The organism is Dietzia sp. 111N12-1, assembly GCF_001658045.1.
Lineage (GTDB): Bacteria > Actinomycetota > Actinomycetes > Mycobacteriales > Mycobacteriaceae > Dietzia > Dietzia kunjamensis.
In genome coordinates this window covers 56,354-100,374 of sequence record NZ_LSSV01000020.1, presented here as the reverse complement: position 1 = coordinate 100,374, position 44,021 = coordinate 56,354, and the positions used below count along the sequence as shown (strand labels likewise).

The following is a 44,021-nucleotide window of genomic DNA, read 5'->3' as shown; positions in this document are numbered from 1 at the left end:
GTCCACCAGAGCGGGAACGGTCCAGACCATCCGCGACAGGCGCCAGCTCGTGCTCGACGCCACCTACGCCAAACACCCCGAACGGTTCACTCGACGACCACGCCCACCCCGACTACCGGAGAAGGCGACCATCAACGACCCCGCCGCCCGATCACCCGAAACTAGCCAAGCTCAACCGAGCACCGCACGTCTCACTTGATTTGACACGCTCCGCCTTTCCGTCTGGCCTCCGCCAATCGCGGAAGCTGGAGGTGCCACGACCAGCTTTTTCAGCTGACCATTACCGGCTTCGACGGTATGTAGGCGCGACGCACCTTTCATCCGGTCGGGACGACTTTCAGGAATGATTCACCATGCTGCAGCCGGGCCCTGACTGCCGAAAGCGCTTGGATCAGTTGGCATTACAGCGCTGCGCTCGAACCGTGTACCGCATATGGACGCGCGTCCACGGCCGCAGCGACTCGGCCGAGACGTGGGACCCTCTGCCTGTGGGGCTTCGTTGCTGCTGAACCAAGGGCAGGACCCACCACACCTCGCCGATGCGCCCACTCGCGTTAAGTCAACCAGTCAGGGCATGCTCCAACGCAACCTGGGCGAACGCTGCACAAGGTGACTTGACGAATGTTAGGGCTGCCTCGCCGCTGCCGGGTGGTCGCCGGAGGGAAGATATGACGACGACAACGGCCCCGCTCACTCCACCGCCCCCGCGGTCGCACGGTATGCGCGATCGCATGGCCGCTGGGCGAGAGCGCAGCCGGCGCCGCCGCACGTAATGCCACCTACGGGACCAAGGCGGAAGTGCAGTCCGTCGCAGGAAGTGTCTCGACCGAGCCCCAGACCCGCGAGGCCAATGACGCCGACGTGCTCTCTCAGGCCACCGCCGCCGGGGTAGCGTCGTCGGTCGCGTCCGCCGCATACGTCCGACCCTCGGACCTGGCGACCCGCGCCACCCTCACCCCGGATGGGCGAAGCGCCTTCGATCTGTTCACCGGCAGTGGGGCGGGAGCCACCGGAGGAGACTGGGCCAACCGCATCATCCCCACCGGGGCCACCGAGTCGGCAGGCCCCGCCACCCCTGATGGTGGGCCGTCCACCAGGTTCTCGATCACTGGTGCCCAGACCGCCGACTTCACGCTTCAGGACGCCGAGCCCCGGTCGCACGCTCCGGCGTCCATTGTTCACGCCTGGCTGTGGTTGGACGATCCTGCCGCCATTTCCCAGGCGTCGATCATGGTCCTCTCTGGTCCGTCGTCAGCGAGCGTCACATGGCAGCGGTTCGCCACGTCCCTGTCCCATGGCTGGAACCTGGTTCGGATCGCCGCCGACAGTGGTGCCCTCACCTCATGGGGGCGACCTCGCCGGATCACGCTGCGGATCATCACGACTGCCGCGACGGGTGTTGCCTGGGGCCGCGTGTGGGTGGAGTGCCCCCGCAAGGCGCAGATGGTGTTCGTGGAGGACCGTGGCTACCGCACATTCATCAACATCGGCCTGCCCGCACTCCGTTCGCGGAGCGTCCCGGTGACGTGGGCGCTGGACATGGCGCTGAACTCGCCGGACACGTCCGGCCCGCACATCACTGACGCCGAGGTCATGCAGTTTGCGGGGCAGGGGGATGTGATGTCGATCCACGCCTACGACGGGGCGGTCACCGCGACGATGACCCCGGCGCAGATCAGGCAGGATGCGCTACGGGCGCAGGGATGGCTCCTCGACAAGGGGCTGCCCGCCGACCGGTTCCGCGCCGCCTACACACAGAACAACGCCCCGAACGCCTGGGCTGCGGCCCCGTTCTTCCCCGCCCAGGCCACGAGCACCAACCAGTCCGCATCGCTGGATACGTGGCCTCACGTGAACCCGCAGAACGTAAAGCGGTATCAGCTGCACGGACGGGACAACACCACCATCGACAGCGTTTTTGCCCAGTTGAAGGCCACTCATGCTCTGTTCATTCCGTACACGCACGGCATTGACACGGGCGGCGGGTCGAATATCAAACCGGCTGAGTGGTCCTACTTCCTGTCGAAGGTCGATCAGGCGTTCTCGGAGGGATGGCTGGAAGCTACGACGTGGCCCGCAATGCTGGCGAAGGCGGGCGGCATCGTCCGGTGAAGGGTTAGGTCCAGCGCCCCGAGGCGAAGTCGAAGGTCTTGACGGGTGCCGCCTCGGCCTCGTCCTCCAGGGCCGCCGCCGGGGGCGTGTTCTTGCGGATCACCCACGCTGCAACGCCAGCGGCGAGAAACAGGTGCATCCCCCGGTTGGAGATAATGTCGCCGGATACGGCCGCGTTACCGATTGTGAACACAGTCAGCGCGAAGATAGCGGACTCGATGCCGCCACTCGCCGCCCGATACTGCCCGACGAGCGAGTACAGCGCGTATCCGACCAGTCCCGCAAGGCCGAAGATTCCTGCCTCCGCGGCGACCTCGGCGAACACATTGTGTGGGTAGGCCAGCCCGGGTCCGATTAACGCCATGTACGGCTGCAGTTCGCCCCATCCGAGGCCGATGGGGTTCGCCAGGAACTCCTCCCAGGCGCTTTGCACCATCGCGACCCGGGCATCGGTCGAATCACCTTCGAGGGTCTGGAGCCTTTCGGGCAAGAACTGCCACAGATCTGCGTACTGGACCGTCACGAACGCGACGGCCGCTCCGGTGATGGTCACAAATGCTGGCAGTCGAGTGGAAGCGAAACCTGCGAGGACGGCGATGAGGGCGGCGATAACCGGGCCCCGCGACCCACTCAGCATCGCCAACCACATGAATCCGGCACCGACGACTAAGAAAGGGATCGCCGAAGCGCTCTTTCGCACGGCGAGGACGAGCAGAATCACTGCGGCTGCGCCCACTGCGAAACCGTAGTTCTGGTAGGTCGATCCCTCCGCGCTGATGGTCAGTGGGTTCCCGGCCTCAGCGGGGTTGAGGAACTGCAGGGCGGCAACGAGTCCGCCCCACGCGACGAGGCACCACACCAGCCGAGACCGCACCTCGGGGATCGCCAGAAGGATGACCGCCCCGAACGCCATGAGCGGCGTGAGGGTAAGAAGCTGGGAGAACTTGCCGTCGGCGTAGCCGGTCGACCGGGTGGAGTTCACGAACCCGGAGATCATCGTCGCCCACAGCACCAGCGGCGCGGTGATGCCGCGTAGGGATTCGGGCCGCCGGATCGCCGTCCATCCCGCAGCGATCGCGGTGCCTACCGCTCCGATCAGGATCGGATTGACCGGGAACCCTAGTTGGGCGAGAGTCCCGCCCGCGTATCCGCCGAACGCGAGGAGGGTCAGGGACACGGCGGCGAAGAGGGCAAACACGCGCCGAGTGTAGGCGATGTGCTGAGCGTGCACTCAGGTTCGACCTCCCGACCACCCAATGGTCACCCGAGGTAGTAGAGGATGAGGGTCAACACGATTCCAAGGGCTGAGACAGTTGTTCCAGTTGCAGGATCTCGAACTAGTCGCATCAGGGGCGCTGCCGAAGGTGCCCGGAGTTGGATTCGTCGTTCAACTTCGTCTGGGTCGTCAACGCCCTCCGACACTGCCTCTCGGAGAATCTGTGCCACTTCTATCAGGTCGGCCCTGGTGGTTGGCAGCTCCCTGACGAGGGTGATAGCCCCATCCATGAAATCGTAGACGCCGTCAGGAACCGTCCCCCAATCGTTGCCGCACCATGGGCACGGCCCAGATTTGCCACCGATAAGCGAGATCTCTCTTGCGTTGATCCCCGCGACCCCCGAAGGAAATGGGCGCCCACACTGGTCGCAGATCGCCGGCAGCTGAATCGGTCGCATCAGAAAACTGTTTCATCTCCCAGCGGCAAGCGGGGGATTCTCGGAAACTCCACCTGCGTCTAACCCGCAGATAATCGCCGATTAAGGGCCCTTCCAAATTTAGAGTGCGTTGATCCGATTCTGGAGCTGTCCGGAGTGGATCAGTGACCGCAGGATGTAGTGGGGTGTACCAAGGATCTTGGACAGCCGCTTTGTATTGACCACGCAGGTTTTGTCACCCGTCGGCATGGCGAGATGAAATGAGGAAGACCTCCGTGTGAGGTGTGGAAGCGACCAAGCACCCACATCCACAACGGAGGTCTTCGTGTCCCACGCTAACGCGACTCTGACGCCCACGGGAAGACTGCGCCTGGCTCGGTGTGTCGTCGAGGACGGCTGGACCCCGGCCCGGGCTGCCGAGCGGTTCAACGTCTCGGTCACCACCGCCCGCCGCTGGGCCGAGCGATACCGAGAGAACGGCAAGGCGGGCATGGTCGACCGCTCCAGCCGGCCACGTACCTGTCCGCACCAAACGCCCCGTCGGCGCGAGCGCCGGGTAATTGGGCTGCGCGTCTCACGCCGGTGGGGCCCGGCCCGCATCGCCTACCACCTGGGCATGCACCCCTCGACCGTGCACAAGATCCTCTCCCGCTACGGGTGCGTGCGCCTGGCGTTCACCGACCCGGCCACCGGCGCCCCGGTCCGCGCCACCCGGCGTCGCCCGACCAGGTACGAGCACGACGCTCCCGGCGACCTGGTCCACGTGGACATCAAGAAGCTCGGCCGAATCCCCGACGGCGGCGGCCACAAGTTCCTCGGCCGCGCCAAGGGCCGCAAGAACCGGAGCGGCACCGGGTACTGGTACATCCACAACGCCGTCGACGACCATNCGACCACTCACGCCTGGCCTACAGCGAGCTCCTAGAAGACGAGCGCAAGGAGACCGCCGCCGGATTCTGGCACCGGGCCCACGCCTACTTCGCCGACGCCGGGATCACCGTGCGCAGGGCGCTGACCGACAACGGCTCCTGCTACCGCTCCCACGCCTTCGCCGACGCCCTCGGCCCCGCCATCAGCCACAAGCGGACCCGCCCGTACCGGCCGCAGACCAACGGCAAAGTCGAACGCTACAACCGGACCCTGCTCGAGGAATGGGCCTACGCCCGCCCCTACGCCAACGAACGAGACCGCCAAGCTCTGCTACCGGCGTTCCTGCATCACTACAATCATCACCGCGGCCACACCGCACTCAAAGGCGCCTCACCCGCAGACCGCGTACACAACCTGCGTGGGCAGAACAACTAGGGCCGACACCATCGGCGCCAACTTCACTTGGCTACCCCGAATACCAGAATATTCTAGTTCTCGGACTCGCGACCAGACTCGGTACTCGATATTGGGCCGTCTCGGTCCACCACTAGGCTCAAGTAATCGTCTGCGAGCTTGGAATAGCTTCTGTTTGAGAGAAGCCAGTGCCTGCCGCGTGCCCCCATCTCGCCCAAGACAGAGTCGTCCATTTCTGCAAGCGCGCGAAAAGTGGCAGCAAGTCGCGCCGAGTCGCCAGCGGGAACAAAGACGCCCGATCCTGATTCATTCAACATAGATGGATAACCCGAGTAGGAGGCCACCACGGGTTTACCGGCAAGCATATAGTCTATTAGTTTATTCAGCGACTGACCGTACTCCCAAACTTCCGAATCGAACATTGAAAGATAGAGGACATCACAAAGCGCCAGGGCCGCCGGCAAGATCTGCTTCGGTATGCGACCCGTAAATGTGAGATTCTCCAGGTGCGAATAGGAGTCGATATAGCTTGAGAGCAGGTCGCCATCACCCATGACGACAAAATGCAAGTCTGAATTGTCACGCAATAGGTCAACACACTCGAAGAGCACATCGAGAGCGTTGGTCGCACCAATAGAACCAGCATATCCAATGACGAACTTTTTCCCGGAAGGCCAAGCACGTCGCAATTCGTCAGGCAGGACCGAGTCGTGGACCAAGTCACGTTCATCAAAACCCATCGGAATGCACACAACCGGAGCAGTGGCGCCCGATACTTTTCGGACATGTTCCTCGAGATTGGGCATAGTCCCGACTATCACATCGGCTTTCTCGTACCCGAACCGTTCAAGTCGCGATAGCAGTCGAACGAAGAGATTACGCGAACTGAATCCACCTTCCTCAGTGAGAGTTAGTGGCCAGATATCTCGAACTTCAAATACAAACTTCGCGCGGTATCTTCTACTGAGCAGGAATCCCGACACCACAGATAGCAGAGAAAGACTGCTAGCCACGATTACATCTGGTGGAACAAACCTTCTATGCGGGAGGACCAACAAGCCAATCTCGAACTGGCACCAACTTATAATTCGCCGCAGAGAACGAACAGAACGATACTTGACGCCTCGAACCCAAACTACCGGCAGCCCATCAAGATGCTGCACATGAAACAATCCTCGGAAGCGCGGCGGGCTGGCGAGATGATTGGCGTCAGAGGTAAATACCGTCACTGGATAGCCCCTAGCAGCCAACTCACGCATAATGCTGAAGCCGCGCCCGCCCACGCTCTTGGGCCCAGGGGGCGCCAGATACTTGGAGATATACCATATGGAGGTTTTATCAGTTTGCCCCTCAGTAAAGTTTCGGAACACTATTGATAGCCTCCACCGCTTCTCGGAAATCTACGCCGACAACGTCGAGATACCACTTAAGGTTTGGATACCTCGGCCGATTCTCCTCAGCAACAAGCTCTAGCGCTTGATCGCGAGTAATATCGCCTTCCCTAATCTGATTACTTCTAAATGTGTCATGTTCGGTGAAACCAGCGATGGTGCAGTACGCATAATTGTAGAACGCGGCTGTTCCGTCACCGATCCTCCAGGTTGTCGAGGTGTCTCGCGCCTTTTCCCAACCGTAGTTCCCCAAGAGCGTGGAGTCGATTTCTTGCTCATCCCACCGCCAAAAATCGAATACGTGGAAGTAGTCCGACTTCTCCGCAAAACTCCTATAGTATTCGCCAGAAAGCGTATCCCACATTGACCTATTGAAGTAACCCGGACTCTTCAGCATAGCGCGGAAACGCAGGCTTTGATACCGCAATTGCTTCATGGCGCCATGAGAGTACACGCGCTGTTCCGCGAAGTCTGGCGGGACCCCCAGGAAGCCAGCCTTGAAGTGTGTGACTTCGAGCGGGTTAATGCCCCAGAGATTGAGATCAATACCTGTTTGCACCTTGACTGACTCGATATGCCGAAAGAAGTGCTTGTCACCCGCAGTCAGAATGCTTAACATTCCCAAATCGGGCTTCTTGAGCCACGCATTCAAGTTTCTTCGGATATGGTCCCTCTTTTTAGATATATCCGCAGCCACAATTATGTTCTCGACCCCAAGCTTTGAACACATCCGGCTGATATTTCGTCGCCCGACATCCGTGACCATTCCCCAATCATACGTATAGGTGATTGGCCTTAGGTTCAACTCTTCGACAATTAAGTGGAGTGCGTAGCAGCTATCCCGGCCGCCCGAAAAGGGGACGATCACTTCGGCCCCGTGCTCGCGCCGATACGGCTGCACGAGCTCAAGCAGCTCCTCCTTGGGGCGAGGATGGTTTCTGATCCGGTAGTTCAGGCAATAGTTACATACGCCCTCCGAATTGAACTCGATAAATGGCATGGTCTCAGGAAGGATGCACCGAGTACAGCGGACCAAGTCGGGTAGATTGTACTCGAGCTGGTGTTCTTCGCTCGAGGACAGGATCAAGCTGGGGACTAGATCGCTATTTCGACTTCGCGCTTCGCTCAGGCTAATGTCGTTCTCGTCAGTTCGAATATCGAACACTTCGGGATCACGAATTTGCCTAATTCCTGATGCGCCAGCTTTTACAAGGGGAAACTCCTCAGACGAGAAAATGTAACCGCCTGCAATTTCTGCCACGTATAGACTGCCATTGTTTGAAAACAGTATCAGCTTGCCGAGTTCGGGCAGCATCGCGGCGCACGCAACAACGCCGACGGAGGATTGCAGCACAAACGCCGCTGCATCTTCGACGCTGTCGCCTTCGTCGAGGCGGTACGACAAGAGCGCCGGAATAATTTCGCTGTCAATCTGCAGCTGCCGAGACTTTGGAATGGAATCCCAAAGTTCGTCGCAGTTCACGATAATGCCGTTGTGAATAACAGCCATACCGTCACGAACGACCGGTTGATTATCCGCAGTGCCGTTAGTAACTAGTCTACTGTGGCCAGCAAACGTGCCCGTTCCAGCAAGCGGTGCAGTTCGCAAGAGTTTCCTAATAGTGGTGTCGGCGCGATAAACCCGATATTGAGTTCCGGTATCTATAACCAATCCGCTGGAATCGCGCCCTCGTTGCTCTGCCTGGCGGACAAGTATGTCGACAGTGTCTCCATCAATGCCCGAAGTACTGATTGCGCCAAAAATCCCACACACGTTGGTCTCCAAACTTAGCAATATTTGACTTGATCGGTATCGGACGTTCTCGTCCTCGCGTACTTTAGCACCGACATGCTTCAGCATCGCTTGCCTGTATCCCGGATCGGGCCCACGAGAGAACTTACACGTGCCGAAACCGTTCGGGACAGCCACGGGCTGGCGTCAACGGTCATTTCGGTGGTAGCCCCTTCGGGAATCGGCGGAGAGTGAGACGATATTATGCCGCGACGCACAGCGCCGTCCTGTCTGAACGCTTGTTTAATTTACATGGCGGGCGGCGGCTCACCCATGCATGTCGCGGGGTTGCCTGGCGTTCGGCGAGCGCCAAGCAGGTTTGCCCTGCCGGGAAGGGAGTTGTTTGCGCTCTAAGAAAATTATTCGGTTTGCCCCGGAATGATTGATCGGCCGAGGCCCCCGGCGGGCCTGCATGTCGCGCTAACTGCCTTCCCGTGCAGGACAACCTGGCACGGCGGGCCTTCGGCGCGGTGGACACGAACGAGTTGTGGCGACCTATTCGAGCATGCAATCCAGCCTGTCCGTCAGTACGCTGAGAGGCACCGCCTCCAGCAGAGGCGGCGTGCTCGGCTGCAGTCTGCGAAGCTACAGGTGATAGCACTTACTCTCCTGAAGATGCAGATCGCAATCACCAGTCACAGGCTGATCAGCTGAATGGGCAGGATCCGTGCCCGTGGCGACAACGCGGCAGTGTCGACCTTCGTCTCGCGGCTGCGGCAAAACGTCCCCAACTCACAGTCTTTGGCGACAAGAAACAAGCTATGTGCCTGCATCCTGCACGGCAACCAACGCACTCACCACCACCGCAGGCGGCAAAGCCGCCGCGGCGGATTGTCCCCGTCGAATTCGAGATCGACACGACCGACGAGCCCTTCAGGCTGTGTGACTAACCGTGTCACTCAACCTCCCGCCCCCGCGACCCTTCCGAGGTCTCACGAAGTGACTTGAAACCCAAGGAAAATGTGGCAGGTCTAGAGTGACTCTTCTCCTAGGCGGAGAAAAGCCTGCCAAACTACCAATCATTGCCACCCGCAAGCTTCCTAAGGCCGTCTGGATTGCGGGATTGGCCTTGCCCCTGACCTGAGCTCCACAAGTTGACGTCGTTCCTGGCCGCTTCGTTAGGATCGCTGCAGGTCACGAGTTTAAGCATGTGGCGCGCGGGTCACTAAACGAGCGGAATTTGGAGGTGGTGGATTTGTTCGTGGTGCAGTCCAAGACCGCCTCCGGGGCCATCGGCGTGCAGATCTGGGAGAAGATCCGCGGTCGGCGCCAGATGATCGCGCACATCGGCTCCGCCCACACGCCCGGCGAGCTTGCGGCATTGATCGAGATCACCAAGCAACGAATCAATGCTGACCAGCACGAACTCGATCTCGGACTAGACGACCGAGCATCGGCGGTGATCGATCTGCCCGCCAGCTCGGCAGCGGTAGACAAACGGTCGTCGTCACGAATCTTGTGGCAGGGCTTGGCTGGCAGCTACGAGCGCCTGGGGTTGGGCGTGGTGGCCGATTCGGTGTTCCGCGACCTGGTACTGGCCCGTCTGGTCGAGCCGACGAGCAAACTCGATTCGGTACGGGTGCTCGGGAGCCTTGGTCTAGATCCTCCGCACGTCAACACGCTTTACAACTGTCTAGGTCGGGTGGTTGCTCGCGACTACCGCACACTCATCGCGGCCGCTTGTTGGCGCCACGTCACGGCCGCCGGCGGCCCCGGCGTCGCCTTGGTGCTGTATGACCTGACCACCTTGTACTTCGAGGCCGAGAAAGAAGACGGCCTGCGCAAAGTCGGCATGAGTAAGGAACGCCGCGTCGATCCGCAAATCACCGTCGGCCTGCTGGTCGCCCGGGACGGATTCCCGCTGGACGTGCACGTTTTCGAGGGCAACAAGGCAGAGACCAAGACCTTGATCCCGGTGATCACCGCCTTCCAGGAGCGGCACGCAATCACGGACATGGTCGTCGTGGCGGATGCGGGGATGCTCTCGGCGGCCAACCTCAATGCCCTCGAAGACGCAGGTCTGTCGTTCATCGTCGGCTCCCGCACCTCCAAAGCACCCAAGGAGCTCGAGGAGCACTTCGGCCGCCGCGGCAACGCCATCGACGACGGCGAGACCGTGGAGCTGACCCGCCCGATGGGGCAAGGCCGCGACCGGCGCGACCGCAGAGTGGTCTGCCATTACAAGTGGAAGCGCGCCCAGCGGGATCGCCGCACGCTCAACGCCCAGATCGACCGTGCCCAGCGGGTGGCCGACCGGGCTGAGCCCTTGAAAAAGCAGCGGTTCGTCAAGGTAACCGGTCAGAACGTCACCTTGGACGAGGCCTCGATCGAACGCGCCCGCCAGTCCGCGGGCTACAAGGGGTACGTCACCAATATCGACCCGACGATCATGGATGGCCACGCCGTGGTGGCGTCGTACCACGACCTGTGGAAGGTCGAGCAATCGTTCCGGATGGCCAAGTCCGACCTCAAGGCAAGACCGGTCTTCCACCGGACCAGGGATTCCATCGAGGCCCACTTGACCGTGGTGTTCGCCGCTCTGGCGGTCGCCCGCTACCTGCAGAACATCACCGGCGTATCGATCAAGAAGATCGTCAGCACCCTCGAACCCCTGCGCACGATCGTGGTCGCCATCGGCGACCACGAGATGGTTGTGGAGCCGAGCATCAACGAGGACGCCCGCAAACTCATCGATGCGATAAACGCGGGTCACTAAAAGTTGTGGAACTCAGGCCTGACCGTGGACCGGTGTGATCCCATGGGCGGGATCGAACCCGCCTCCTGAGTTGCACGGAAACGCCCAGAGCCGCGAAGACTGCCTAATGGCTATCCTGTATTCGTGAGCGAAACCGACAGAATCCTAGTAGTTGGAGCCGGTGGGCACGGACGTGAGATCGCCTGCCTCGTTCAGTCGGCTGGTTTGCGACTAGTCGGTTTCGCCGATGACAACGTGCCAGCTCTGGGCCTCCTCGATAGCTTCGAAGGCCACTACCTTGGCGCTATCGGCGCCATCCGGTCAACGGTCTCGGCAAAGTTCCTTCTCGGGTTGGGCTCCGGCGTGCTTCGAGAGACAGTCGCCGGACGTATGAAGAAGTGGGAGGCAGCCGCATCTCTCGTGGATCCGATGGCGTCGGTTGGCATCGACGTCAGGATGGGCCTCGGTTCGGTCGTGTTCGCCCAAGCCACCGTCACGACGAACGTCACTCTAGGGTTGCACACGCACATTGGACGGGGGGCTGCTATCGGCCACGATTGTGTTCTCGGTGACTTTGTCACGGTCATGCCGCTCGCATCGGTTTCCGGCAACGTTACGATTGGTGACCGGGCAACTATCGGGGCGGGGGCGGTGATTAGGCAAGGCCAGACGATCGGTGCAGACGCATTTATCGGCGCCGGTGCGGTGGTCGTAGACGATGTACCGGCGGGCGCGACTGTGGTGGGCAATCCGGCTCGTCCCATTGCGTCGACCTGACAAAGTCACTCGGCGTCTGAGGCGCTACCCCTGAACTCACCCATCGTGACGTGACCATCGGCCGAGATGCCGTTCCTTGAGACGACAGTGACTACCGTCCTCGCGATGACGCGCAGGTCTGTTCTCAGCGAGCACGTCTCGACGTACTCGAGGTCGTAGGTAAATCGCTCGTGCCAAGTTTGAGCGTTCCGGCCGTTGACCTGGGCGAGACCGGTAAGCCCGGGGGGAACTTCCATCCGCCGTGCCTGCTCCGGCGTGTACCTTTCGAGGTATTGCATCAGCAAGGGGCGGGGGCCGACCACGCTCATATCCCCGCGAACGATGTTCCAGATCGTGGGGAGCTCATCGATACTGGTCGAGCGCAGGAGTGATCCCAGAGGGGTGAGTCGGGACGCGTCGTCGGTCCATCCCTTGTCCGGGTCCATGGGGCGCATAGTGCGAAACTTGCGCATGACGAACGGCCTTCCGTGAAGGCCCGGTCGAGTCTGCGAGAACATAATCGGTGAGCCCATCGTGGCGCGGATGGCGAGTGCTGCGGCCGCCTGAATTGGGATCGTCAGAACCAGCGCCGGTATCGAAACGGCTAGATCGAGCAGTCGCTTGCCGGGATAGGACACGGTTGCCTCGCTTTCGTCGTGGGAGCGCCCTCGAGCGTAGATGTCGCGCACCGATTCAGGACGCTAGCGAGACGGCTAGCATCGATCCCGCACTAATTCCCCGTCGAAAGGTTGGCTCAATGTCGCGCATCCTCATGTCTAAGGCGACAGTTGGTCCCGAGGAGGAGGAGGCCCTGATTCGTGCCGTGAGATCAGGGTGGGTCACCCCGCTGGGTCCAGAGGTCGCGGCGTTCGAGGCAGAAATCTGTGCTCGGGTCGGGGTCGGGCATGCGCTGGCTCTCTCTTCAGGAACCGCGGCGCTCCACCTGGCATTGGTCGAGTTAGGAGCAAAGCCGGGAACCTGCGTCGTACTGTCGTCTATGACCTTTGCGGCGACCGCCAACGCCGTCGCATATACGGGCGCCGACGCCGTGTTTGTTGACTCTCAAGTGTCGGACGGCAACGTCGACGTCCGACTCATGCTGAATGCGGTCCGGACATTGCAGGAGGAGGGGATGAGCGTGGTCGCGGCGATCTCGGTCGACCTGTTCGGACGCTGCGTGGACTATGAGACTTTGGAAGCCGGCCTCGCCGTGCTGAAGGTTCCTCTGCTGGCCGACACCGCCGAATCCATCGGCGCGACGTACAAGGGCCGGGCAGCCGGGGCGTTCGGGCGCGCGTCGGCGTTCTCGTTCAATGGCAATAAGATTATGACCACATCCGGGGGCGGCATGCTCGTCTCTGACGATGCCGAACTGATCGCCCGAGCCCGCTACCTCTCCACGCAGGCACGGCAATCGGCGCCGTGGTACGAGCACACCGAGATTGGCTACAACTACCGGATGTCGAACATCCTCGCGGCACTCGGAAGGGCGCAGCTGGGCAAGTTGGACTCGTTCATTGCACGACGCCGAGAGATTCGTCGTCGATACGAGGAAGCACTCTCCGCCGTTGACGGCCTGCGATTCCTCGGTTCGACGGATGAAATCGACGGGACCGCGGACAACTGTTGGCTCACCGCGATCGATCTTGGTGCCGAACGGGGTGTTACGTCCGACGAGATGGTAGCTCACCTCGACGCGGCGGACATCGAGGGCCGACACCTATGGAAACCGATGCACTTGCAGCCAGTGTGGGAGGGCGCGCGCAGCTTCCTCAACGGGAATTCTGAGGCACTCTTCGCGACGGGTGTGACGCTGCCGAGCGGCGTGGGCGTAACGGATTCTGAAGTCGACCGCGTCATCGAAGTACTACTGCAGAAGCTGAGCTGAGAAGGCGGCTCGAGGCGCGCTCGGCGCCCCGGGGAGATCTTGTCCGCGTACAGGGTGACGTGTCGTGCGGCGTACAGGCTCACGTGTCGGTGTCCAGCTGGGGTTTATGGTGCCGGTTCTTCGGCGGTGCTGACAAGGTCTGCCCGGTCTTTGAGCCGGTAGGAGGGCCCGTTGATGGCGATGACCTCGCAGTGGTGCAGGAACCGGTCCAGGATGGCGGTGGCCAGGACCTCGTCTCCGAGGACGGTGCCCCATTCGGCGAAGGTCTTGTTGCTGGTGATGATCGTCGAGCCCTTCTCGTAGCGGCGTGATACCAGCTGGAAGAACATGTTGGCCTCTGCGCGGTTGAGTGGGAGATAGCCGACTTCGTCGATGACCAGCAGTGACGGTCGGGCCAGGCTGGAGAGTTGCTTGGGTAGGGTGCCGAAGCTGTCGGCCTTGCGCAGCTTGCGGACCAGGTCGTCGAGGGTGGTGTAGTAGATCGAGTGGCCGGCCCGGCACGCGGTTACCGCCAGTGCCACGGCGATGTGGGTCTTGCCCACTCCGGGCGGGCCGAGTAGAGCGATGTTGGCTTTGCGTTCGACGAACTCCATCGCGGCGAGGTCCTTCAAGCGCCGGGCATCGACGCCAGGTTGGAACGCGAAGTCGAAGTCTTCCAGGGTCTTGTGGTGCGGCAGCCCGGAGAGCTTGAGCGCGTTGCGGAACCGGCCCGACTCCCGGTGGGTGACCTCCTCCTCGAGCAGCTGGTCGAGAAAGTCCAGGTAGCCCAGTTGCGACTGCTCGGCACGGGTCGCTGCGTCAGCGGCGCTGGCGGCCATGTGCGGTAGCTTGAGACGCTGCGCGGCGGCGGTGATCCGACTGATGACGAACTCGCTCACGAGGCCTCACTCGCCACCAGCTCGTAGGACGCCAACGGCCGTCGGATATCGGGAACCGGGTCCATCGAGGCCAGATAGTGCGCCAGCACTGATGACGATTCCTCCGGCCTGGCAGATGCCCCGGCCCGGTCGGGCTCGGTGTGGCAGACGGCGCGGCCGGCCCCGTCGGGCAGGCCGTCCCAGTGGGTGGGTTCGATGATCCACTCGTGGGACCGGCTGCCGCGACGGTGGACCGCCAGCACCTGGGCGGGGTCCTCCAGGCGGCAGACTGTGATGCGGCTGGCTGTGGCGCGGACCAGGACCTTCTGCCTCGCCGTCACCTGGGAGGCGGGGACCGAGTAGTGGTCGGACTCGAACGAGATCAGACAGTCCTTGCCCACCGTGCGCGCGTGCTCATCGAAGATCTCGTACTCCGTGGCCGGCAGCGGGCCCAGTGCGGCGTGGTCTACCGCGGCGGCTTCGGCGATGACTTGCCCGTGCGTGCGATGCACTTGGCGGCGGCGGATCTTCACCCACCGGGCGAACGCTGCATCAGCGTCGCCGACCGAGCGAAAGCGGCGGCCGGCCACGACGTGCTCGCGCACGATATCGACCTGCCGCTCCACCCGGCCCTTGCCGGTGGGCCGGTAGGCGGCCAGCACATCGATGTCGTACCCGTAGTGGCCGGCGAACGCGGTGGCTGCGGCGGTGACCGGGACTGCCTTGCCCGGGGCGACATGGCGGCGCACCACGGTCTTGAGGCGGTCGTAGACGATCGCCGCCGGGACCCCGCCGAAGTGGTCGAAGGCCCGCCGGTGGCAGTCGAAGAACGTCGCGGCATCCATCGAGGTCACGAAGCAGCAGAACGGGTCCCGCGAGTACGACAGCGTCATGTGGAACGAGTAGACGCGCACCCCTGTGCCAAACAGGTCCCCCTCATCGCCCCAGTCGACCTGGGCCTGAGCCCCGGGCAGAGTGGCGATGCGCCGGTGCAAACTCCCCGCTCCCGGATCGTCTAGCCCGAGCTCGGCGCGGATCTGAGGGCGGCGGGAGCGGCAGTAGGTCTTGACCCGCTGATAGTGCACCTACACGTCGTGCTCGTCGGCGAGACGCTCGCAAATCACTGTGGCCTTGATATCGATGCAGGCTCGCAGCATCGCATCGATCAACGCTGCGATCACCTCGGTGATGGCCACCTTCTGCGTGCCCCTGCGCGAGGGCGCCGACGGGGGCGCCGTCGGGGCATCCTCGGCCAGGTACTTCCGTACCGTGCGCCAGTCACAGCCGCACTCGCGACCGATCTCGGCGTACGTCATGCCGGTGGCATGCAACTGTTTGAAACGTCGGATATTCATCCAGGACTCCTGATCCAGGATCATGGGGGTGGGCCACCCTTCGGAAATCGTCAACTTGCCGGAAGACGACTCCAAGGGTGGCCCACCCACCTCGGCGAACAACTACGGAACGCCGAACACCGACCTACATATGAACCTGTCCCCAAACCGACATATCAAGGTGTACGCGGACAGATCTCCAGCGCGCGTATTGCGAGCCGCGGTTTCGCAGCAGGCGGGCGCCGGACCTCGTTCTCCTGCTCCGACATTCGATCGCGGCGTCAAGCGGCTCTCCAGATTCGAGGTGCGTAGATGGGGTCCTCCGGTGACGCGGTATGGCACAAAGTATGGGGGCCGTGGGGCGAGTGAAGGATTTTCCTACACCTGATTTGAGCGCTACCGCCAGCCTGTTTGGCGACAACATCTGCCGCACTGTCGAACTTGGGGTGACGATCACTGATGCTGCNCCGCCAAGAAGTAGCCACAGAAGACCACCACAGAGCGATCAAGTCCACAGCGACGACGGCGGAAATCCTGCCGTCCCACACGGGTGTACCCCAGAGCGACAGTATTTTTCGTATTCAGGAACGGCGGAGATGCTCAGTACGGTCAAACTGAACCGCCCCAGGTTTCCCGCCGCCTCCTTTTGAGTCGAGGAGGATGGTTGTATGCCGAAGAAGATCGATCCCGCGGTCAAAGAGCGGGCGCTGCGGATGGTGTCCGAGCATCGGGGTGAGTATTCGTCGTTGACGGCCTGCTGTGACCAGGTGGGCCGACGTCTGGGGCTGGGCAAGGAGACGGTCCGGAGGTGGGCTGTGCAGGCCGACATCGACGCCGGAGCCCGGCCCGGGGTCAGCACCGAGGAGAGCGCTGAGATCAAGCGACTCAAGGCCGAGAACCGGCGGCTGACTGAGGACCTGGAGATCATGCGCAGGGCCTCGATTTTCTTCGCGGGGGAGCTCGACCCCCGCAACCGGTGATCTGCGAGTTCATCGACCAACTCCGGTCGGAAGGTCATGCGGTCGAGTCGATCTGCAGAGGATTGCGCAAAGCAGGCCTGCAGATCGCCGCACGGACCTACCGCGAGTGGACTTCGCCGCAGCGCGTGGTGGCGGCCAGGACCGTCAGCGACGCCGAGGTCGAGGACACCGTTCGCAAGCTCGTGTGGCAGCCCGATGGGCAGGGGCGCCGGAAGATGCAACCAGCCGGCCTGTACGGGCGCCGCAAGATGCTTGCCGAGGTGCACCGGGCCGGTCTGACCACAGCCAGCCCAGGAGCAGTGGACCGTGTGATGCGAACACTCGGGCTATCAGGCGTACTCCGGTCCAAGAAGGTGTACACCACCTCCTCGGATCCGGACGGTGTTTGGGCGCCGGACCTTGTCGATCGCAACTTCACCTCGGATCGGCCCGACCGGCTCTGGGTCGCCGATTTCACCTACGTCCGGACTTGGGCCGGCTTCACCTACGTGGCGTTCATCGTCGACGTGTTCGCCCAGCGCATCGTGGCGTGGAACGCGGCCACCACCATGGCCACGGACCTGGTCATGACTCCACTGCGGATGGCGCTGTGGCAACGCGATCGCGAGGGACACCCGATCGAACCCAAGTCGCTGGTCAGCCACTCGGACGCGGGCAGTCAATATACATCTATAGCGTTCACCGAGCGCCTCGCGCTCGAGGGAATCGAACCGTCGATCGGCAGTGTCGGCGACGCGTACGACAATGCGCTCATGGAGACGATCAACGGCCTCTACAAGGCCGAGTGCATCCGCTCGTCGATCTTCCACGACGGGCCGTACAAGACGATCTCCGACGTCGAGTACGCCACCGCCGCGTGGGTCGAGTGGTACAACAATGAACGGCTCCACTCGAGCCTGGACTACGTCCCGCCCATCGAGTTCGAGCAGAGCTACTACGCCGCTCTCAACCGAGAGCTGCAACCCACATAGGGAGCGGCGGGAAACCTGGGGCGGTTCACCCCGCCAGGCCGGCCTTTACGTCAAGGCTCGTTCTGGCGGTTCCTGGGGAAACCAAGGGCGGGTCCCGCCCGCCCCTGAGCTGACGCGCCCCACCGTCGACCTAGACACGTCTCAATAGGGGCAGCGTGGGGAATGGTTCGAGAGGGAGAGAGTAGTTGAAAGTAAAGAGGATAGCCTTACCTGGCAGGCCGAGTCCCAAATTCGACCACAGAATCGGTCCCAACGCGAGTGATGGCGCTGGTAATAATCCCAACTTTCGCCTTGCGCGGCAGTAGCTGCCGTCGTCGTCGGTTGTGGAAACAGGTTGTCAGCCCGACGCTACGGTGTCAGTGAATTTCCGCGGGGCGTTCAACGCTCGGTTGGCCAGGAGGACCGGTAGGTGGCGTCGTGAGATCAGTCGGTGTTCACGGGTCACTGGTTATCGAGTCGACTAAAGATCGATTCCATCGTCGGTGCGGTCGCTCTGGTCCAGGGGGCCCGGTCCGTATCCGGGGGCGAGCCTCGGTGGACAGTAAGGTGCGCTGCACATGGTGATGGGACCTACGCACGCGATGAGCGGCGCCGGCGCGGGGTTGGCTATCGGGGCCTTCCTCCCAGTCGAATGGGGTGGGGCCACCTCACCCACGGAGGTGCTCGTGTTTGCGGGCGTCACCGCCGGAGCGGCGCTTCTCCCGGACCTCGACACACCACAGAGCACCCTTGCTCGCAGCTTCGGGCTGGCCTCGAGGGCCCTCGCTCACATCACGGAGCGGGTCTCGAAGACCATCTACGACCTGACGATGACGCGCAAGGACGCCCGGATCAGCAACGGGCACCGCACCGCGACCCACACGTTGTGGTTCGCACTTCTTGCGGGCGCCGGCACGGCCGCCCTCGTCTCGGCGTGCGGTAAGAACGGCGCTATCGGGGTGCTGTTCTTCATGCTTGGCCTGGCCATACGCGGCCTGGCACCGAACTGGGCCAAGAAGCAGGATTGGATCTACGTCACCGGGCTCTCGTTGGCGCTTGCAGTAGCGGTGTGGTTTGCGCTGCCGGCTTCGGTCGGCAGCGCCGCGCTCGGCGCAGCGGTCACCGCCGGTGTCGCGATGCACCTCCTCGGCGACGTGATCACCAAGCGGGGCGTGCCTCTACTCGGCGGCGTCGTCAGTATCGGAGGCGAGCGATGGTGGAACTTCCGCCTACCGGGACCACTGCGAATCCGTGCGGGCGCCGGCATGGACAGAATGTTGGCCGCTGCCTGTACCGGCGTCACAGTTGTTTTGGCCTACTGCGTGGTGCGGGCGCCACACCTGATCGGCGCACCCTGGGTGGCCGGCACCTTCCACTAAGACGGGGTCCGGTAGCGAACAAGCGGCGTCGTCCACGAGTCCTTCTCCTGCAAGACCCGTCGCGGCGGCGTGCCGATTTCGCAGACGGTGGAACCAAGGCGTGCGCTCACCCGGACGCTAGTTGTGCACCCACGGCCGCGATCAGTTCGTTCCAGGCCGTGTCGAACTTGGCGACGCCCTCGCGCTCCAGGTGAAGGAAGACGTCACTCATGTCGATCCCGACCTCGCCGAGCGCCTCGAACAGCGCTGCAGGTTCGGCAAACCTTGTGGTGCCCGACCCCGAAGAAATGACTCCGTGGTCGGCGAACGCCTCCATGGTCACCGCCGGCATCGTGTTCACTGTCGCCGGTGCGACCAACTCACTGACATAGAGGGTGTCGCTGTACCGCGTGTCCTTCACGCCGGTGGACGCCCACAGCGGCCGCTGCGGTCGGGCGCCGCGGCCGGCCAGGCTCCGGAACCGGTCGGAGCTCTCGAAGTGCTGCTGATACTCGGCGTAGGCCAGCCAGGCATTGGCCAGCGCGGCCTGGCCCTTCAGGGCCAGCGCGGCCGGTGTGCCGATGGCCTCGAGTCTGGCATCGACCTCGGTATCGACCCGCGAGACGAAGAACGACGCCACGGAGTGGATGGACGACAGGTCGTGGCCGGCCAGGGCGGCGGCGTCCAGACCGTCCAGGTAGGACTGAACGACCTGTGTGTAGCGCTCGACGGAGAAGATCAACGTGACGTTCACGCTGATGCCTTCGGCCAGCACCCGACTGATCGCCGCCAGTCCGGCCGTGGTGGCCGGAATCTTGATCAGCAGGTTGGGTCGGTCCACGATCTGCCACAGCTCCTCGCCTGTGCCACAGTGGCCTCGGCATCGTGAGCCAGTCGCGGATCGACCTCGATCGATACTCGTCCGTCTACTGTCCCGGTTCGCTCGTGCACCGGTGCCAGGATGTCGCAGGCGGCACGGACATCGTCGGTGGTGACGGCCTGGATCACGGCGTCCACCTCATGACCTCGGCCTCGGAGGTGGCTGACCTGCTCGTCGTACGCCGTCCCGCTCGTCAGCGCCGCGTGGAAGATCGCCGGGTTCGTCGTCACCCCGACCACAGACCGGGCCTCCACAAGTTCCGCGAGGCGTCCGGAGGAGATCAGATCCCGGGACAGGTCGTCGAGCCAGACCGACACCCCGGCTCGGGACAGCTCGGCAAGTTGCGCATTCTGGGACAAGGTCTGTGCTCCTGATCAAACTGACAGTTGGTGGTTTGGTGGCCCGGTGGTGCGGCCGGGGGTGGGCAGTGGTCAGCCCCAGCGGGATTGGCCGCCGTCGAGCGGGATGGTCGCTCCGCTCAGGTACGAGGCCTCCGCCGAGCAGAGCCAGGCGACCGGGCGGCCGATGTCGGTCACCGGGTCACCCACGCGGCCGGCGGGGATGGCGGAGAGGAACTCGGCGGCCTCCTCGGGGTTGTTGTCCATCCACCAGTCCAGCCCGGGACTGTGGGCATGCGGGGCTACGTTGAGAGCGCGGATCCCGTCGTCGGCCCATTCGTACGTGGCGGCCCGTGTGAGGGCGCGCATGCTCTCCTTCACGGCTCCGTAGATGCCGTAGTTGGAGGGATCCCACCGGACGGCTGCCGAGGTCACCAGGTTGATGATCACCCCACCGCCCCTCTGCGCCATGAGAGGGCGGGTCAGCTTCATCAGCGTGAGCGACACGCGGGGGCCGGACTCGAAGGCCTTGCGAAAACCGTCGTCGGGGTAGTCGGACAGTGGCAGGGGCCGGGCCATGTTCGCATTGTTGACGAGGATGTCGACCCCTCCGAAATGCGTGACCGCTGCGTCCACGATCGCCTCGGGTGCGCCCTCCGCGGTGATGTTGACCGGCAGGCATTCGGCCGCACCGCCGATCGCGCGAATCTCCTCGGCGACCTTCTCGAGCTTCTCCACCGTCCGCCCGACCAGCAGGACCGAGGCGCCTGACTCGGCCAAGCCGAGCGAGATCCCGCGGCCCACGCCCTGCCCGCCACCGGTGACGATCGCGGTCTTTCCGGCCAGGCGGTTCGCGCGATCCGTGCCGGGTGTGGCCGCGATCTCGGGACGGGTTCCGGTCATATGATCCTCCGATGTGGGTGCGGGGCGAGGCGGGACAAGCACTGACCTCGCCGCTGTAGTCAAGTGTGTACAGCCTGACTGTAGTCAACTGTGTACAGTTGGCGAAACCGGCAGGATCAATACCCGCTGGGGTATAGTGCGCCTTGGGCTGACCACACAGCGGACTCAGTCATGAAAGGGGAGCATGCCCACCGAACGCGCACCCGTACTCGGTCTCAAGGCCAACGCCGCCCAGTTCACGCTGCTGGTGGCGATCAATGCGCTGGTCGGCGGCATGGTGGGACAGCAGCAGACCGTGCTGCCCCTGCTGGCGACGGACGTCTTCGGCCTGACCGGCTACACCTTCATCTTCACCTACGTCGCGGCCTTCGGTGTCACCAAGGCGATCGCGAACTACTTCGCCGGGACATTCTCGGATCGATACGGACGCAAACCCGTCCTGTTGGTCGGGTGGCTCTTCGCCATCCCGGTCCCGCTCATGCTCATCTGGGCGCCCGATTGGGGCTGGGTGGTGGCCGCGAACATCCTGCTGGGCATCAACCAGGGCCTGACCTGGTCCACGACCGTGGTCATGAAGATCGACCTCGTCGGGCCGCGACAGCGTGGTCTGGCGATGGGGCTCAACGAGGCGGCAGGATACGGCGCGGTCGCGGTGACCTCGCTGCTCGCCGGCTACCTGGCCGGGCAGTACGGTCTGCGACCGGCGCCGTTCCTGGTCGGAGTGGCCTATACGGCCCTGGCCCTGGTGCTGTCCGGGATCTTCGTCCGCGAGACCCGCGATCACGCCCTGGTGGACGCGGGGCGGCACACCGCCCGCCCCGACGGACTGCACGACCATCTCCACGCCGACATGACGGACCGCGAGATCGCGATCCAGACCAGCTTCACAGAACCGGCTCTGTCCTCGGCCAGCCAGGCCGGGCTCGTCAACAACCTCAACTTCGGGCTGTCCTGGGGACTGTTCCCCCTGTTGTTCGCCACCGCGGGTCTGTCCGTGGGGCAGATCGGGCTCCTGTTCGCGCTCTACCCCGCCGTCTGGGGCGTGGGACAGCTGTTCACCGGCGCGCTCTCGGACCGGATCGGCCGCAAGCACCTGATCTCGGTGGGAATGGCCACCCAGGCGGTCGCGCTGGTCGTCATCGCGCTCGGCAGTGGATTCAGCACGTGGGCGGTCGGGACCGTGATCCTGGGAGCCGGGACCGCGATGGTCTATCCCACGCTGTTGGCGGCGATCGGCGACGTGGCCCACCCCGTGTGGCGGGGACGAGCCGTCGGGGTCTACCGCGTGTGGCGCGATCTGGGATACGCGGTCGGCGCGGTGTTCGGGGGGATCGTCGCCGACGCCATGGGAATGCACGCCGCGGTGTGGGCCGCCGCCGCGGTCAGCGCGGTGTCGGCGGCCGCCGTGGCGATCCGCATGTACGAGACCCTCACACCAGTCCTAGTTCACGCGCCCGCGCCACCGCCGCGGTCCGGGAGGTGACGCCGAGCTTGTCGAAGACGTGGACGAGGTGGGTCTTGACCGTCGCCTCCGATACGTGGAGTGACGCGGCGGCCTGCCGATTGGTCGCCCCGGTGGCGACGGCGCGCAGGACCTCCGCCTCCCGCTCGGTCAGCACCGGCCGCGGGTCGCGCATCCGGCTGATCAGCCGCGCGGCGACAGTGGGGGACAGCGCGCTCTCGCCGGCAGCGGCAGCGCGCACCGCGCCCAACAGCTCGTCAGGGCCGGCGTCCTTGAGCAGATAACCGCAGGCCCCGGCCTCGATGGCGCCGATAATGTCCGCGTCAGTGTCGTGGCTCGTCAGCACCAACACCTGCGGGGGGTCGGCCAGGTCGCGGATCGCGGCGGTGGCCAGCACACCGGCGGTGGCATCCCCCGCGAACCGCAGGTCCATCAACACCACGTCCACGTCCCCGATCCGGCACCGCTCCACGGCAGCGCCGGCCGCCGCCGCCTCGGCGACCACCTCGATCGCGGGATCGGCGGCGAGCAGTGCACGCAGCCCGGTTCGCACCACCGCGTGATCGTCCGCGATCAGGACACGCGTCCTCGTCGTCGTCATCTCTCGTCTCTCAACCGGGTCCCCGGCGCCGTCTCCCGCACCGGCAGCTCGGCACGGACCACCGTGCCCGACCCCGGCTCGGAGTCGACCTGGAACCGCCCGCCCAGGTCGCCCACCCGCCGCGCCATGCCGTCGAGTCCGAACGAGGCAGCGGTGCGCGGGGCGGCGACGTCGAAGCCGTGGCCGTCGTCGGCGATCTCCAGGACCACGGCGGTGGGGGAGCCGGACAGGGTCAGTGTGATCCGCTGCGGCGCACCGTGTCGCACCGCGTTCGTCAGCGCCTCCTGCGCCACCCGGACGAGCACCGCGGCGAGCTCCGCCGGCGGCTCGGTGGAGGGCTCGGTGGAGGACTCGGTGGCGTGCTCGCCGGCGTTCCCGGTGGTGACGGATACCTCGAGCCCGGGATTCTCGGCCCGGCACCTCGCGGCCACACGGCCCAGCGCCCCGGCCAGCGACACGCCGTCGAGCGGCGCGGGCCGCAGGGCGGCGATGAGCCTGCGCGTCTCGGTGAGGTTCTCACCCGCCACCTCGCGGGCCAGGCGGATCTGGTCGACGGCGGGGCTCGAGGGCGCGGTGCGCTCGGCCGCGTGCAGCAGCATCCCGATGCTCGCGAGCCCCTGCGCGACGGTGTCGTGGATCTCCCCGGCCAGTCGCGCGCGCTCGGCCTCCCGGCCCACCTCCCGTTCCCGCGCGGCGAGCGCCGAGCGGGTGGCCACGAGCTCGGCGATCACCTCCCGCCGGGCCTGGGACTCGCGGTGCAGTGCCCGCACACCGGCCCCCAGTCCGAGGGCCACGAGCGCTCCCACCGTCGGGCCGATGGCCCCGGCGGGAGTGAACCCGTGATGCAGGCCCAGGGCGATGACCGCCACGGCGGCCAGCGCCGCCACCGCCGCGGTGCCGGCCCACACGCCGAGCAGGAACTGGACCAGGAAGAACAGAGGAAATGCCAGGTAGGCGGCCTCGGGAACCCGGACCACCAGGCACGCCCACAACGCCAGGACCGCGACCAGCCAACCGACCCGGGCGGCAGTGGTCGTCGGGCGGCGGCGCGCCCACACCGTCCCCGCGACGTACACGACCGTGAACCCCACCGCGGCGGCGACCGCCGGCGGATCGGGCATGCCGGAAGTGTCCCGGTGCGCGCTGACCAACGTGAGGGCCAGCAGCGCGGCCACCAACGTGTGCAGCGCCACCTGGAGCTGCGCGAGCACCGCACGCACCCCCGCCGACTCGGGCGGGAGCTCGGCGGCGGGTGCGGGCGCGGCGGCGGACGCGGGCGCGGGGATCACCCGGTCGACGCTAGTCGCCGGTGGGGCACCCGGCATCCATCGAACGATGGAGGCCGGCCCCACCGTTCGTCGCCGCGGAACCACCCTCGTGGCTGATCCGGTGCGGCGTCGGCGGGACGAGCCTGGAGGCAGACCTCGACCAGAGGCGGACCTCCACGAGAGGTAGTCCTCCACGACAGGCAGACCCCACGAAAGGGACCCATGTTCTTCGCACTCCGCGAGCTCCGCACCGCGCGGTGGCGCTTCGCCCTCATCACGGGCGTCGTGCTGATGCTGTCCGTCCTGGTGGCGGGCCTGCTCGGCCTGACCGCCGGGCTGGCGCACCAGAGCGTGTCCGCGCTCCGGGCGCTCGGCGCGGACGGCTCCGGCTTCGTCCTCCCCGCCGACGACTCCGGCGCCGTCGACCTCGACCGCGCCGCACTCACCGCCGACCAGGTGGCCGCCGTGGCCGCCGGGGACCCGTCGGCCGTCCCGGTGGGACTCGCCCGGATCACCCTGGACGACGGCACCGAGACCGGCGTCTCCGTCGTCGCAGTGGGACTGGCCGACGAGGTGGGATCGGTGGCGCCACCGGCGCCGGGGGAGGTCCTGGTCTCCGACGGTGTCGACGACGAGGTGGGCTCCGACGTCGGCGTGATCAGCCTCGGGGGCAGCGCGTTGGCGGTCGCCGGACACACCGGTGATCTCTGGCATTCGCACACCCCCGTCGTCGTCACCGACCTCGACACCTGGCACTCGCTCGCTCCGCGCGGCGGGGCCGCCACCACCGTGGCCGTGGCGGCGGGCGCCGACCCGGAGGCCGTCGCCTCCGACGCCGGCCTCACGCTGGTCGACCCCGACGGACTCGTCGGAGCGCTGCCCTCGCACCGGGCCGAGAACACCTCGCTGAGCACGATGACCACCATGCTCCTCGCCGTCACCGCTCTGGTCGTGGGCGCGTTCTTCGCCGTCTGGGGGATGCAGCGCCGACGTGACGTCTCCGTGCTCAAGGCGCTCGGGGCGTCCACCGCCGCGGTCGTCCGCGACTCGGTCGGCCAGGCCGCGGTCGTCCTGGCCGTGGGCGTCGTGGGCGGGGTCGGGATCGCCGCCCTGTTCGGCCTGGCCGTCGGCGGCACCGTGCCGTTCGTCGTCTCGGCCGGGACCACCCTCGTGCCGGCCGCGTTGCTCGCCGTGCTCGGCCTCGCGGGCGCCGCCATCTCGCTGCGGCCCGTGCTGACCGCCGACCCCAACTCGGCACTGGGGGCGGCCCGATGAACGGCTCCGAGTCCGGCACCTGCTTCACCTCGTCGTCGTCGACCCCGGCGTCCTCACCGCGACCCACCACCAGGAGAACCGCCATGCCCCGTACCGCACTGACCCGTACCGCCCTCCACGATGCCCCCGTGACCACCGCGCCCGTCCCGACCGCACTGCGGATGGAGAACGTCGTCCTGACCTTCCCCGACGGCCACGGCAGGGTCACTGCCGTCGACGACGTCTCGCTCTCGATCGGGCGGGGCCGCAGCCTCGCGGTGACCGGGCCCTCGGGATCGGGGAAGTCGAGCCTGCTCGCCGTCGCCGCAACGCTCGCCCGACCGGACTCCGGGCACGTGTGGCTGGAGACCGGGGACGGGGCGGTGGACCTGGCCGCGGTGGACGCGCGCCGGGGGGCCGAGCTGCGCCGACGCGAGATCGGCATCGTGTTCCAGCAGGCCAACCTCATCGAGTCGCTCACGGCCCGGGAACAGCTCGAGGCCATGGTGTGGCTGGGGTCGCGGCCGTCCCGCGCCCGACGGCTCCACGCCCGCGAGCGCGCCGACGAGCTGCTCGGCGTGGTGGGACTGGGTGACGCCGCGGACCGGTCGGTCGGGGCGCTGTCCGGCGGGCAGCGGCAGCGGGTGGCCGTGGCGCGCGCCCTGATGAGCGGGCCGTCGCTCCTGCTCGCCGACGAACCGACGAGTGCGCTGGACTCCGCGTCCGGTCGGGTCGTCATAGACCTCCTGCTCGGTACCGCGCGCGAGCTCGACGTGGCACTGATGCTCGTCACGCACGACGCCACGATGGCGGCCCGGTGCGACGCGCAGGTCCACCTGGTCGACGGCGCCGTCACGCACTGATCACCCGGAAGGACGCACCCCCGCGGTCAGCGGGCGCGGCGGTTTCGCCCACGCCCGCGACGCCCTGCGGGAGACTGGGATCCAGCCCGCCTGTCGACACCGACACCGGAAGAGGACCCCAGCCGCGATGGAGCATCTCAGCCACTTCGCCCAGGAGTTCCGCAAGGCGCTGAGGAACCTGTTGCCCATCGTGGCGGTGGTGGTGGCCTTTCAGCTGCTGGTCTTCCGCCGGATGCCGGAAGATCCTCTGCAGCTGGTGGCCGGTCTGTTGATCGTGGGTGTCGGCATCGCCCTGTTCCTCCAGGGGCTGGACCTCAGCGTGTTCCCGGTGGGAAAGAACCTCGCCAACCAGTTCACGCGCCGCGGGGCCCTGGGGCTGCTACTGGCCTTCGGCTTCTTCATCGGTTTCGCCGCGGTCGTGGCCGAACCGGCCCTGATCGCCGTGGCGGAGCAGGCGGAGCTGATCAGCGAGGGGCGGATCAACGGGATCGTGCTGCGGGTCGTCATCGCGGTATCCGTGGGGCTCGTGCTCGTCGTGGGCATCCTGCGCGTGCTGCGGGGCTGGGCGGTCCACCGGATTCTGATCGGCGGTTACGTGGTGGTTCTGGCGGCCACGTTCGTGGCCCCGCCGGAGATCGTGGGTCTGGCCTACGACTCCGGCGGGGTGACCACCAACGTCGTGACGGTGCCGCTGATCGCCGCGATCGGGATCGGGCTGGCGAACTCGATCCGTGGACGCAGTGCTCTGACGGACGGCTTCGGTCTTGTGGCGTTGTGCGTGATGGTGCCGATGATCGGTGTGCAGCTCTACGGGATCTGGGTGTACACGTTCGGTGGCGGCGGCGGGGAACCGGCCCCGGGAGCGCAGCAGTCCGACGGTGTCCCCTGGTGGCTGGAGCACGTGGTGGGCCTGGCGGAGATGGTCCGCGACGTGGCTCCCATGGTGCTCGTGGTCCTGTTCTTCCAGTACGTCGCGCTGCGTCGCCGGCTGTCCCACCCGCTGCGGGTGGCGGTGGGGTTCGTCATGGTCCTCGTGGGGCTCTACGCCTTCGTGGTCGGCCTGAAGATGGGGCTATTCCCGCTGGGCACACAGATGGCAGAACAGCTCATCGGACTCGACGTACCGGTTCTGATCCTGCTCTTCGCGCTGCTCATCGGCTTCGCCACCACCATGGCCGAACCGGCGCTGCTGGCCATTGCCGGACAGGCCGCACACGTGTCACCGGCCGGGATCAACGCCACCGCCATCCGACTGGTCGTCGCCTCCGGGGTCGCGGTCGGCATCACCCTGGGGGTGTACCGCATCCTCGTCGGCGCGCCGCTGCACTACTTCATCATGGTCTCCTACGCGGTCGTGATCGCACTGGTGGCCCTGGCTCCCAAATACATCGTCGCCCTGGCCTTCGACCTCGGCGGGGTCACCACCTCGGAGGTCACGGTGCCACTGGTCACCGCCCTGGGGATCGGCTTGGCCAGTGCGATCGAGGGCCGAAGCGCCCTGGTCGACGGGTTCGGGCTGATCGCCTTCGCCTCGATCTTCCCGATCATCTCCGTCCTGTTGTACGCACTCGTCCTGGAGAAAATCCCCCGCCTGCGGAAGGAACCGTCATGAAGTTCACGGCCGTCGTCGTCATCGCCCCGCCTGACCTGGAGGACACCGCCATCGAGATAGCCCAGCGCGCCGGCGCTACCGGGGTGACCATTCTGGACGGCAAGGGGATCGGAGGGGAGGAGAAGAAGACCTTCTTCGGCCTGACCTTCGAGGGCTCCCAGTCGGTTCTCCTCATGGTCGTGGGGACGCACCTGGCCACCCCGATCCTCAAGGCCCTGCACGAGATCCTGGTCGACGGGGACAACTCCCGAGGCATCGCCTTCAACGTTCCCGTCGAGCACCTGACCGGGATCGACGCCCGGCAGCTGGTGAAGTTCGAGGAGTTCATGCGCCGGGAGGACACCTGAACCGCCCGGCACCCTACGCCCCATCCCGACACGAACCCTCCAGGAGGACCCCATGCTGACCGTCCGACAAGTCATGGTGCCCGACGTGGTCACCGTCTCCCCCTACGCCACTCTCCGCGAGGCGTTGACGGAGATGCGCGCCAATCGGGTCAAGAGTCTCGTGGTGGAGCGGCAGCATCCCCACGACGCCTACGGCCTGCTGAGCTACAACGAACTGCTGCGCGTCGTCGTGGCGGAGGAGGGCGACGTGGACCTGCTCAACGTCTACGACGCCGCGGTGAAACCGGCTGTCACGGTGGGCGAGGACCTGTCGGTGAACCAGGCTTCCACTCTAATGGACCGGTACCACCTGAACCGTCTGGTCGTGGTCCGCGGTAACGACCTCGTCGGGCTGCTGGCGATGAACGACATCATCTCCCGGTTGATCGACGAACTCGCCTGAGGCGCCACGGAGCCGGGGCCGGGGGGCGGCCACACAGCGTCGGTAGTTTTTCCTGATTTTCCCGGTGCGCGTCCCTACGCTGGGGCGATGACCATCGACGACGGCACCCGGCCCTCCCCCGGGGCGTCCCGGTGGAGGGCACCGGCGGCGGGCGCCGGGTTCCTGCTGGCCCTCCTGGCGGTCTTCGCCGGGCTGGCGTTCGCCGTCTCCGACGACGAGACCGTCTCCCTGGACCGGCCGGTGATGATGTGGGTGCACGGGGCGACGACGCCCTGGCTCACGGCCGCGGCGGAGACCGCGAGCTACCTCGGCGGACAGTTCGTGCTCGCGGCCTCCGTCGTGATCGCGCTGCTGCTGTGCGTCCTGCGCAGATTCGGGGGCGCCTTCCTCGTGCTGGCCGCGGTGTACGGGTCGTCCAGGCTCAACGTCGCCCTCAAGCCGGCCTTCGAGCGATCGCGCCCGGATTTCTGGGAGCACCTGTCGGCGGAGAACACCTTCTCCTTCCCCAGTGGGCACGCGATGGGGTCGATGTCGCTCGCGGCGCCGCTGGTCGTCCTGACCTGGGGCAGCCGGTACCGGTGGGCCGCGCTCGCGGTGGCGGTGGTCTACGTCCTCGCGGTCGGCGTGTCCCGCGTCTACCTGGGGGTCCACTTCCCCAGCGACGTCCTCGCGGGCTGGTGTCTGACCTTGCTGTGGGTCGGGATCCTCGCGGTGATCCTGCTACTCGTGACCCGCGTGCTCCACCGGTACGCGCCGACGCTCGCGGACTGGGTCTGACACCGGCCCGGCAGGGTTTGGCGGCTCGGGACCCCGGTCCGTTCGGCCGGTCTAGGATCGGCGGGAGAGGGCCCCGCAGGGCTCGGAGCCCGGACAGTAGTGGGTCGAGGAGGCGCCATGACCATGAACTCTCATCCGGTGACGGGTGCTCGGACCCCGGCGGATCGTCGCCACCGCGTCGTCATCATCGGGTCGGGTTTCGGGGGCCTCGCCGCCGCCCGCGCCCTCGACAAGGCGGACGTGGACGTCACCCTGGTCGCCAGGACCGGCCACCATCTCTTCCAGCCCCTGCTGTACCAGGTGGCGACCGGAATCCTGTCGGTCGGGGAGATCGCGCCCTCCACCCGGTTGGTCCTCCGCGATCAGGAGAACGCCACGGTCGCCCTCGGTGAGGTGGACCGGATCGACGTGGCCGCGCGGACCGTCCACGCGGCCGCCGGGCACGTGGACTTCGAACTCGAGTACGACAGCCTCATCGTCGCCGCCGGCGCGAACCAGTCCTACTTCGGGAACGACCACTTCGAGCGCTGGGCTCCCGGCATGAAGTCCATCGATGACGCCCTGGAACTGCGGAGCAGGATCATGGGCTGCTTCGAACAGGCCGAGGTGACCGAGGACGACGCGGAACGTCGTCGCCTCCTGACGTTCGTGGTGGTCGGCGCCGGTCCCACGGGCGTGGAGATGGCCGGACAGATCGCGGAGCTGGCGCAGCGGACCCTGAAGAACAGCTTCCGCCGGATCGACCCGGGCCGGGCCCGCATCATCCTCATCGATGCCGCCCCGTCTGTCCTGCCGCCCTTCGGACCGAAGCTCGGCAACGCGGCCCGCAGGCGGCTGGAGGAACTGGGTGTGGAGATCCAGCTCAACGCCATGGTGACCGATGTGGACTACAGCGGAATCGAGGTCAAGGACCCCGACGGATCGCTCCGCCGGATCGACTCGACCTGCAAGATCTGGTCGGCCGGCGTCCAGGCGAGCCCACTGGGCCAGATGCTCGCCGACCAGACCAGCGCCGAGGTGGACCGGGCGGGCCGCGTCCTGGTGAATCCCGATCTCTCGTTGCCCGGGCACCCGGAGATCTTCGTGATCGGCGACATGATCAACCTCGACAACCTGCCGGGCGTCTCCCCCGTCGCCATCCAGGGCGGCAAGTACGTCGCCAAGCAGATCGTCCGCGAGGTCGAGGGGGGACGGTCCTCGTCCGAGCGCCCGCCGTTCAAGTACTTCGACAAGGGGTCGATGGCGACGGTGTCGCGCTACAGCGCGGTGGCCAAGATCGGGCCGCTCGAGCTCCACGGCTTCCTCGCCTGGGTCCTGTGGCTGGTGGTGCACCTGGCCTTCCTCATCGGCTTCCGGAACCGCGTCATCACCCTGCTGTCCTGGGGGCTGCACATCGGTGACCACCGCTCGCACCTGAACTCCACCGCCCGGTGGGTCTACGCACGTCAGGCCATCGCCGAGGCGCAGGAGCGGGAGCGTCGGGACGCCGACCGCGCGGTGTCCGACTGACCCGACGCCGCCGCGGGCGCCGGACACCGAATCGCGGGAAACGCTCAGTCTGGAACCTGCGCACGGCACTACACTGCCCTCATCACGACCGCCCACATCACGGACAAGGGCTGGAGGACGGCCATGGGCACGCTGACCTACACCGCGACCGTCTCGGTCGACGGGTACGCCGCGGACGCGAGTGGCGACTTCAACTGGTCCGCCCCGAGCGGCGAGGTGTTCCGGTTCCACGTGGAACGCCTGGGGCCCGTCGTCCACGAGGTGCTCGGCCGGCGGACGTACAAGCTGATGGAGTACTGGCTGTCCCCACCGGAGGACGACTCGTGGAGCCCCGACGAGCACGAGTTCGCGGAGCGGTGGAAGGCGATACCGCGCACCGTGGTGTCCTCGAGACTGACCGCGAACGACCTCGTGTCCGATCGTGATCGCCTGGTCCCGCGCCTCGACCTGGACACTCTGCGCCGCATCGTCGATGAGGCGCCGGGCGAGGTGGAGATCTTCGGACCCACCACGGCCGGCGCGGCGATCCGCGCGGGGCTGGTCTCGGATCTCCGGTTGTTCGTCGTCCCCAGGGTCGTGGGCGGCGGACTGCGCGCGCTGCCCCCGGACACGACGCTGGACCTGGAGCTCGCCGCCCACCGCGTCTTCGCCGGCGGGACCGCCTACTCGCACTACCGGACACGCTGACCCGGCGCACGGCATCACCCGCACGACCCCTGCGCGCCGCATCGCCCGCGCGCCGCACCGCCCGCACCACCCCCGCACGCCCCGGCGGCGGGGGTGGGATTGGACACCGTGCGCAGCGATCGCGAAAATCGACGGGCTGATCTGTGCCACGTGCACAGCCACCACCGGTCAGGGTGACCCACATCACCTGGCCGCCTACGCTTGTCGCGGTCGACGGTCGGTGGTCGACAGTCGATGCGCCGTTCAGACGTCCTAGGAGGAACATGGCAACGCCGGACGGGTCCACAGGGCCCCACGGGACGGGTACCGCGGTCCCCGAGACGATCTCGGCCGAGCCGGTGCCCCGGCGCCGGATCATCCTCGCCTCGCTCATCGGGACCACGATCGAGTTCTACGACTTCTACATCTTCGCGACGGCCGCGGTATCGGTCTTCCCGCTGCTGTTCTTCGCGGGCGGTGACCCGGGCACCGCGTTGCTGGCCTCGATGGCCACCTTCGGTACGGCGTTCATCGCGCGGCCGCTCGGGTCCATCGTCTTCGGTCACTACGGGGACCGTCTCGGCCGGAAGGTCACCCTGGTCGGCGCGCTACTGACCATGGGTATCGCGACGTTCCTCATCGGCCTGTTGCCGACGATCCACCAGATCGGTCTCTGGGCGCCGGCGATGCTGACGATCCTGCGCTTCTTCCAGGGCATCGGCCTGGGTGGCGAGTGGTCGGGTGCCGCGCTCCTGGCCTCGGAGACGGCGCAACCGGGCAAGCGCGCGTTCGCCGCCATGTGGCCGCAGCTCGGCGCGCCGTTCGGCTTCATCCTCGCCAACGGCATCTTCCTGCTGCTCACGATCTGGTTCTCGTACGATTCCACCGCTGCGGAACTGGGCGACCCGTTCCTGGTGTGGGGGTGGCGTCTGCCCTTCCTGTTGTCGATCGTGATGGTCGCCGTCGGCCTGTACGTCCGGCTCCGCATCGAGGAGACGCCGGTCTTCGCCCGGGCGATCGCCAACAACGAGCGGGTCAAGACCCCGGTCTCGGAGGTGTTCCGCCGCAACTGGTGGGAGATCATCCTCGGCACGTTCATCATGCTGGCCACGTACGGCCTGTTCTACCTGATGACCACGTGGATCCTGTCGTTCGCGATCGGCGGCGCGGACGCCGGCGGGCTCGGCTACGGCTACCAGTCGTTCCTCATCATCCAGGTGATCGCGATCCTGCTGTTCGCCGCGTTCGTCCCGGTGGCCGGCCTGCTGGCCGACAAGCTGGGCCGCCGTCGGATGCTCATCGGCGTCACCGCCGCCATCATCCTGTTCGGCCTGAGCTTCGGTTGGTGGCTCGACCCGGACGCGATGGGTACGGGCGAGGACCTTGACGTGGTGCGGATGCTGCTCTTCCTGTGCGTCGGCATGATGCTCATGGGGCTGACCTTCGGGCCGATGTCCGCGGTGCTTCCCGAGTTGTTCCCCACCCACACGCGCTACACGGGCTCGGGAGTGGCGTACAACTTCTCCGCGATCCTGGGCGCGGCGCTGACCCCGTTCGTCGCGGTGTGGCTGGTGCAGAACTACTCGGTCGCCTACGTCGGCTACTATCTGGTCGGCCTGAGCGTGCTCACCATTATCTCGCTGGTCCTCGCCCCCGAGACCAGCAAGACGTCCATGTACTCCGACGAGCAGCAGGCCGAGGGCGCACACACCTGACGCCGTCGTGACGCCGATCTCCGGCGCGCGCTACAGAAGACCCCGGGACGAAGAACTGCGTCCCGGGGTCTTGCGTGTATCCCGTCCGGGTCAGGAGAGGCCGCCGAGGAGGTCCGTGGGCAACAGCCCGGTCAGAGAGTCGGTCGCGCTGCCGACGTCACTGCCGGCCCCCTGGAGAAGGGAGCCGAGACCGAGCGAACCAAGGAGCGGGGCGGCGAGGGAGCCCGCCGCGAGAGAACCGAGGGAACCGAGAGCGTCTGAACCCATTGCAGGGGAGTCCTTTCGTCGGGGTGATGAGGCGATCCGGGTCACAACCGGTGCGCCGGGGCCGAGGTTAACAGCGATCCGCACTGGGCTCGACCGGTGCGCTACCGGTCTCTGGAACATCTCCCGGGGTGCCCGCGTGCGGGGAGGCGGGTTTGGGTGGTCCGGCCGTCAGCCCCTAAGCGGGAAAGCGCGGGCCACGTTGAGTACGCCGAGGACGACGAGAGAGATCGCGAAGAGCCACCAAAGGAACCCCGCGCCCCACACCGGGGTGCTGAGCAGCGCGAACCCGGCGAGGACGGAGATGATCGCGAAGATGACCGTCACCGCGCTCGACCCAGACTCGCCGAGGGTGAACAAAGCGGTGAAACCCTCGACGATCCACATCACGCCGATCATGACCGTGACGAAGAGAGCGAGGAATGCCGCCGACTCCTGGAGAGAGGCGAACGCATAGGCGCCGGCGAGGATGAACAGCACTCCGAGGAGGGCGTGGCCGATCCTGCTACCCGTGCTCTGCCACCTGGCGACGGCCGCCACGGCGATGTAGACGACGCCGGCCGCGATCGCGTAGACGGCCAGCACCCCGGTCACGGCAACTGCCGTCTTCGCGGGCCAGAAGAGGACAGCGACGCCGAAGCCCACGGCTATGAGGCCGCCGACGAGCAGGGCGACCCGAAACGGGTTGACGGAACGAGTGGTCTCGGCTGAGTGAGTGTGTGTGGACACTGCGGGGCTCCGTGCGGGATCGCCGGGACAGTTCGGCGCGGGATGAAGAAACCTCCAACTTAGCGCGATCGCCCTTCCCCGGGAAGGGGCATCAGCAGGTCCGCGTCACGCGCGGGCGACCTCGCGCAGCTCGCCGGTGCCGACGTCGTAGACGAAGCCGCGGACGGCGGTGGCGTGGAGCAGGAACGGATCGGACTCGACGCGGGCGATCGACTGGCGCACGTCGGCCTCCGGCTCGGGGAACGACTCCGGCGCCCAGCGGGGCCGCAGGCCGGTGTCGGACTCGATCCGGTCCTTGAGGTCGTCGTCGCGGAAGGTGAGCATCCCGCAGTCCGTGTGGTGGATCAGGACGATCTCCTCGGTACCCAACAGGCGCTGGCTGATCGTCAGCGAGCGCAGGACGTCGTCGGTGACGACCCCACCGGCGTTGCGGATGACGTGCGCGTCGCCCTCGGTCAGGCCCAGCAGGCCGTACGGGTTGAGACGGGCGTCCATGCAGGCCACCACGGCGATCTTCCGCCCGGGCGGCATGGGCAGGTCGCCCTTGTCGAAGTCGGCCTGGTAGGCCTTGGCGGCCTCGAGCAGTTCGTCGGTGACGGTCATGGCCGAAGGCTAGTCCCGTTTCGGCGGCCCGGCCAGGGTTCGTCTCGCGCTGCCGGAAACCCGGCGCGGCAGGTCAGATGCCCCCGCGGCACGGCAGGTCAGGCGGGGGAGCGCAACGGCATCTCGTGGACCTCGCGCACGAACTCCGGCAGTGGCCCGGCCGTGCGCAGGACCTCGGCGATCGACGGATCCGCAAGGTGCAGTCGACCCACGGAGATGAGGTCGAACTCGCCGCGCTCCATGCACTCCACGACCGCATCGATGTTGTCCGCGGCGATGGCCGGCTTGCCCGACTTCTGCTCGCGCAGGGACGTCCCGATCCCCACCCCGCCCACGGCGCCGGACGGCAGGCCGGTGAGCCGGCGGGCCCAACCGGCCAGGGTCACCTCGCCGTCGTCACCTCCCAGGTCGGGGAATGCCGCGTCGCTGAACCGCCTGGTCGAGGCGTCGAGCAGATCGACCCCGGCCTCGGCGAGTGCGCCCAGGTAGACGCCCAGTTCGTCGGGAGTGGTCGCCTTGCGGACCGTGTAGTCCTGCTGGGTGTGCTGGGAGAAGCGGTAGAACAGCGGCGCGTCGGGACCGATCGCACTGCGGACCGCCGCGACCACCGCGGCGGGGAAGCGACTGCGCGCGGCCAGGTCACCGCCCCAGTCGTCGGTGCGACGGTTGGTGTCGGCCCAGACGAACGCGTCGAGCAGGTACCCGTGGCCGCCGTGCAGCGTCACGCCGTCGAAACCGGCCTCCATCGCCAGGCGCGCGGAGCGGGCGAACGCGTCGATGACCTCGGAGATGTCGGAGTCGGTCATCGGCGGCACCTCGGGCGACCAGCGGGCGACGCTGCGCTCGGAGTACGTGGTGACGCCCGGCGTCCCCCAGAGCCCGGACGGGCGCATGGGGTGCATCTCCATCAGCCGGTCGCGGTGGGCCCGGTCGAAGCGGGCGTTCGCGCCCCAGAGCGGGCCGACGTGCCAGAGCTGGGCGATGATCCGGCCGCCGGCGGCGTGGACGGCGTCGGTCACCACACGCCAGGCCGATACAGATTCCGGCGTGTCGAGGCGGGGGATCCACGAATGGTCGACCGAGGTCGGGTGGTCGACGCCGATGCCCTCGGTCACCACGAGTCCCGTTCCGCCTGCGGCCCGGTCGGCGTAGTAGTCGCGGTTGACCTCGTCCGGCAGGCCGTCGGGGCAGCCCATGCGGGTCATGGGGGACATGACGAGGCGATTGGCCAGGCGCAGCGACCTGACCTCGAGGGGACGGAACAGGGCCTCACGGCCCGGGGCGACCGGCGGGGTGGCGATACGCGACGTCATGATGCGCGACCTCTTTGTTTCCTCGGGCGGTCGTCTCGGGCCTCGATCTCGAGACTCTCGCGGATTGACGAGTGTCAGTTGTGATCGAGGTTACCTAAGCGGGTCGTTGGATGTCGCATCGGCGGTGGCCGCGTTGGACATCCCTCCTAGTCGGCGGCGTCGGCGAGCGCGACCCGGATCGCCTCGTCGATCCCCGTAATCTCCCAGTCCCCGGGGAGCAGCCCCGCGGCGGGATCGCCGACCACCATGTCGTGTTGCAGGCTCTCGATCAGCGCGCTGACCGTCGCCCCGTCCTGATCGACCAGGGGTGCCAGTCCGGCGGCGACGAGGTCCCACGGCACCCCGGGCACGGGGAGGCGCACCGTCGGCAACCCGGCGATGCGGGAGTAGCGCGCGAGCAGCGCGGGGTAGGTCAGGGTCTCCCCGCAGCCGAGGTCCGCGTGGCCGGTCCGGGGCTCACCAACCAGGGCATGGCACAGGGCCTCCACGACGTCCCGCTCGGCGACGGGCTCGACCCTCCGGTGTCGCATCCATCGGGGCACCGGCTGGACGGGGAGCAGCTCGCAGAGCGTGCGGAGGACCTCGAAACTCGTCGAGCCCGCGCCCAGGATCACCCCGGCCCGCAGCGTGAACACGGGCGTGGACCCGGCCGAGAGCAGTGATTCCACCTCGAGCCGCGACGCCATGTGTTGCGAGAGCGGCAGCCGGTCGTCCCCCGAGGGGGCCAGTCCGGAGACGTAGACACACCGCTCCGTGCCGGCGGCGGCCATCGCCCGGCGCATCGCCCCCGCACCCTCGGCGTCCTCGCGGCGGAAGTCGGCGCCGGCACCCATCCGGTGCACCAGGTAGACCACCTCGTCGACCCCGTCGAGGGCGGCCGAGAGACTCGCCGGGTCGAGGACGTCGCACCGTACGGTCTCGACCCGATCGGACCAGGGGCGCGTCGCGGCACGACCGGGGTCCGTGACGCCGGCCCGGACGCGGTGACCGCGGTCGAGCAGGGCGGGTACCAGGCGCGAGCCGAGATACCCGCCGGATCCCACGACCAGGACGGTCATTCCGCGTCGAGATCCTGCTCGATGAGCGCGGCGATCTCGGCCACCGCGTCGGCGTCCTCTCCGCTGACGGTCACCGTGGCGCCCTTCTCGGCGCCGAGCGCCATGATGAGCATCGCGGACGCGGCGTCGGCCTCCTCGTCGTCGTAGGTGATCTCGATGTCGGTCTCGTACTTCTCGGCGGCCTCGGCGATGATCCCCGCGGGGCGGGCGTGGAGGCCCTCGGCCGATCCGACGGTGACGGTGGTGCTGGGCATGGTGTCTCCTCTGTGTATTCCGGTGCCGGGGGTTCCCCCGTCATCGTGCAGGCTCTGGTGTCAGGCCGCGACCGGCTGTGCTGCGGCGGCCGGGGCCGGGGTGGGCTCGCGGCGGGTGGTCTTGGCGACCACCACGGCCGCGCACGCGACGAGGGTGCCGGCGAGGATGGCCAGGAGGTAGCCCCAGACCGGGTTGATGGCGAACACCACGAACAGCCCGCCGTGGGGCGCGTACGACTCGACCGAGAACGCCATGATGAGCGCACCGGTCACGGCGCCACCGGCCATCATCGACGGGATGACGCGGAGCGGGTCGGCGGCGGCGAAGGGGATCGCACCCTCGGTGATGAAGCTGGCGCCCAGCAGGAACGCGGCGCGGCCGTTCTCCTGCTCCACCGGGCTGAACAGGCGCTTGCGCACGACGGTCGCCAAGCCCATCGCGAGCGGCGGAACCATGCCGGCGGCCATCACCGCGGCCATGATCCGCAGCGTCGCCGGGTTGTCGGCGACCAGACCGGCCGTGGCGAACGTGTACGCCGCCTTGTTGATCGGCCCGCCCAGGTCGAAGCACATCATCAGGCCCAGGATGACGCCCAGCAGGATCACCGAGGAGCCGGTCATGCCACCCAGCCACGACTCCATGGCGGAGGTCAGTGAGGCCAGCGGGCGGCCGAGCAGCAGAAACATCAGCAGGCCGATCGCCAGCGAGCCGATGAGCGGGATGAGGACCACCGGCATGAGACCGGCGAGCCAGCGCGGCGTCTTCCAGGTGGTCATCCACCGCACGAGGTAGCCGGCGAGGATGCCGGTGACGAGCGCGCCGATGAACCCGGCGCCGAGGGTCGCCGACAGCGCGCCGCCTACGAAGCCCGGTGCGATGCCGGGACGGTCGGCCAGGCCGTAGGCGATGTAGCCCGAAAGCACGGCGATCATGAAGCCCATCGCGGCCTGGCCGATCGCGAACAGCACGGCTCCCATGTAGAGCCGCAGCCCGGAGTGCGTGAGGACCTCGGCTCCGGCGGTCCCGGCGGACACGATCTCGCCGTCGAGGTACCACACCTCCCCGGGCAGGTCGGTGAGTGAGAACCCGGTGGCGAGCTCTTCCCACACGAACGCGACGTCGTACCCGGCGAACAGGAATCCCAGTGCGAGCAGGAGCCCGCCGGCGGCGACGAACGGGATCATGTACGACACGCCGGTCATGACGGCGCGCTGCAGGCCGCGAGCCCAGTGCTCGTCGGAGCCGGACCCGCCCCCCGAGCCGGAGCCGCCGTCGGCGGTGCCGGAGTCCGCCGACACGCGCCGTGCCCGGGGGTCCTGGGCCGCGGCCAGCGCCTCGTCGAGGACCTGGTCGGGCGCGTCGATCGCCTTCTTCACCCCGTACTCGACGACGGGTTTGCCGGCGAACCGGCCCCGGTCGCGCACCCCGACGTCCGTGGCGAACACGACCGCGTCCGCGGCCTCGATCACCGCCGCGTCGAGGGGGGTCGCCCCGGCCGAGCCCTGGGTCTCCACGTGCAGTTCGACGCCGCGCGCCTCCGCGGCCTGGGCGAGCGAGTCGGCGGCCATGTAGGTGTGGGCGATGCCGGTGGGGCAGGCGGTCACCGCGACCACCCGGGCCGGCGCCGCGCCCGATGCCGAGCCGGGGGTCGATACCGCCGAGGCGGCCACCGTGTCCGTTGTCGCGCCGGACGACGACGAGGAAGACGAGGACGACGACGAGGACGACGACGACGAGGCCGGCGCCTTCTCTTCCGGCGCCAGCACCCCCTCGATGACCGCGACCGCCTCGTCCGGCGTGGTGGCCGACCGGAGGGAGTCCACGAACTCGGAGCGCACCAGGTTTCGGGCGAGGGTGGCCAGGATCTTCAGGTGCTCCTTGCCGCCGCCCGCGGGGGCGCCGATCATCAGCACGAGGTCGGCGGGCCCGTCCTTGGCGCCGAAGTCCACGGGCGGGTCGAGCCGCGCGAAGGCCAGGCTCGGTTCGGACACCGCCTCGGACTTGCAGTGCGGGATCGCGATCCCGCCCTTCATACCGGTGGCCGCCTTGTCCTCGCGGGCGAACAGATCGCGTACGAGCGCGTCGTGATCGTCGGCCCGGCCGGCGTCGACGAGGGTCCGGGCCAGCGCCCGGATCACCTCCTGCTTGGTGCCGCCGAGGTCGGCGTCGAGCCGCACCGCGGCGGTCTCGATGATCGGCTGGTTCATTGCCGTGCTCCGTGTTCTTCCGAGGGTGCTGGTTTGAGAGGTGCTGGGTTGGGAGGGTGCTGGGTTGGGAGGGTGCTGGGTGGGAGGGTGCTGGGTGGGAGGCCGCCGGGTGGGGGGTCGCGGTCTGTGGGTGCTGGTCGCCCGTGCGGCGGGTCAGTCGAGTCGCCGCACGGTGGCGCGGAACGTGGTCGGGTCGAGGCCCAGCGGCAGTCCGGTACCGGGCAGTGAGGCGGCGACGCTGCCGTGGTTGACCGCCCACAGCAGCCGGTCCCGCGGCGGGAGTCCGCGGGACTCGGCCAGCAGGTAGCCCGCGAGCGCGGAGTCTCCGGCCCCGACCGTGGATCTGACCTGCACGGGTGGGGTGTTCGCGTACCACGCCTCGTCGTCGTCGACCAGGACGGCACCGGCGCCGCCCAGGGTGACCAGGGCTGCGCCCACGCCGCGGGCGCGCAACGCCCGCGCGGCGTCCACCACGGGGGTCGTGTCACCGGCGGCGGCGCGACGCTCCAGCTCGGAGCCGTCGACGCCGGCCAGCTGCCCGAGCTCCTCGCCGTTGGGTTTGACCAGGTCGGGCGCCGCGTCGGGCAGGCGTTCCGCGAGGGCGGCCAGTGGTGCGTCGGAGGTGTCGACGGCGAGGCGGGCCCCCCCGGGACGGAGCGCACCGACCAGGTCCGCATAGAAGTCGTCCGGTACGCCGCGCGGCAGGGACCCGCACAGCACCACCCACGCCGCGTCACCGGCGAGGGCGGCGACCGTGGAGCGGGCCCGGTCGATCGCGGCGCTGTCGAGCTCGGGGCCGGGGGCGTTGATCTTGGTGGTGGTTCCGGCGGGGTCTGCGAGGGTGAGGTTGATCCGCACCGCGCCGTGCGCGGGGACGACGGACGTCGCGACGCCGGCCCCGGCGCACATCGCCACGAACGGGTCGTCCGCCGGGGCCGGGAACACCGCCTCCGCCCGGACCCCTCCGCCGGCGAGGACGCGGGCGACGTTGACGCCCTTCCCGCCCGGGGAGTCGTCGACGGCCGCGATGCGGTTGACCCCGCCCACGGTGAGCTGCGCGGGCAGCTGCGCGGTCCGGTCCACCGACGGGTTCATGGTGAGCGTGACGATCATGGCAGCACGACCTCGATTCCGTAGGTGTCCAGCGCTGTAGCCAGCGGGCCCGGCGGGGGAGCGTCGGTGACCAGGACGTCGACCCGGTCCAGCGGAGCGAACGAGACCAGGAACTCGTGACCGAACTTGCTCGAGTCCGCGAGCACCACCACCCGGCGGGCCGCCCGGCACATGGCGTTCTTGACCGCCGCCTCGTCCGGGTCCTGGGTGGTGAGGCCGCGCTCGGGGTGGAGGCCGTTCGTGCCCACGAAGGCGACGTCGACCCGGATCGACTCCAGCGCCCGGAGCACCGACGGACCCACGCACGCCCCCGTGAGGCCGCGGACCGTCCCGCCGAGGACGTGGAGGTCCTCCGACGCCGCGCGGTGCAGGCCGTCGGCGATGGGGACCGAGTTCGTGATGAGGGTGAGGCCGTGGTCGGCGGGCAGCGATTCGGCCAGGCGGTCCGTGGTGGAGCCGGCATCGAGCAGGGCCGCGCCCCCCACGGCGGGGAGCAGCCGCAACGCAGCCCGGCCGATCGCGGACTTCGCGTCCACGTTCTCCGACCGCCGCGCGGCCAGGGTGCGTTCGACGCGGCCACCGGGCACCGCCGGGACCGCCCCGCCGTGGGTGCGTTCGAGGTGCCCCTCGGATTCCAGGAGCGACAGGTCTCGGCGGATCGTCTCGGCACTCACGTCGAGGCCGGCCGCGAGTTCGGCGACGGTCACCCGCCCGGAGGCGGCCAGCGCCTCCGTGATGTGTCGCCGTCGTTCGCTCCCGTACATGGGCTCCGACCTCTCCGCTGTGGTGACCGATTGTGTTGGATTCTGCCCGATACGGTTGGAAAGTCAAGCCGACTTAGTTATTCTCGTCACATAACCGATCGATGAGCCGGACGAGGGCGTCCGGTCCGCTAGGAGTTCCCATGACGCAGCAGTCGAAGTCCGGGACGGTCATCCGCGGCACCGGCGTGGTCGCCGGACTGGCCTACGGGCCCGCCCGGTGGGTCGTCAGGCAGGATGTCCTCGACCCGGGGGCCACGGGCGCGGCGGTCGACCCGGGGGCCGCGGGCGCGGCGGGAACCGGGACGGCGACGGGAGCCGAGGCAGCGGGTGCGCCGGACGAGGCGCAGGTCGAGGAGGGCCGCGAACGCTTCGTCGCAGCGGCCCGGACCGTGGCCGACCGACTGGATCAACGGGCCGCCCTCGCCACCGGCGTCAGTGCAGAGGTCCTGTCCGCCAACGCCGTCCTCGCCCGGGACCGTGGCTGGGCCAAGGCGGTGGTCAAGGAACTGAAGAAGGGCGTGGCGGTCGAGGCCGCGGCGGTGGCGGCCACGGAGACCTTCGCCGCGATGTTCGCGCGTGTCGGCGGTCGGCAGGCCGAACGCATCACCGACCTCCGCGACATCTGCGCGCGCGTCGTGGCCGAGCTGCGCGGCCTGCCCGAACCGGGCGTGCCCGACTTCGACGCGCCGGGCGTGCTCATGGCCGACGACCTCGCCCCGGCGGACACCGCCGGGCTCGACCCGGACATGGTGCTGGCGATCGTCTGCGAGCACGGCGGGCCCACCTCACACACAGCGATCATCGCCCGGCAGCTCGGCATCCCGTGCATGGTCGCCGCCGGGGGACTCGCCGCGATCACCGACGGCACGAACGTACTGGTGGACGCCGCCGCGGGCACGGTCACCGTCGAGCCCGAGGAGGGCCCGGCCCGAGCGGCCGCTGAGGCGGACCGGCGCACCCGGGCCGCCGCCGCCGACTGGAGCGGCCCCGCCGTCCTGGCCGACGGGCACTCCGTACGCCTGCTGGCCAACGTCCAGGACGGCGAGGGCGCCGAGAACGCGGCGTCGGGCCCGGCCGGCGGGATCGGCCTGTTCCGCACCGAGCTGGCGTTCCTCGACCGGGCCGCCGAACCGACCCACGACGAGCAGGTCAACCTCTACGCCCGGGTGCTCGGCGCATTCCCGGACGGCCGGGTCGTCACGAGGACCCTCGATGCGGGCTCGGACAAACCGCTGGCGTTCGCGGGCATGACCGAGGAGGACAACCCGGCCCTGGGCGTCCGCGGCATCCGCGTGGATCTCATCGACCCCGGGCTGCTGGACCGGCAACTCGACGCCCTCGCCGCGGCCGGCCGCCGGGTGGGCGGGGCGCAGTCCTCACCGTGGGTCATGGCCCCCATGGTCGCCACCGTCGACGAGGCCCGCGACTTCGCCGACCGGTGCCGTCGGCGCGGCCTGACGCCCGGGATCATGGTCGAGGTGCCGTCGGTCGCGGTGGCCGTCGACAGGTTCCTCCCGCACGTGGACTTCCTGTCGATCGGCACCAACGACCTCACGCAGTACGTCATGGCCGCCGACCGGATGTCGTCCGACCTGGCCGCCCTCACCGACCCCTGGCAACCCGCCGTGCTCCGGCTCATCCGGGCGGTTGCCGAGGCCGCGGGACGATCGCCGGACGGGCGCACGATCCCGGTCGGGGTGTGCGGCGAGGCGGCGGCGGACCCCAACCTGGCGTGCGTCCTGCTGGGACTCGGAGTCGGCTCGCTCTCCGTCGCCACCGCCGCGCTGCCGTTCGTCGGGGCGGCTCTGGCAGGGGTCACCCTCGAGCAGTGCCGGGAGCTCGCGGCCCTGGCCCTGGGCAGCGACACGGCCCTCGACGCCCGGGACGCGGTGCTGGCCGCACGGAGCTGACCGTCCCGCTCGGTGCGACCGTCCCGCTCTGCGCGACCGGGCTGTGGTGCCCGGATCGCGGAGTTACCGTCGGTGACGACGGAAGGGATTCGACTGTGGACCTGCGTGGCGACATGAC

Annotated in this window: 37 protein-coding genes, 3 pseudogenes and 1 other annotated feature (1 of these 41 cut by a window edge); of the genes and pseudogenes, 20 read left to right on the top strand and 20 right to left on the bottom strand. The window is 67.3% G+C overall.

Annotation, left to right across the window (positions count from 1 at the left end):
• Positions 1–199, top strand: a pseudogene (locus tag AYO52_RS18680) (hypothetical protein); the annotation flags it as partial.
• A 662-nt stretch (positions 200–861) separates the two neighbouring features.
• Entirely contained in the window at positions 862–2,112 is a 1,251-nt protein-coding gene (locus tag AYO52_RS03355) for a hypothetical protein (RefSeq protein ID WP_156523510.1), read from the top strand.
• A 4-nt stretch (positions 2,113–2,116) separates the two neighbouring features.
• Here AYO52_RS03355 and AYO52_RS03350 read toward each other — a convergent pair whose 3' ends face one another.
• Complete coding sequence (locus tag AYO52_RS03350) at positions 2,117–3,310, bottom strand: O-antigen ligase (protein ID WP_156523509.1); 1,194 nt, start codon at positions 3,308–3,310, stop codon at positions 2,117–2,119.
• 780 nt (positions 3,311–4,090) lie between these two features.
• On the opposite strand from AYO52_RS03350, the pseudogene AYO52_RS03345 reads away from it, so the two are divergent.
• A pseudogene (locus AYO52_RS03345) lies at positions 4,091–5,070 on the top strand (IS481 family transposase).
• 53 nt (positions 5,071–5,123) lie between these two features.
• On the opposite strand, the gene AYO52_RS17555 reads toward AYO52_RS03345, so the two are convergent.
• Together AYO52_RS17555 and AYO52_RS17550 are read right to left on the bottom strand one after the other, a co-directional pair.
• Positions 5,124–6,308 carry a glycosyltransferase family 4 protein gene (locus tag AYO52_RS17555; protein ID WP_156523508.1) on the bottom strand — a complete coding sequence of 395 codons (1,185 nt, stop codon included), beginning with the start codon at positions 6,306–6,308 and terminating at the stop codon, positions 5,124–5,126.
• A gap of 91 nt (positions 6,309–6,399) precedes the next feature.
• On the bottom strand, positions 6,400–8,226 hold the full coding sequence (locus AYO52_RS17550; RefSeq protein WP_216635306.1) for a hypothetical protein: 1,827 nt from the start codon (positions 8,224–8,226) through the stop codon (positions 6,400–6,402).
• 1,279 nt (positions 8,227–9,505) lie between these two features.
• Between AYO52_RS17550 and AYO52_RS03340 the strand changes: the two genes are divergently transcribed.
• Both AYO52_RS03340 and AYO52_RS03335 read left to right on the top strand, forming a co-directional pair.
• Positions 9,506–10,948 carry an IS1634 family transposase gene (locus AYO52_RS03340; RefSeq protein ID WP_371517214.1) on the top strand — a complete coding sequence of 481 codons (1,443 nt, stop codon included), beginning with the start codon at positions 9,506–9,508 and terminating at the stop codon, positions 10,946–10,948.
• A 123-nt stretch (positions 10,949–11,071) separates the two neighbouring features.
• Complete coding sequence (locus tag AYO52_RS03335; RefSeq protein WP_067713144.1) at positions 11,072–11,704, top strand: NeuD/PglB/VioB family sugar acetyltransferase; 633 nt, start codon at positions 11,072–11,074, stop codon at positions 11,702–11,704.
• 5 nt (positions 11,705–11,709) lie between these two features.
• Here the strand turns inward: AYO52_RS03335 and AYO52_RS03330 are convergent, their stop codons facing one another.
• Positions 11,710–12,372, bottom strand: coding sequence for a sugar transferase (locus tag AYO52_RS03330; protein ID WP_253701836.1), 663 nt, complete (start codon positions 12,370–12,372; stop codon positions 11,710–11,712).
• A gap of 68 nt (positions 12,373–12,440) precedes the next feature.
• On the opposite strand from AYO52_RS03330, the gene AYO52_RS03325 reads away from it, so the two are divergent.
• The gene (locus AYO52_RS03325; protein ID WP_067713141.1) at positions 12,441–13,571 is read left to right on the top strand and encodes a DegT/DnrJ/EryC1/StrS aminotransferase family protein; all 1,131 of its coding nucleotides are present in this window, start codon (positions 12,441–12,443) and stop codon (positions 13,569–13,571) included.
• Between the two features lie 104 nt (positions 13,572–13,675).
• Here the strand turns inward: AYO52_RS03325 and istB are convergent, their stop codons facing one another.
• Genes istB through AYO52_RS18140 form a run of 3 tightly spaced genes read right to left on the bottom strand, consistent with a single transcriptional unit; the run spans position 13,676 to position 15,807 of the window.
• Positions 13,676–14,449, bottom strand: coding sequence for an IS21-like element helper ATPase IstB (gene istB / locus AYO52_RS03320; protein ID WP_067713138.1), 774 nt, complete (start codon positions 14,447–14,449; stop codon positions 13,676–13,678).
• Complete coding sequence (gene istA / locus AYO52_RS03315) at positions 14,446–15,513, bottom strand: IS21 family transposase (protein ID WP_156523507.1); 1,068 nt, start codon at positions 15,511–15,513, stop codon at positions 14,446–14,448. The genes istB and istA overlap by 4 nt, the downstream gene beginning before the upstream one ends.
• Positions 15,514–15,807, bottom strand: coding sequence for a hypothetical protein (locus AYO52_RS18140; protein ID WP_156523506.1), 294 nt, complete (start codon positions 15,805–15,807; stop codon positions 15,514–15,516).
• 623 nt (positions 15,808–16,430) lie between these two features.
• Between AYO52_RS18140 and AYO52_RS03305 the strand changes: the two genes are divergently transcribed.
• Positions 16,431–17,713, top strand: a protein-coding gene (locus AYO52_RS03305; protein WP_156523504.1) for an IS3 family transposase whose coding sequence is annotated in 2 segments (ribosomal slippage) — positions 16,431–16,704 and positions 16,704–17,713 — 1,284 coding nt in all. Because the reading frame shifts where the segments join, the coding sequence is not laid out codon by codon here.
• Positions 16,700–16,834: a sequence feature (AL1L pseudoknot), on the top strand. Its footprint overlaps the gene before it by 135 nt.
• Positions 17,714–18,270: 557 nt before the next feature.
• Positions 18,271–19,071 carry a metal-dependent hydrolase gene (locus AYO52_RS03300; RefSeq protein WP_067713126.1) on the top strand — a complete coding sequence of 267 codons (801 nt, stop codon included), beginning with the start codon at positions 18,271–18,273 and terminating at the stop codon, positions 19,069–19,071.
• Between the two features lie 106 nt (positions 19,072–19,177).
• On the opposite strand, the pseudogene tal reads toward AYO52_RS03300, so the two are convergent.
• Together tal and AYO52_RS03290 are read right to left on the bottom strand one after the other, a co-directional pair.
• Positions 19,178–20,289: pseudogene (gene tal, locus AYO52_RS03295) on the bottom strand (transaldolase).
• Between the two features lie 72 nt (positions 20,290–20,361).
• Positions 20,362–21,171: an SDR family NAD(P)-dependent oxidoreductase gene (locus AYO52_RS03290; protein ID WP_067713123.1), complete on the bottom strand. Its 810-nt coding sequence runs from the start codon at positions 21,169–21,171 to the stop codon at positions 20,362–20,364.
• A gap of 184 nt (positions 21,172–21,355) precedes the next feature.
• Here AYO52_RS03290 and AYO52_RS03285 point away from each other — a divergent pair, with 184 nt between their 5' ends.
• Positions 21,356–22,654 carry an MFS transporter gene (locus tag AYO52_RS03285; protein WP_067713121.1) on the top strand — a complete coding sequence of 433 codons (1,299 nt, stop codon included), beginning with the start codon at positions 21,356–21,358 and terminating at the stop codon, positions 22,652–22,654.
• Here AYO52_RS03285 and AYO52_RS03280 read toward each other — a convergent pair.
• Both AYO52_RS03280 and AYO52_RS03275 read right to left on the bottom strand, forming a co-directional pair.
• Positions 22,602–23,234 carry a response regulator transcription factor gene (locus AYO52_RS03280; protein ID WP_067713118.1) on the bottom strand — a complete coding sequence of 211 codons (633 nt, stop codon included), beginning with the start codon at positions 23,232–23,234 and terminating at the stop codon, positions 22,602–22,604. The two genes, AYO52_RS03285 and AYO52_RS03280, sit on opposite strands and share 53 nt — an antisense overlap.
• Positions 23,231–24,523, bottom strand: a complete 1,293-nt coding sequence (locus AYO52_RS03275) for a sensor histidine kinase (protein WP_253701831.1) — start codon at positions 24,521–24,523, stop codon at positions 23,231–23,233. Before AYO52_RS03275 ends, AYO52_RS03280 begins: the two co-directional genes overlap by 4 nt.
• 201 nt (positions 24,524–24,724) lie before the next feature.
• On the opposite strand from AYO52_RS03275, the gene AYO52_RS03270 reads away from it, so the two are divergent.
• From AYO52_RS03270 to AYO52_RS03230, 9 genes are all read left to right on the top strand, one after another.
• Entirely contained in the window at positions 24,725–25,777 is a 1,053-nt protein-coding gene (locus tag AYO52_RS03270) for an FtsX-like permease family protein (RefSeq protein ID WP_067713115.1), read from the top strand.
• Between the two features lie 161 nt (positions 25,778–25,938).
• Entirely contained in the window at positions 25,939–26,619 is a 681-nt protein-coding gene (locus AYO52_RS03265; protein ID WP_067713178.1) for an ABC transporter ATP-binding protein, read from the top strand.
• A gap of 127 nt (positions 26,620–26,746) precedes the next feature.
• The gene (locus AYO52_RS03260) at positions 26,747–28,231 is read left to right on the top strand and encodes a DUF1538 domain-containing protein (protein WP_067713112.1); all 1,485 of its coding nucleotides are present in this window, start codon (positions 26,747–26,749) and stop codon (positions 28,229–28,231) included.
• Positions 28,228–28,578 (top strand): P-II family nitrogen regulator, encoded by a 351-nt coding sequence (locus AYO52_RS03255; RefSeq protein WP_067713109.1) that lies wholly within the window; start codon positions 28,228–28,230, stop codon positions 28,576–28,578. Before AYO52_RS03260 ends, AYO52_RS03255 begins: the two co-directional genes overlap by 4 nt.
• A gap of 52 nt (positions 28,579–28,630) precedes the next feature.
• Positions 28,631–29,020 (top strand): CBS domain-containing protein, encoded by a 390-nt coding sequence (locus AYO52_RS03250; RefSeq protein ID WP_067713106.1) that lies wholly within the window; start codon positions 28,631–28,633, stop codon positions 29,018–29,020.
• Between the two features lie 87 nt (positions 29,021–29,107).
• A complete protein-coding gene (locus tag AYO52_RS03245) occupies positions 29,108–29,797 on the top strand; it encodes a phosphatase PAP2 family protein (RefSeq protein ID WP_067713104.1) in 690 nt (229 codons plus the stop codon).
• A 117-nt stretch (positions 29,798–29,914) separates the two neighbouring features.
• Entirely contained in the window at positions 29,915–31,306 is a 1,392-nt protein-coding gene (locus AYO52_RS03240) for an NAD(P)/FAD-dependent oxidoreductase (protein ID WP_067713101.1), read from the top strand.
• 123 nt (positions 31,307–31,429) lie between these two features.
• Positions 31,430–31,993 (top strand): dihydrofolate reductase family protein, encoded by a 564-nt coding sequence (locus AYO52_RS03235; protein ID WP_067713098.1) that lies wholly within the window; start codon positions 31,430–31,432, stop codon positions 31,991–31,993.
• 263 nt (positions 31,994–32,256) lie between these two features.
• Positions 32,257–33,687, top strand: a complete 1,431-nt coding sequence (locus AYO52_RS03230; protein WP_067713095.1) for an MFS transporter — start codon at positions 32,257–32,259, stop codon at positions 33,685–33,687.
• Positions 33,688–33,777: 90 nt separating this feature from the next.
• Here AYO52_RS03230 and AYO52_RS18505 read toward each other — a convergent pair whose 3' ends face one another.
• The 9 genes from AYO52_RS18505 to AYO52_RS03190 form a co-directional block, all read right to left on the bottom strand.
• On the bottom strand, positions 33,778–33,954 hold the full coding sequence (locus AYO52_RS18505) for a hypothetical protein (protein ID WP_172812101.1): 177 nt from the start codon (positions 33,952–33,954) through the stop codon (positions 33,778–33,780).
• A gap of 168 nt (positions 33,955–34,122) precedes the next feature.
• Complete coding sequence (locus AYO52_RS03225) at positions 34,123–34,680, bottom strand: HdeD family acid-resistance protein (RefSeq protein WP_067713092.1); 558 nt, start codon at positions 34,678–34,680, stop codon at positions 34,123–34,125.
• 105 nt (positions 34,681–34,785) lie between these two features.
• Positions 34,786–35,283, bottom strand: coding sequence for a carbonic anhydrase (locus AYO52_RS03220; protein WP_067713089.1), 498 nt, complete (start codon positions 35,281–35,283; stop codon positions 34,786–34,788).
• Positions 35,284–35,381: 98 nt separating this feature from the next.
• The gene (locus tag AYO52_RS03215) at positions 35,382–36,596 is read right to left on the bottom strand and encodes a 12-oxophytodienoate reductase (RefSeq protein ID WP_067713087.1); all 1,215 of its coding nucleotides are present in this window, start codon (positions 36,594–36,596) and stop codon (positions 35,382–35,384) included.
• A gap of 146 nt (positions 36,597–36,742) precedes the next feature.
• The gene (locus AYO52_RS03210; protein WP_067713084.1) at positions 36,743–37,654 is read right to left on the bottom strand and encodes an NAD(P)H-binding protein; all 912 of its coding nucleotides are present in this window, start codon (positions 37,652–37,654) and stop codon (positions 36,743–36,745) included.
• Positions 37,651–37,908 (bottom strand): HPr family phosphocarrier protein, encoded by a 258-nt coding sequence (locus AYO52_RS03205; RefSeq protein ID WP_067713081.1) that lies wholly within the window; start codon positions 37,906–37,908, stop codon positions 37,651–37,653. The genes AYO52_RS03210 and AYO52_RS03205 overlap by 4 nt, the downstream gene beginning before the upstream one ends.
• Positions 37,909–37,968: 60 nt before the next feature.
• Positions 37,969–40,116: a fructose-specific PTS transporter subunit EIIC gene (locus AYO52_RS03200; RefSeq protein ID WP_067713078.1), complete on the bottom strand. Its 2,148-nt coding sequence runs from the start codon at positions 40,114–40,116 to the stop codon at positions 37,969–37,971.
• Between the two features lie 153 nt (positions 40,117–40,269).
• Entirely contained in the window at positions 40,270–41,229 is a 960-nt protein-coding gene (locus AYO52_RS03195; protein WP_067713076.1) for a 1-phosphofructokinase family hexose kinase, read from the bottom strand.
• Positions 41,226–41,993: a DeoR/GlpR family DNA-binding transcription regulator gene (locus AYO52_RS03190; protein WP_067713073.1), complete on the bottom strand. Its 768-nt coding sequence runs from the start codon at positions 41,991–41,993 to the stop codon at positions 41,226–41,228. Before AYO52_RS03190 ends, AYO52_RS03195 begins: the two co-directional genes overlap by 4 nt.
• 140 nt (positions 41,994–42,133) lie before the next feature.
• On the opposite strand from AYO52_RS03190, the gene AYO52_RS03185 reads away from it, so the two are divergent.
• Positions 42,134–43,903: a phosphoenolpyruvate--protein phosphotransferase gene (locus tag AYO52_RS03185; RefSeq protein WP_067713070.1), complete on the top strand. Its 1,770-nt coding sequence runs from the start codon at positions 42,134–42,136 to the stop codon at positions 43,901–43,903.
• 95 nt (positions 43,904–43,998) lie between these two features.
• Positions 43,999–44,021: the 5' end (the start) of a dienelactone hydrolase family protein gene (locus AYO52_RS03180; protein ID WP_313314231.1), read on the top strand. Its footprint extends 757 nt past the window's final position; the window shows 23 of its 780 coding nt (coding positions 1–23); the start codon lies at positions 43,999–44,001; its stop codon lies beyond the right edge, outside the window.

Coding starts and splice junctions, on each gene's coding strand:
- AYO52_RS03340 (WP_371517214.1), top strand. CDS start 9,506: ATGATCGCGCACATCGGCTCCGCCCACACGCCCGGCGAGCTTGCGGCA.
- AYO52_RS03195 (WP_067713076.1), bottom strand. CDS start 41,229: ATGATCGTCACGCTCACCATGAACCCGTCGGTGGACCGGACCGCGCAG.
- AYO52_RS03290 (WP_067713123.1), bottom strand. CDS start 21,171: ATGACCGGAACCCGTCCCGAGATCGCGGCCACACCCGGCACGGATCGC.
- AYO52_RS03265 (WP_067713178.1), top strand. CDS start 25,939: ATGGAGAACGTCGTCCTGACCTTCCCCGACGGCCACGGCAGGGTCACT.
- AYO52_RS17555 (WP_156523508.1), bottom strand. CDS start 6,308: ATGCGTGAGTTGGCTGCTAGGGGCTATCCAGTGACGGTATTTACCTCT.
- AYO52_RS03215 (WP_067713087.1), bottom strand. CDS start 36,596: ATGACGTCGCGTATCGCCACCCCGCCGGTCGCCCCGGGCCGTGAGGCC.
- AYO52_RS03235 (WP_067713098.1), top strand. CDS start 31,430: ATGGGCACGCTGACCTACACCGCGACCGTCTCGGTCGACGGGTACGCC.
- AYO52_RS03260 (WP_067713112.1), top strand. CDS start 26,747: ATGGAGCATCTCAGCCACTTCGCCCAGGAGTTCCGCAAGGCGCTGAGG.
- AYO52_RS03255 (WP_067713109.1), top strand. CDS start 28,228: ATGAAGTTCACGGCCGTCGTCGTCATCGCCCCGCCTGACCTGGAGGAC.
- AYO52_RS03285 (WP_067713121.1), top strand. CDS start 21,356: ATGCCCACCGAACGCGCACCCGTACTCGGTCTCAAGGCCAACGCCGCC.
- AYO52_RS18505 (WP_172812101.1), bottom strand. CDS start 33,954: ATGGGTTCAGACGCTCTCGGTTCCCTCGGTTCTCTCGCGGCGGGCTCC.
- AYO52_RS03245 (WP_067713104.1), top strand. CDS start 29,108: ATGACCATCGACGACGGCACCCGGCCCTCCCCCGGGGCGTCCCGGTGG.
- AYO52_RS03205 (WP_067713081.1), bottom strand. CDS start 37,908: ATGCCCAGCACCACCGTCACCGTCGGATCGGCCGAGGGCCTCCACGCC.
- AYO52_RS03325 (WP_067713141.1), top strand. CDS start 12,441: ATGTCGCGCATCCTCATGTCTAAGGCGACAGTTGGTCCCGAGGAGGAG.
- AYO52_RS03300 (WP_067713126.1), top strand. CDS start 18,271: ATGGTGATGGGACCTACGCACGCGATGAGCGGCGCCGGCGCGGGGTTG.
- AYO52_RS03200 (WP_067713078.1), bottom strand. CDS start 40,116: ATGAACCAGCCGATCATCGAGACCGCCGCGGTGCGGCTCGACGCCGAC.
- AYO52_RS03240 (WP_067713101.1), top strand. CDS start 29,915: ATGACCATGAACTCTCATCCGGTGACGGGTGCTCGGACCCCGGCGGAT.
- AYO52_RS03230 (WP_067713095.1), top strand. CDS start 32,257: ATGGCAACGCCGGACGGGTCCACAGGGCCCCACGGGACGGGTACCGCG.
- AYO52_RS03280 (WP_067713118.1), bottom strand. CDS start 23,234: ATGACGACGACGAGGACGCGTGTCCTGATCGCGGACGATCACGCGGTG.
- AYO52_RS03185 (WP_067713070.1), top strand. CDS start 42,134: ATGACGCAGCAGTCGAAGTCCGGGACGGTCATCCGCGGCACCGGCGTG.
- AYO52_RS18140 (WP_156523506.1), bottom strand. CDS start 15,807: ATGATCCTGGATCAGGAGTCCTGGATGAATATCCGACGTTTCAAACAG.
- AYO52_RS03270 (WP_067713115.1), top strand. CDS start 24,725: ATGTTCTTCGCACTCCGCGAGCTCCGCACCGCGCGGTGGCGCTTCGCC.
- AYO52_RS03190 (WP_067713073.1), bottom strand. CDS start 41,993: ATGTACGGGAGCGAACGACGGCGACACATCACGGAGGCGCTGGCCGCC.
- AYO52_RS03210 (WP_067713084.1), bottom strand. CDS start 37,654: ATGACCGTCCTGGTCGTGGGATCCGGCGGGTATCTCGGCTCGCGCCTG.
- AYO52_RS03250 (WP_067713106.1), top strand. CDS start 28,631: ATGCTGACCGTCCGACAAGTCATGGTGCCCGACGTGGTCACCGTCTCC.
- AYO52_RS03220 (WP_067713089.1), bottom strand. CDS start 35,283: ATGACCGTCACCGACGAACTGCTCGAGGCCGCCAAGGCCTACCAGGCC.